Source organism: Candidatus Cloacimonadota bacterium (assembly GCA_016932035.1).
Classification (GTDB): Bacteria; Cloacimonadota; Cloacimonadia; order JGIOTU-2; family JGIOTU-2; genus Celaenobacter.
In genome coordinates, this window is sequence record JAFGDR010000066.1 from 1 (window position 1) to 47,607 (window position 47,607).

Genomic DNA, 47,607 nt, shown 5'->3' on the forward strand with positions numbered 1-47,607 from the left:
ATAATAAACTCGAAACGTTTCTGAACAAGTCACACAATTTCAAACGATTGCATACGTTCATGCATTCGCCGGGGGACATACGCATTTCTGGTTTGAACAGCTCTGCGAAAGCGCTGGCTTTGAGTTATATTTTTGATATATCTAAAAAATCAATTGTGCTTGTGACTGAGAATGATTCGATCGCTCAACACCTGTATGATGACCTCGACGTGCTGATCGGGAAGAAAGATATTTACCATCTTGCAGGATATGAACTGCTACCGTACGAGCCCTTCTCACCAAGAAAAACAGTTCAACTGGAAAGGAGTAATACGCTTTCTGCTGCTGTTAATAATCAAAAAGGAACATACATTGTCTCTCTGCGAGAACTCCTTCGAAAAATAGCTCATCCAGAAATATTCAGAAAGTATCTTCTCACGCTTGAAAAAGATTACGAATACTCGATCGATGCGATCTTATCACATCTTGTTTCTGCTGGATACCAACATACTTCGCAGGTAACGCAGCCGGGCGAGATAAGCAAGCGCGGTGGGATACTGGACATCTACTCTCCTCAACATGAAAATCCTCACAGGCTGGAATTCTGGGGAGATGAGATCACCTCCATCCGTGAGTTCGATCTTTCTTCACAGCTTTCTCTCCGTGAAGATATTTCGAAGATCGCTGTTCAGCCGATCAAGGAACTATCTTTAGAGTATTTGAAATCCCCTTTACCGGACAAACTAAGCAGCCGCATTGCAGAACACGGATTTTACGAGGGGATCGAGCAGGACCTTTCCTTGTTGCTTGAGAAAACATCCTCATTCCTGGATTATTTTTTACCTGAAACATGTATGCTCACTCTTGATGAAGAAGAGAAATTTACCAGTGCAGAAATTCATCTTTTTGACGAGGTGAATGAAAATTACGAAAAGAAAATTTCTCATCTAAATCCTGAGAATGTGCCCAAGCCGGATGAGTTGTTCGATTCATATTCAGATTTAAGCTCAAAAGCATTCAAGAGACTTCATTTCACAAATGCAGAAATCATCGGAGTCACATCGTATGTAGAATTTTCCTGCAAATCGCAGATGAATTACAATAGCAAACTTGAGCTTCTCACCGATGATGTTGCAGAGCTTCTCAAAAAGAATTATGCAGTCTTCATTCAGTCCGACAACCTGAGTCAAAGCAACCGAATGCGAACAATGCTGTCTGATTTCGAAGATAAGGTACAATTTCATGTTGGTGTATTCCAGAACGGTTTTGTCCTCGAGGATGCCAATCTTGCAATTTTTACCGACCATGAAATATTCAACCGGTACAGGCAGAAAAGACGGTTCGCCCATTTTAAAAAAGCAGAAGCGCTGTCAGATTATGAAGCACTCAAACCGGGTGATTACATCGTTCATATCGATTATGGCATTGGTATATTTCAAGGAATAGAGAACATTTCAGTACAAGACAGAAACATGGACTGCCTGCTTCTTCAATATGCGGATAATGATAAAGTTTATGTTCCGACCGATCAGCTTCAGCAGGTTGCGAAATTCGTAACCCAGGAAGGCATCATTCCCGAGTTACACAAGCTGGACAGCACACGCTGGGAAAGCACTAAGAAAAAACTCAAGAAAGATGTCGAGCAAATCGCTGCTGATCTTCTTTACCTGTATGCACAACGCAAAATTTCGACCGGTTATGCTTTCACAAAAGATACCGAATGGCAGAAGGATGTCGAAGCATCATTTATTTATGAGGATACTGCAGACCAGATCAAAGCAACAGAAGATGTCAAGGCAGACATGGAATCCGCAATCCCAATGGAGCGTCTTATCTGTGGTGATGTAGGATTCGGGAAAACTGAAGTCGCAGTCCGGTCTGCCTTTAAAGCAGTTATGGACAGCAAGCAGGTTGCATTTCTCGTACCTACCACGATCCTTGCCGAGCAGCATTATGTGACTTTTACCGAGCGCTTGAAAGATTATCCTGTTCGCATCGATATGCTGAGTAGATTCGTAACACCGAAAGCTCAGAAGCAGATAACCGAGCGAATCAAGTATGGGGAATCCGACATTATAATCGGTACGCACCGACTTCTTTCAAAAGATGTCGAGTTCAAGGATCTCGGGCTCATTATAATCGATGAGGAACAACGATTCGGTGTGCGACATAAAGAACGGCTGAAAGCTCTCAAACATAATGTCGATGTGCTCATGCTTTCAGCAACACCGATCCCGCGAACGCTGAATATGGCACTAACCGGTGTCAAAGATATGACGATCATGAACATCCCACCTGAGAACCGCTTGCCAGTTCGAACAGCTGTCATCGAATATAATGAGGATGTGATCCTTGCTTCGATTCGCAGAGAGATCGACAGGCAGGGACAGGTTTTCTTTCTTCATAACAGAGTTGAAACGATCTATGGCATGGAAGAAAAACTTAGCGCACTCATGAAAGATGTGAGTTTCCGTGTAGCACATGCACAGATGTCTGCGCGCGAATTGGAGCAGGTCATGCTGGATTTCTACCATCATCAATTTGATGTCCTTATCTGCACCACGATCATCGAATCCGGTATCGATATCCCAAACACGAACACCATCATTATTAATCGCGCCGACACATTAGGACTTGCACAACTCTACCAGTTAAGGGGGCGAGTTGGTCGATCAGATCACCAGGCTTATGCATACCTCATTATACCTAAAAAAATTACAAAAACAGCACATGAACGACTGCTTACCATCGAGCAGCACGAAGGGCTCGGTTCAGGATTGAATATTGCTATGCGCGATCTCGAGATACGAGGTGCCGGGAATATTCTTGGAAAAAAACAGCACGGCATCATGAATATGATCGGGATGAACTTTTATAATCAACTTCTGAAACGGGCTATTGATAAAATAAAAAAAGGAGAGGAGAGAGATATCTTCAAAGTAGAACGCTATAAAACAAAAATTCAATGCGAGATTCCATTCTCACTTCCTGAATACTACATAGAGGACGATGCAATTCGGCTCGATTTCTATAAACGTCTGAACAATCTTGAAGAAGAGACAGACATACAATCCTTAAAAAATGAGATGCGTGACCGGTTTGGACCATTACCGCCGGTTGCAGAATATGTCTTCAAATATTACTATGTATCATTCCTTCTTGCCCGAACATCCATCGCGTCGCTTCTAGTCGGTAAACGAAAACTTGTGATCGATATCGATGGGCACATCCTGACTAAAAACAGGATCGAAGAAATCGTGAAAAATATTCCTTATGAAGTGCAGTTCAACATGACAAAAGGTGCCAGAATTACCATCTTGCTCCCCCACAATAAAATTGACAGCTTCACCGTGAATTTTGACGTTTGTATTCAAATACTTAAAATATTAGGTGCTCATAAAACCTGATCAATAAAAGGACGTATATGAAAAAATCATCGAAAATAATACTCATTATCATCGTCATCGTTGCTGCTGCACTGATCATTGTTAACAATTTTCTCAGGAAAGATTCCGATATCCTCCTTGCATCTGTAAACGGAAGTGAGATATATCTGTCGGATGTGGAGGGCACTGCTGCTCAATATGGAATGCAAATAACCGCTGAAGACGCAGGTCTTATCCTCGATCAACTTATCAATAATAAAGTTGCAGAGATATATGCACAAAAAACAGGAATGGTCAATGAGCCGGGTTTCAACAAGGATTTTGAATGGCAAAGAAATGAGATGAGAAAAGAAATCCTCATCAACACGATGCTTGAAGATATCGTAACATCGAATACAACCATTTCCGACGAAGAGCTTGCTGTTTATGTTGAGGAGAATCCTTTTGTTAAGATCAGAACAATATTCATCCCTGTACAGGAAGACACTGCAAAAGCAGAAGAAAAGATATTTGAAGCATATGGGAAGCTTGAGAATGGTGCTGAATTTGAAAGTCTGCAGAAAAAATATACGGATAAAGCATATCGAACTCCCAACAATAAAGCAGAACTGATCAAGCTTGATGTGCTTCAAAATATACTCCCCTATGATAATTCGCTTCCAGAAGTTGGCGGATTTACACAACCTGTCCTCACCAATTATGGCTACTACATCATCAAACGATATGAAGATCCGACAATTGAAGAGATAAGAAAAGAAGTTGGCACCACGATCCAGAATGAAAGAGAAAGTTCATATCTGAATGATTATCTCGCAGAATTCAAAGATAAGATCATTATTAATGACACAAACCTGGAAAAAGGACTTGGGTCAACTACAAATGTATATGATGGTCTTGTAGTCGCATCTAAAGGAACATCAGCAATCACCTATGGCACGCTGAAAAAGTATCTCGATTTCTTCCTCACTCCGGACCAGCGAGATAATCTGGACTATTTAGATTATAAGGATATCACCGCACAGATAGCTTTGCAGGAATTTCTCTATGAACAAGCTGTGGATGAAAATTATGAATCTTCATCGAATTTCATCTCACAATGGGATGCGCAATCACAGGAATTCGATAAGAACTGGAATGCTTATGTTGTCCAGGAAGTCTATAATAGAGTGATCAATCCTGCCATCATGGTGAGTGAGCAGGATATTCAAAATTATTACGATGCCCATAAAGGTGAGTTCATTTTAAATGGAGTACAGCAGCCGCTGTCTGAAGTTCATTATGATATCAGTCTCGAACTCTCAAACCAAAAATACCGCCAATGGTTCGATAACGCTGTTAATGAATACGGCATTATTATTGAAAGATATGAAGAAAATTTATAGTCTCATCCTTTGTCTCATCCTTATTTTTACGGTGCTTCAGTGCAATAAGGACGAGAGCAAGAAGGGCATCATTGTAGCAGAGGTCAATAACGAGAAGCTCTATGAAAACGAATTTCGTTCACTCTTTACTGAAGAAGAATGGCTGAAAGCTACTCCTGAAGAAAAAAACCAGGTGATCAATGAGTGGATCGAGATAACACTTCTCGCACAGGAAGCAGAAAAACTCGGATTCGACAAAAAGCCAGAGGTCAAATTCAATATCAAATATGCTGAAAGAACACTCCTTGCAAATGAGATACTTGCTCAAAAGATCAAAGATATTTTCGTATCTCGTGATGAGGTCCTCGATTATTACAATTTGCATAGAAATGATTTCCTGATCGATAAAACCTTCTATAAAATCCAGGAATTCATCGTACCTAACTGGACAATAGCAGACTCTGCAATCAAACTTTTCAATGAAGGAGAAGCTTTCTACACTGTTGCAAAAAATATCGGTTCGAATTATGTTGTACAAACGGTGTCCGATGATGATGTGACTCCTGAGTTCTGGGATTTCGTTTCTGGCATGAAAAGATGGCATATTAGAATCATCGATGATGAAGGAAAGCTCAAAATTGTGCAATTACTCGACACGATCGAAGAACAATCACCTATTCCATTCCAGGATATCAGTGACTCGCTTTTGATCGAACTTCTTGAGATCAAGCGTGAAGAATTTATAACAAATTCATTGGATAGTTTAGAAATAAACTATAAAGTAAAAATATATTAGGTTCAATATGAAAATTTTTAAAATCATAATCATACTGTTGGTTGGTATTCTTCATTTTGGAAACATGCTTAATGCAGATGAAGTTGATGGGATCGCTGCAATCGTCGGCAATCAGATCATCCTTACTTCCGAAGTCGAAGCTAATTATAAAGAGTTTCTTGCTTCTGCAGCCCTTGGACAAAATGTTACAAAAGAAGAAGTTCTGCAGCTTCTTGTAGAAGAAAAACTCATCACCGAGAAAGCAGAGCGGGACGACATCACCGCAGCTGATGGTGAAGTAGAGATGCAGCTTGAAAGAATCATACAAAACATCATCTCACAGTTCCCGACCTATCAGGATTTTTTGCAGGTTCTTCAGAACGAAGGTCTTACAGTCGATGCCTTGAAAGACCGCTACCGTGAACAAATCGCAAAACAGGTCGTTCGTGACAAACTTCTCCAGCAGGAAGTATTTTCAAAAATCGACGTCTCAGAATATGAGAAAAGGACCTATTACGAAACCCATATAGACAGCCTGCCGGATAGACCGAAAATGGTTAAGATCGCTGAAATTTCTATCAAGCCAGCAATGGGAAGCGAAAGTCTCGAGCAAGCGCTCAAAAAGATAGAAGATATTCAGGATCAATTGAAAAAAGGTGGAGATTTCGAAACACTAGCTCAAACGTATTCTGACTGCCCTTCTTCAGCACAGGGTGGTGATCTTGGATATTTCGGCCGAGGTCAAATGGTGCCCGAGTTTGAAGAAGCAGCGTTCGATCTGGAAATTGGTGAAGTGAGTGAGCCTGTTCTTACTGAGTTCGGTTACCACCTTATTCGTATCGATGACAAAAGAGATGGTGAGATTAAAGCACGTCATATTCTGGTAGAAGCAACTCTGTCTGAAAGTGATAAGGAAAAAATCTCCCAGCTCGTTGATGACGTGTATCAAAAACTGCAAAATGGTGAGGATTTTATTGAACTGGCAAAGATCTATTCAACTCCCTCTGAAGAGACTGAGGAAGAGGTTGTCATCGATGAATATCCTATTGAGCAGCTTAGCGAAATACCTCAGATCGGCATGTACTTGAAGGATCTTAATGAAGGTGATTTCACCGAACCTTTGGAAATCGAAGGAGTATATTATATCTTCAAGAATATTGGGTATGCTGAACCTCGACCATATACCTATGACGAAGTTGCGTTGCAGCTTGAGCAGATCGTTTACCAGGAAAAGCAGCAAAAAGCTATCGAGGATTGGATAGACAAGTTAAAATCTGAAATCTATGTAAAAGTTATTGAAAAATAGTATTTTTTCTCAATATAACAAAGGCTCGATCACACAATCGAGCCTTTATTTTTAAGATTTTATTATGGTACTATTCGCCTGCCCATTGCATCACTTCTGCCAGGTGAATTATCATAAATTTCACATACATAATAAATGACTGCAGGATAGTCACGTGGGAATTGTCCATGAAAATAACTATGCACATCGTTTATGTATCGAACCACCAACTCTTCATAATCCGTAAGATCAGGATCGTCCGGATGAAGTAAACGGGCAATCGTTTTCAGCTTATAGGATGGTATATCAAGAAATACGATCGTAGAAACCGGATATGTCATCTGATTGAGAAAAGTCTGAGTTTCGAATTCCGGTGTTGCATACAATTCAAGCGAAACCTGCCTATCTAAATCAAACAATGAATCAACATTCGTATAGAAATAACGAAGCGTTTCGAGTTTTTTAAAGAATGAAGAATCACTTGTTGCTTCCATCAAGGCAATAAGTTCGGGAAGTTTCTCTGCCTTTGGAAGAAATCCCATACCTTTTACAGCATTGTTCAGCTTGAATTGAAAGTCACCACGTTTAAAACCATATGTCGCAACGATACCATTATGAGGACCTGCCAGTTCAGGTGGTTTCATTTGGAGGAATCTATCCAGTGTTTCGATCCTCTTTTGGACATCCCATTCCATGAATTTCTCGGGAAACTCTACAAGTTCATACTCATTCCAAACACCATCGATCTTTGCTTTGATGACATCATCACCGGGCTGGGGAGTAACAACACAATCCTGATGAAAATAGTTGCCTTCCCAGAAATTTTTCTGCGTATTCGTACATGATACTGCACCAATAAATATCAAAATCGCAAGAATCGTATAGAATATTTTCTTCATTGCAATACTCCTTGTTGATTTTTAACTTTTATTCGAAGGAAAACTATGATGATTGATTGTCAATAATATCATGAAATCAATTGAGCTCATTAAGAAAATTGACATAATCCCCTATCTGCCTGATTTCCTTCTCATCTTCATTATAAAGAGGTTTTGATGAAATTTAAACGCTCATGTGGTGTACTTCTGCATCCAACATCATTACCATCCAAGTATGGTATCGGTGACCTGGGACCAAATGCATACAGATTTGTTGATTTTCTTTCTGAATCCAGTCAGAAACTGTGGCAGATACTTCCTTTAAACTATCCTGGTTATGGAAATTCACCCTACAATCCAATCTCTGCTTTCGCAGGTAATCCGTATCTCATCAGTCCAGAGAAGCTTGTCGAAAAAGGACTTCTAAAAGCAGATGATGTGAATGGATCACAAGGATTTGATGATCATAAAGTTGTGTTCTACAAGATTATCGAACACAAGGCTCGTTTACTAGCAAAGGCGTTTGAATATTTCCAAAACCAGAAACCTCATACAGTACTGACTGAATTCGATCATTTCTGTTATGAGAACGCATTATGGCTGGATGATTTTAGTTTGTTTGCTGCACTTCGAGAAAAGTTTGAGTACACTTCCTGGAATACATGGGAAGAGGGTATAAGAAAACGAATGGACAAGGAACTGATCTTATGGCGAAATAAACTCGCTGAGCGAATCAGATACTACAAGTTTGAACAATATCTTTTCGAAATCCAATGGAGAGAACTTCGTGAATATGCCCACAAAAATAATATTCATATTATTGGTGATATTCCGATATTTGTATCGTATGATAGTGCGGATGTCTGGGTCAACCAGGAACTCTTTTATCTTGATGATGAAGGTAATCCGACTGTGATTTCTGGTGTACCACCCGACGAATTTTCAAAAGAAGGTCAACTCTGGGGAAATCCGCTGTATAATTGGGACAGGATGAAGCAAAATGACTATCTCTGGTGGCGGGATCGGATCTTTCATTTACTCACGCTGGTCGACTATATGAGGATCGATCATTTTATTGGATTTATCCGCTATTGGAAAGTAAAGCCCGGCTCTAAAACTGCACAGAAAGGTGAATGGGGAAAAGGTCCGGATGCCGACTTCTTTGCAACGATCAAGCAATATCTGGGTGATCTTCCAATTATTGCTGAGGATTTGGGAATAATCATTCCTCGTGTCGATGAACTTCGTCATGAATTTGAGCTGCCTGGCATGAAGATCCTGCAGTATTCTTTTGCACTACGTGACCAAAGACCTCATGAGTTTGAGGAGAATTCAATTACGTATCCTGGTACGCATGATAATGATACGATCAAAACCTGGTTTATGAATATGCAGAAATATGAACCACAGATTTTTGAGACTCTTACAGATTATATAGATTTTGATGAGAGTGAGTCAATTTGCTGGCAGATGATCGAGTGTGCGTATTCCACGCCTTCTGTGTGGATGATCATACAGCTGCAGGATATTCTCTGCCTTGGACAAGAAGCGAGGATGAACCGACCGGGAACCATTGAGGATAATTGGGTCTGGCGTTTTACGTGGGGTATGATCGATGATGAGTTAAGCAAGAAGCTTAAAGTTTTAGTCTACAAATATAAGAGATAGTTTTTTCATTCATTAATCTGAATAAATAGCCACGATTTACAAGTCGTGTATTTAAAATCAAAACAAATAAGAACTTTAGTCCACAATTGACATAAAGGATTAAAACCTCTTTTGTTTTATATACAACATCTAATAACTGAAGCTCATGACAATTAAATCAAACTCCCCCTTTAATTCCCACTTTTTCTAAGGCAAGACAAAGGTAAGGTAGAAATCCGGCTTCATCTCGTTTGATCGGGACTACGACGCGATAAAAAAGGGGCTGATAAAACAGCCCCGAAAGTTTATCTTGCATCCCCAAGCTGGGGCTTGGGAATGAGTTATTTTATTTCATATAGATCATCTGCAGTGTTTTCAAAAGATCAGTACACGAAAATAACTACTCTATAGAAATATCATTCTCAAACTAAGAAGTTTTTCGTTAAAACAATAAAGCTCCAACAAACTTTGAGGTTTCATGTATTTGAGTTAATGTTTTGTTTATTCTATCGAATACCTTTAATTTGGTAGAAGAATTTTCCGGCTCGGTAATTATCACCAGCTCCAGTGTCCTGGTAGTTTGTTACTCCACCAGTATTTCCAATCAGAGTAAAACCTGAATAGGGATCAGCACTTCGATATACACCATAATCTGTAGCACCAAAGACCCCATCCCAGGTCAGGTTAACATCACTACCAATAACAGCAATTGTAACACTCTGAGGAACTGGCATCATATCACCAAAATAAACCCATTCCAATGTCTGGGTGGGACTTGAATCATCAATAGCAAACGAACGATTATCTACAATGCCTTCATAACTCCAGCTGTTACTATCATCACAACGTGCAAATTTGTATTCTACATCCTTTGTTGAGCCGGAAGGGAAAAAAATATCAGCGGTATAAATCAAATCTAGGTCAGCATCTGTCATCAAACTACTGCCCACTGTCCAATTCAAAGGTACCACATTTCCCTGAACAGCTACACCGTGATTATACAAAAGAGAGTCCAAAATACCCATATAAACCTGGATTGTAACAGTTACATCCTGACTCGTAACGATCGGAATTAGATGCGTGCAATATTCATTAAAATCGATGTTGCCATCTCCATTACCTATGGGAAGTTGGTCTTCAAGAGTTCCACCATCATTAGTACTGTACTCACCGACAGCAACGTAGAAACTATCCACTGCACCGAGTTCTGTGTCTATAGAGAAGTAACCCTCAAGCACAGAATTCAATGCTGCGCATGTTGTCCCTTCATTATCGTACCAGGCATTATAACCATTCGAGCCTTCCTGTGCAAGGAAAAGATCCCACTGTGCAACCTGCCCTGCTTTTGCCCAAGGTGCCGAAGTCATCTGAGAGATTTCGCTGGCAATCATCATAAAGAGGTCGGTCGAACTTCCTGCTGGTGTACATGCCAAATAGCACCAGTCATTATCAACTGCTGCCCAGAGTTCCAGATCAGCAGAAAACGCAACCAGCTCTGCCTGTGCATCAACCACACCATCCATAATGAAGGGTACGCTTGCTCCCTGGACCTGCACATGCCAGTCCTGTCCATTGTTATTATCCCAGTTGCCCTGTCCGTCATGGAAGCAGAAATCAACAACTGTGGTTCCATTTTCAATTGTAAAGGTGTACGTCCATACTGTATCCTGTGCAGAATAGTTCATTGCATGGTCATCAACATTCTGCCAGCCGTTTCTTCCAAGATGAATCTGAAGCTGCGTCACATTGAACAGTGAACCATCTTCACCATAGGTGATCGTTAACTGGTCACCAACTTGGGGTTCTTCCGGTGTCCATTGTACATAGCTCTGTACAGTACCTCCACCTGAACCGACAAAGACATGCTGTATGGGTGACTTCTTCACATTTCCATGTGCATCTTCAGCTTCAACATAATAGTCTACCAGGCACTCTGTATAGCCCGAGATTTCTGCATAGTATTCATTCGCGATGTAATCTGGCAACACAAAGAAATCGATTTCTGGATTACCTGTTACATTTCCGGTGGGGAAATCTCTCATAGACATGGTAATCGAGTGCCAGGTTCCCACTTCCGAACCACCTGCATAGGTTTCATTATCATGTGAGTTGAGTGAGTTTACTCCATCATTATCGATACGGTATTTCAGTTCCACTGTGTTCAATCCGGAAACATCATATGCAAATGTCCATACATAGAAATCACTTGAATTTTGATGCGTTTGATACCCATAGATCGGTCCGAAACCTTCTCCTCCAGGATTGTACGGAAATCGCTGAGGAATGAAGATCGTAGGTGCGACGTTATCAACTCCAGGATGTGCATCGATCTCGTAATCTGCATATTCCACGGCAATATTACACGCAATCGTCTGCTTGACTTCCATATCCAGTGATGTACCGTAATACATATATCCGCTTGTGAGAGATGGCAGGAAGAAATGCCATGCCAACTCCGCATTATTTGCACTGGCATCAGGAATAACGATCTTACCGACATTCACCGAAACGACCAGGTTTTCTGCGGTTTCCACTCTGTTCTGTGCTGCAGTGATTACTGCCCAATTGCGCACATCCTCAGTCCAGCCAAAGGGGTCGAATTGATAACTCCCATTGTACATCGGCCAGAGCCAGTTTATGAACTGCGGATGTCCCCAATCATTAGCAGCATTGACCCAGCTTCCATCTTCCACATGCACGATATCATTATCGGGTACGGGATTATCATCCAGAAACTGCTGTACGGTTGAGGGAATATATCCCTGCGCTGCAGCCGCATTTGCGAAGTTCGGCACTGAGTTCATATAGTAATCGAATCCCCCTCCCCAGGCATTATCGCCGTCATGTGCCATGAGCACAATACAGGGCTGGGAAGGATCATTATAGGGAGCAATGTGTGAATCGATCTCACCGGTTCCCATGGTTCCGTAACCATTCATATAGCTGAGTACATCACCCATTGGTACAACATCGATAGTATAAATTTGCTCGGTTTCGGGATCAACATATTGTGCTTTATGTGCCTGATAGCAGAAAGGTGCGGCAAAGGTTCCACCTCGGCCATCGATCTGTCCACTCCACCAATTATTTCCTGTTGGTCCAAGAATATCAGCGGGATTTGGCGGATCAATATTGCATCCTGACGTACCATAGCTGAGTGGGTAATCCTGGCAGGTTCTTGCCAGATGGCTGTTTGCGATTACTGACCATTCAATGCTCTCTTCTACAAGCGTCTGTATAATTCTGTTCGAGAAAGAGCATTCTGCAGGCCAGAATCCTTTTGAATATACCGGATCATTACCGAAGTATTGATTGTAAATATAACGATGTGCTTGAATTTCTTTATGCAGAGCGCTTTCATCAATCAGGGGAGCTAATGCATGATGGAACGTGAAGGCTGTGAGATCCGTTCGTGGATTTCCACCTGATGTCTGCCATGATCGTGCGGTCTGGAAACTGCCCTGCCAACCGCTGTTATATCCCCATTGTCCGGCATCTGCGAGACTCTGCACATTTTCTATCAGGCAACCGGAATAATTTACCTGTGCGCCTGCATCAGCAAGACCGAGCAGGGTTTGCACTGCGTCTTTTGGACGCCATTGATAGGCAGCAACTCTGTCTGCTTTATTGAAGATATCTTCAAGGTTATTGAGGGGATGTTGCTGCCCATCCGAATACCAGTTGCCGTTGTTCTGTTTGAGCCATTGTGACTCCCAGCAGGTTTGGTAACGGTTTGTGTTCCAGGTTCCTTTGTCTGGCCAGTAGATCGGTTGCTGCAAGTGCCATAGATAGGTAGTATGCACCGGAGCACTCATTCCGATGAGTGTTATGTTCATGAAGAGCAATAAGAGAAATGTTTTTTTCATAGGAAATCCTCTGATTACAATTACATATACTGAAAATTATTATAAGCCAACGAATAAAAAAGGGCTGACGAATCAGCCCTGACATATATAAAAACTATCATGCTTTGCGAACTACGGTATGATAGTTTATTTCATTATAATAATTTTCTTAGTAGTATAGTTATTACCATTCACTACCAAAGAGTAGAAATAAATTCCATTAGCAAGAATTTTAGCGCTGTTATCCTTACCATCCCAAGGAATCACAATTTCTTGATCAGCAGTTACATGCTTTGTATCAAAGTCTTTTACCATAGCACCTCTTATATCATAGACCTGCACATCGACCGAAGCAGATTGATTGAGTATAAATTTAATCTCCGTTGCATCTGCAAATGGATTCGGAGATGCAAATAGATCATACATTACTGGAGTTGTATTACCATTCTGTGGATCATTAATATCTGGAATGGTAATAATAGCAACACGATTATAATGATGAACGGTACCGCTATAGTCAATACTCTCTAGCCAGTAATAATAAACATCACCAACCTGTGGATTAGTTATTATATCTTCATAAATATAGGATTGTTGCTGTGTAGTCGTTCCATGTCCTTCGATCATGTCGGACAATTGAGTTGCAGAAGTGAAATCCTCTTTTGAATTACGATACACTAACCAACCCATATTATCTGTTTCTGATTGAGTAGTCCAGTATAGAGTAGGAGTATTATTGATATATTGTGCAGTAAAAGTTGAAAGTTCGACGGGGAGAGTCCAAAAAGATCCACCATTGTTAGAATAATTTATAGTCATCAAATCAGGATAGTTGTCAAGATCACTACTTCCAGTCGAAGTTACTGTTGTTGTCAAAACATAAAACTGAGTAGAAGTGCTTACAGCTGATCCTGGAATTGTTGCCGAATAAGACGTTCCAGAACCTGATGCTAGTGCAAAACCATCATTAGCCCAACTACCAGCATTATCTGTGTATCTTACATAAATTTTTTCCTCAGCGCACTTATTTCCACTTAATGTAACGTCTACAGTTGCATCACTACCATTTCCATTGTAGGTGAAATCCACATCATTTATTGATATTGGTGCTGAACTTAGTGTCATAATACCTACTGGAATATTCATAGAATGATAGTCTGAAGGTTTTTCAATACATAGATGGACATATGATTTTAACTCTGAAATATTATCTCCATTCCATTCAGCATTATTACCACCTGATGCAATTGTCCATCTAGTGTCAAAATGACCAACTCCTGGAATCCAATATCCACCACCCCAAGTATAATCCCAACTTCCATCAGCGATTTTGAATTCACCATCTACACTTGGTTGTATAGTAATTCCATAATAATCTGTAGAACCAAGATTCGACTTAAGATAAGCTTCATTTGAAGAATCTAAATCCCAGTCATTATGAGTACCGGGAACATAGATAGCCGAATAAAGATATGTAACAAAGAATAAAGAGAATAAAATCATTAATATTTTCTTCATCTATACCTCCGTTGAATATTTATTTTATTTTTCTTTATGTTTTTAATCTTTTTTTTTATAATTTTGTCAAGAACTTTTTTTTTTGAATGTATTTATATACAATATTTTCAGAATAATTTCTTCAATAATAGCTGATTTTTTCCTTTCATAGAGCACCGATGATTAATTATTATTACAATTTAGATAATCAAGATTTTTCAAGACTAAATTATACTCCTTATGAACTCCTTCTTGATAAATATAATAGCATTTTTATTGACACAAATAGCAAATTCTTCCAAATAATTTAATTAATTAAATTCAATGGGAGTTAGAATGAAAAGAGTCTTTTTATTCGTTATTTCTTTAGTTCTATTTGTACCACATTCTATATTTTCTTTTGAGGTAGAACAGTATAATATCACAAATGGCAAACTTCAATGCGACCAGGTTCAAGATGTTTTTTTCTACGATACTTCACAAGATAACATTTCTGATACCTGGAGAACTGATGCTACAAAAAGTTGGTATATAGAGCCATCAAATCCAAGTGATGATTTTACCAGCACTTTGGATGAAAATCGCTGGGATTCTTTTGGATCTCCATCTATAAATGACACAGTTTACTATTCTTCTTCGGGACTTGGTTATTTACAGGGATTAACTTCTGATAGTAAATGGGAGTTACAAGGTGACTTCGATATACAGGTCAGTTATTACAATTGCATTTTCGGACAAAATGGTGAATTGAGATTTGAAGTTAAAGATGCTGATACAAGTAGCATTTTTTCATATATATCAGTAAAAAATATTAATGATACCTTACGGTATGTTAAAAACGTCAATAATGTTGCTACAACCGGATCAGTTGTAGCAGACTCCTCTGGTAAAATAAGATTAACGAGAGAAAATTCTAATATTTCAGCATATTATGCGTATTGGGATGCCGGTTCTGGTGTTGATCAGGATAGATGGAAATGGAGTGAAATCGGATCAGCAGATGTTTTTAATACTAACGATGTATATGTAAATATCTATACATATTCGAATACAGATACCTCGGTTTCTGTTACAGTTGATAATTTCATCACTCAGGATTACGATGCTTGTACACTTGGGGATGTAGGGAGTCACACAAGAGGTCTAACACAAGCATTTCCAAAACAAGCTATATTAGTAGCAACGAATTATGGCTTGGATATTATAGATGCTGAGGATAATGAGTTATGGATGAGGTTTAAGAATTATGATGGACATCGTGATATTCCTCGAGAACAAAATATGGTTGTCGATACCGTCAATTGTGTTACTGCCCTAGATGGTAGAATTTATTTGGGAGCGTATGAAGGTTGGATGAGTGGTCTTTGTGTAATCGATTTTACGAGTGATTCGACCTGGTTCTATGACAACCATATTGACAATGGAACTGGTTGGAATTGTCTGACCACGATCAGTAATCGAAACATGCATTGTGGTTGGACGGATAATAATGCTAGTTATACATTGTTGAAGAATTATACAGTTTACGATATTTCTGCAAAAGAAATAAATGATGAAACCTATATAGCAATTGCAAACGGAATCGATCCCGTGGAAGGAAAAGGAGTTGTTGTCGTACTGAATATCGATGCCGATACAACAAGTTATGATATCATAACGAGTGATAGAACAGTATTAGGAGTGGATATTGGAAACAATAATAAACTCTACTATTATGAACACTACCGGCTATTTATGAATTATTCTGACTACTTAGGTGCAGGTGAATTTGATTTTGACTATGATGAAGCAATTTCTCTTTCAGGAGGAATTGAACCGTCTGATATAGCCGTAACAAATAGCTACCTGTATATTTCAGATCAAAATGTACTACCAAATGGAACATCAGGATCAACATGTAAATATGATATTGACAACCTGGATTATACAGGAGTTAAATACACAGATGGGGGACTCAATCCCACAATTCGATTATGGGGAACTGCTTCATGCTCTGCACTTGAGACAAACGACAACGCTCTATGGCTTGCAACCCATAATTCAGAAAAAGGAAGAATATATGTTATTGGAGCAGAAAGTCCAAGAGCAGATAGTGTGCGAGGAGACTTTAACATTCCCTACCCACTTGATTCCGGTTATATCAACTCTCTTTCATTTGGTCAGACTGATGATTATGCTGAAAATCTCATTATAGGATCAGATAGTTCGGGAGTGATGAGATTATATAGTGATGAAAATGAAATAAGTTTGGAGAATCCTACCCAAGGTATGATACAGCATAATTTCCCTGAAACACCTGGTCTTAGAGGAAAGCCGTTCGATTTCTCTTATGCAAATGTTGATATAATTATTGATCCAGATGACTATGCCGGTGCATGGGAATATGGTTCAGTAACGGTTACATTGCATAATGAAGATCCTCAATGCTTACATCCGGAACATGCGCTCGATATGTGGTTCGAACTTAAATGTGATGATGTATTTAATGCATTTCCAGTTATTGACACGATCAGATTTACCAGTCCTGTTCCTTCCGGTACTGTTGATCTCCAACTATGGTGTTATTCTGATGTAGAAATGGAGTGGATCCCGGATTCATTAGATGATGATTTTACTGTAACACATTGGAACTTTGGTTCTTCGCCTTATTCTGTAAGTTTTAGCTCAAACCATTTTTCTTCCTGGGCATTGAATAATGGCGGTGGTGGTTCTATCGAGTATCCACCCAAAATGCCTGAAAATTTAACAATTACTATCATTGGAAATGATGCTCAACTTTTCTGGAGTCCAGTAACAGAAAATACCTTTGGTGATATTATTACGAATGTAAAGTATAATATTTATAAAGCCAACACTCCGTTCTTCTCTCCTCAGAGTTTATATTATCTCGATACAGTATCTGATACACTCTATATTCACGAAAATGGCTCTCAACAACGTGAGGTATTTTATAAGGTAACAGCTGAAGATTAGTACGCGCTAAAGCTGCTTGTAAAGAAATATCATTGTATAAATATTAGTGACTATAACCATAAGTAAAAAAGCCCCAACAAAATCGTTGGGGCTATTTGTATTTAAGTTAATGTTTTGTTTATTCTATCGAACACCTTTAATCTGGTAGAAGAATTTTCCGGCTCGATAATTATCACCAGCGCCGGAATCCTGGTAATTTGTTACTCCACCAGTATTACCGATCAGCGTAAAACCTGAATAGGGATCAGTGCTTCGATATACACCATAATCTGTTGCACCAAAAACACCATCCCAGGTCAGGTTAACATCACTGCCAACAACAGCAATTGTAACGTTCTGAGGAACGGGCATTACATCATCCCAGTAAACCCAATCAAGGATTTGCGTAGGACTCGAATCATCAATAGCAAATGAGCGGTTGGCGATATTTTCCCATGACCAATTATTATCGTTATCCTTACGGGTAAATTTATATTCGACATCGTAGGGAGATCCTTGAGGGAAGGTAATATCAACCGTATAGAGTGAGTCATTATCAGGATCGTTCATAAGATTACTTCCTGAATTCCAATTAAGTGGGGATACATTACCTTGAATAGAAACGCCATTGTTATACCAGAGATGATTGAGGTTACCCATATACACACCAAAGGTTACAGTCACGTCTCTTGAGGTTTGATTAACCCAGGGCAAAATATACTGCAACGTTTGTACAGAATCACTTTTTACAAAAAATTGGGGATTTGGTCCAACAATAAGCCACTGATTGTTTTGATCTTCTGCTCCCCACTCCCAAGTCTTTGTTGAATCTGCAACAAGATATTTTAATCGTGACCAAAAATGATCATTGGGTGTCACATCTCCATGTGTTCCGTCATCATACATCTGTTCTGTGGCACCACCACCCCAAGTAGCATCATAGATTCCTGTCTCTTTATTCCAGCTCCCTTTAAGATAACAATTCGTCAATCGCACATTAGCAGTATCAACGATAACAAACGTAATAGGAGCATATTCATAAGAAGTAAATGATGCTGTGTTGTTATTGGGATCTAAATGTGAGCCATTGCTATCTGTTACAGTAGTATCAACTGTCACAGTATATAGTGTATTGCTTTCGAAACCTGTCGTTTCTACTCTATAGATTTGGTTTGTTATCATACTCACATCTTCTACTGTAACATCTTTTTTACTTGATGTGATCGAGTAATTTGTAGGATCAAGAGTGGTTGTAGTATCCATTGCTTCACTAAAAGTGACATCAAACAAATACTCATTATATGGATCAGCTGACACAACTTTTGGTTTTCCACCCACTGTATATGTATAATTATTTCCAGCGTTATTATCGTAAGCTAATGTGATAAAATCAAAATTCGATGTCGGATTTGCAACTGTTGTTGAAAATACATAGTAACTCACTAGTGTTCCTTCTGTTTGTGCGGGAATTTCAGCAGTACCTTGTGTTCCAGTAAAAGAAACTTCCTCTAGATTATCTGATGTCCAATTATCAGTAGAATATCTTACGTAGATATACTCTTCTGAACACTTTGCTGTTGAAATATCTACAGTAACGGTCACAAGATCTTCATTTGTTACTGAATCAGCAACAGGACTCTGGGTTACAGAAGTAATACTTACAGGTGAAGCACTGGTTTCCAATACAATTCCCTGAGTATTATTATATCCTACGTCCTTGAATTTAAAGGTATAATAATAATTTTCTGTCACACTAGTTGTGATCCAATTACTTACTCCTGGATCATAATTATAAAAGGTTAGATCAACAACTTCATTTACATCACCAGAACCACCTACCCAACGGTTACCCCAGCTCCAATTCATAAAAAGATACTGTGAAGAATCTGGATCTGAACTAGTTGCTTCAATAGTCATATACCAAAAATCCTCAGCAAGATTGTCATCGAATTCCATTTTTGTCGTATTCCACCCATTCAATTCTGGATGAACACGAAGAGTGTCATTCAATTCTGCAGAAAGAGGATAAACTATACATAACATGAGCAAAAAGACTATACTTTTTTTCATTTTTTCTCCTTTCCTTATCTATACTATTCGCTTGATTTTTTTTCTATGTTGTACAAATTCCTTGTACATATTTTTTCTTTGCAATATTTTTTTTCTTATTTTTTTTCTAATAATGTTTTCCAATAATATATGAAGTAATCCGATAGAATTTTATTGTTTCTAAAGCAGCACCAGTGTCTGTATAAGAAGTATTAGTAGTTGTATCGATCAAAGAAAAGTCATCATCTGGAGTATCACTTCTGTAAATTTTATAACCACTTGCTCCACTTACCACATCCCAGTTTAGAACGATATCATCATTTTGAACCTCAATGCTAACCTGAGGTATTGCAAGCACGAAATCAAGTACTTCGATGGTCCAGCTTAATGTATCTGCATCATTACCTGGAAACATATCAGTAACAGTAACAGAAAGCGTATGAAATCCTTGAGAATTATAGTCTGTTACATATGTGTAGGTAGAGTCTGAACTACAATTTGAGCCATCTAATTTCCATGTATATGACAATTCATCATTTTCTGTATCAGCAGCAGTTATGGAAAATGTTTGAGAATCATTCTCTTGAATAGTGACATTTAAAGAATCTGGAAAATAATCAATTATGTCAGGAGCGTTATTAGGAATGATAAAAACACTGTTGGGTTCCATACCAGAAGCAGGCATATCATCTCCGATGTATGGCGTAAAGAATGCATAAATAAAGCTAAATGTTGGATGGTCACCAGTAGCATTTAGAAATGGAAATGCTTCAGTAACAATATGATTATCTTCTTGTGTGACATGTACGGATAGAGCAACTGCTTCTGGATTGCCCAGTGCAGACCAAGGAACTGAGATCTCGGTGAAATCGTTGCCGGACCAACCTTCATAAGAATTGCCAATGGTTCCGTTCCCTGGATAGTTCCATCCTTTTGTGTCTGTCCAATTGTTCACTTGCATCGAACTTCCACCTCCTTCAATTGCAACCTGATATTCCGGCAGATAAGGCGAAGAGAAATCCACTCTTCCCCACGAACCAGTTGTTGCTCCGCTTCCAGCAGTTTGGTCAGTATCAATGTTTACAAAAAAATCTCCTGCAGCAAGATCAAGATTATACAATCCAATATAAAGATTATTATCATCCCATGTTATATCAAGTGTGTGGATCTGGCTCGAAATACGTTCCGAATCTTCATCAAAATCATTTGTTCCATCGATATTAATGGTATGTGGTGTGATTCCAGATGGAACATTCAGTGAAGCATAACTATTAGCTTGAATTGTATTACCATTAAGGTCATCAACATCACTCACAAATATTTTACCACTATCTCCAACTTGGAAGGTTCCATTAATGAATAAATTTACCTTTGTCCAATCGTCTTGCCTTTCTGCTGCCAGAAGGGTGTAGGAACCGTTAAAATCTTGCAGTGAATAATTTGAAGTATTCTCAGAAGAGGTTTCATCAACTGCTTCACTAAAGGTCAATTGTATTTCGTTGTTGTTAACAAGAAATGCATTGCTGTTTAGTTCAGGAGCAAAAATATCTAAGTTATCTGAAGCAAGTAGATCCAGCTCAGTAACTTTATTAGAATAGGGATCGTATGGTGCTGATGTCCAGCCGGAGTATAACTTGACCTTCAATTTATTGTACCCTTTGATCTCATCTCCTTTGACCAGTGTGCCCTCAAATTCACCATTATGGCTTGCACCACCATTTCCAAGAACTAACGCAACAGTAGCTCCGGAAGCTGAATTCCTTTGACCGCAGTAAGAACCATAATCTCCCCACATTCTCTGCAGGTGTGATTTTCCACTCCAGATAATGTCCAGCAGATCAGGAGACCAACCCGATTTAACATAGCCCGTCTGGTTATAAAAATCATAAACAATATTCATGAAATTATCTCCTGTTTCCAAACTCAATGTTTTACTTACACCCCATTGAGTTAATGTAGCTTGAATGGAATCGCTTTTTGAGTAATCAATCGTAATATCATATACTGCATGTTGTTGATTTGGTGAGACATCTGACAGGGCAGCAAAATGATTATAAGAACTTTCATTATAATCTCCATCAGTCTCAGACCAATATGATACATCCGATCCCACTACAGAATAGGCATTACCATAGTCATCCTTATAAAAAATCCAATTAGCTTTACCACCAATTCCTTCAATAACAAAAAAGACTTTATCATTATGCATAATGAGTTCATCCCCACCATCTCTATCGATATCTGAGAAGTAGGCATTAGTAGTTACAGTATAATCTCCATTAGCCCAGCGGGAAACTTCTGCATACACATTAGCATTTTTTATATGCGAGGAATAACGATGTTCCCAATCTGCAACTTCACCATCAGTATGCCAGCCGGTTTCATGAAGATTGATCATCATAATATACCATGCTAATTGGGAAAGCGAATTGTTTGGAGAAGAGATAATATTATTATATGTATTATCCCAAATATACCCGTAATTCCATTTTGGATCATGAAAATCAGAATGAGATTGTGTTGCTGCCCAGTTCGTATACCAGCTATTGTTACTGCCGCCGTAGCCGTCACCTCCACCAAGCAGTCCGTACGTACCAGGAGTAATATCAATACCACTCCCATTGAAATCCGAATTATAAAGAGCTGCATCTAATTTCCAGACATTGATTGCAGGATAATTATCATGACAATACCAGATCACACTTTCATAATTATCAAGGAAATACGTGTCATGATGCTCATTCATCTCTGCAGCTACTTCCCAATCCGTTCCATAAACAAGAATATCATACTGTCCGGTTGAGTTTATTTGATTTTTTGCAGCATCGGCATCATAATGCATATTTCCCACAAAAGTATTATTAATGGGTATAACTCTGAGATTGATCCCACTTCCGTTATTCATCCAGTGAATTTTAGTATTGGAATATCCAGAACAGTGTGGAGAGTCATCCAGAATAACTGCTTCAATGCCATGCTGAGTCCAGTTATCACCAAGCCAGTCTATTACACCACCATTGGGATATTGATCCGGTTTGACCCATACTCTTTCAGGTACCCATGCAACTTTCGGAACGTAATTGTAGAGATAATCTACCATGTCGCATTCAATATCAACAGACCAATTATTCATATCATTCTGCACAAAAGGCATCATATGCTGACCCAGAGCGGAAGAAAGCATAGCCACATATCCTTGTGATACTCCAGTGGAAAGCCAATCATTGAATTCTGGATTATGCCATTCAGAAGCAGGCATAAGTGTGCCAGACATATGAAAATTACCGGGAGTATTAGTTGCTTCATGCACTTCGAGCACTTCATCAAATCCGCTTGTCTCCTGTGGGTATTGCCCATAAAAGACTTCAGTGTAGGTAAGACCCTGATTTCCATGATGCACAAAAGCACAATTTCCTCCACGAAACAGGTCACTATCTTGACCGACAAAAGAATCAACCTTAACACCATCGAGATAAATATCAATGTTATAGTTCAGATTTTTTTCATGAGAAATTTGGGGAATTGTTTTAGATATCTCCACAAGATTTGATGCAGGTGTTCTGAGGAATCTCATCTCTGAAGTTTTTGATTTGTAGTTATTTATCGGTACAACAAATTTCTCTTTTGAAGATTTCCCTTTTCCTGTATACAGTGTTACCTGAACTTCGATGTCCTTATTCAGAAAATTATCTTTGATGACTTTATTGTGTTCTCGTATCACCATGTCATCAAATGTTACTCTTAAAAAAAGTGTCTCATTCTCTATTCGTGAAAATACAGCTGTGATGTCACCAAATGATGCTATGCAATCACCAACCGTATCAAAACCAACAAAATCTTCCTTTTGCCAGCTTGAGATATCACCTTTCATTTCAAACGCAAAAGCATTCGATGTGATCAGTAACATTCCTATAAGTGCAAAAACTAAATTCTTATGCATTGCTAACCCCTTTCGGGAAACATTTATTTATAATTATTTATTGCAATAAAATAAAACCAGTAATCTCCAACAAAAGAATCCAAGTTCTATTTATGTAAAAAAATCACTTTTTGTGTTTGAGATTCTTGTGAACTAGAAAGTTGTATGAGATAAATGCCGGACGGCACTTTGCTTCCAGATGCATTGCATCCATTCCATATGATCGTGTTATTTCCTGAGACAGGTTCATTATCAGCGAGTGTTATGATTTTCTGACCTTTGATATTAAAAACATCAATAGTTACATGTGACGGTTCGCGTACTGAATAATCGATAGTGACATTATCATTGAAGGGAGAGGGATAAAGATTCGAGAGTGAAAGGTTTATCGAAGGTTCATGTCCCTGGGGATCATCGATGGAAACACCTGCATTGAAGGTCGAGACCTTATTCTGTGACATATCATAATAGAAATAAACATCACTGTTGTAATCGAGATTGAGAAAGAGGTTATCCCCTGTTGTGTTCTGGGTCCAGTTATTATTCAAAACAATTTTATATTCATAGCTGCCTAAAGGGATGGAGCCGAACCAGGTATAGATACCATCGTTGGCTACATCATCTCCATCGATACCGTCGTCATTCATTTGAGTGAGTGTGGTCTGTTCGTTCCAGTCTGTGCCGCCGATTTCGGAAAGGAAATCTCCAACAACAACCGGAGGATTGGGACTGTGAAAAACATACTCATCGTAATCCTTTTCTCCGACCTGGATACCGCAGTTCGCATAGATCGTTACAGAGCCTGGTGTGCCAAGTGTGAACACTTGGTTGTCTCCCGGCCAGTCATTGCCGTCCCATGCATTGCTTTCGATGATCTTATATTGATATTCTCCTGCAGCAAGCGACATCTCAACCTGCCATACACCGTTGTCCATAAGTATCAGATCATAGGTATGATTCGAGGGCGTCCAGCTGTTCATTGTGCCAACCACATGGGGTATGATGATGTCTGTTACAGTACCGGTATTATGAGCAGGATCGATAACATTGCCGTTCAGGTCTTCCACATTGGAAACCACCACATCGCCATAATCACCTGCCTGGAAGGTTTCGTTGATCATAATCGTGACTTTGCGAATATGCGAGAGAACAATTCCTAAGATGGTATATGAACCTAAAAAATTTTGTAACGAGTAATTCGCTGGATCGACAGCCATCGCTTCATCGACCGGTTCATTATACACGAGTTGCAACTTGTTATCACCCACAAGATATGCTTCTCCATTAACGATCTGCGGTGGATAGGTATCCTGAAGTTCATCAGCAAGATTATCGAGTTCAACAACTTTATTGTTATAAGGATCATAGGGTTCGCTGGTGAATCCTGCATAAAGATATATCACGAAGCTTCCTTCACCTTTGATCTCATCACCTTTGACCAGAGTTCCTTCGAATTCCGTATTGAAATCAGCACCTGCATCGCCGATAACGATCGCAGCAGTAGCCCCTGAAGCAGAATTTCTCTGACCGCAGTACTCACCACATTCTCCCCACATTCTCTGCAAGTGAGATTTTCCTGACCAGATCAGATCGAGAAGATCGGGTGACCAGCCGGATTTCACATACCCTGTCTCGTTGCCAAAATTATATTCCACCGTAAGATGTGGATCACCAGTCTTGAGTGAAATCACCTTGCTTACTTCATTCTTGGAAAGTATTGCATTAACACTGTCACCCACACCGGTATTCACTGTCATTGCATATAGATCGTGCTGGTAGTTCGGGGATGCTTCAGAAAGTGCTGCAACGTGATTATTCGAACCTTCATTGTAGTCACCATCGGTTTCAGACCAGTAGGCAACATCAGAACCGACGACAGAATAACCATTACCCGATCCATCTTTGACGAAGATCCAATTCGCTTTTCCACCGATGGTTTCAAACACATACATTGAAACGTCATTATGCATAATGAGTTCATCCACACCATCTTTATCTATGTCTGACATGAAAGATGCTGTAGTTTCTGTGTAATCACCATTAGCCCATCTGGATGCTTCTGCGTAAACATTGGCATTCTTTATATGTGCCGAATAGCGGTGCTCCCAATCTGCGATCTCTCCGCTTGTATGCCAGCCAGTTTCGTGGAGATTGATCATGAGGGTGTACCAGGCAAGTTGAGAAAGCCCATTATCGGGGCATGTAATTATATTGTTATAAACATCGTCCCATATGTAACCATAAGTCCATTTGGGAGAATGGTAATCAGAGTGAGATTCTGCAGCAGCCCATTGCGTGTACCAGCTGTTATTACTGCCGCCGTAACCATCTCCCCCGCCAAGAAGTCCATATGTACCGGGTGTGATATCGAAACCGCTTCCGTTAAAATCTGCGTTTGCCAATGCTGAATCGAGTTTCCAAACATTGATCGCAGGATAGTTATCATGACAGTACCAGATCACGCCTTCATAGTTGTCTAAAAAGAATGTATTATGATGTTCATTCATCTCAGCAGCTACTTCCCAGTCGGTTCCGTAAACTGCGATTTCATACTGTCCCTGAGAATTAATGTAGTTTTTCGCACCGTCTGCATCGTAGTGCATTTTCCCAACGAATTCATTATCGATTGGTATCACGCGCAGGTTGACGCCGCTTCCGTTGTTCATCAAGTGAATTTTATTCTTGTTCACGGACCAGCAATGAGGGCTGTCATCAAGCACGACAGCATCTACGTCGAACTGTTCCCAGTTATCTCCAAGCCAGTCGATAACACCGGCTTCAGGATACTGCCCGGGATTAAGCCAGACACGTTCGGGAATCCATGCAACGCGCGGCACGTAATTGTATCGGTAATCAACCATATCGCATTCGATAGACACCGACCAGTTGTTCATATCGTTCTGCACAAACGGCATGATGTGCTGACCTAGTGCTGAGGTCATCATCGAAACCCAGCCCTCTGATGCTCCTGTTTCCAGCCAGTCATTGAACTCCTGATTATGCCATTCTGCTGCTGGCATCAGGGTTCCGGACATATGAAAGTTGCCTGGGATATTCGTGGCTTCATGCACTTCAAGCACTTCATCGAATCCGCTTGTTTCTTGAGGATCCTGTCCGTAGAACACCTCAGTATAGGTTAATCCCTGGTTACCATGATGAACAAATGCACAATTGCCACCGCGGAATCCACGATCACCTTTACCGATAAAGGTATCAAGCATAACATCGTCCAGGAATACATCTATTCTGTATGTAAGATCCTCTTTTGTATAAGACTCATTTAGCTTTGCAGAAATCTCGAGCAAATTTGAAGAAGGATTTCGCAACATTTTATGATCACTCATTTTCAATGACTGCGAATCAATTGGAAGAGAAAACTGATCGATTAACTTTTTATTTTTGCCGGCATATAATGAGACTTGAGCAGATATATTTTTGTTCTGAAAATTATCTTTCACAACAATATTGTTCTCTCTTTGAACCATATCATCAAAAGTGATACGGACAAACAGCTGGTCATTTTCTACCCGTGCAAATACTGAGGATATATCTCCAAAGGATGCATTGCAATCTCCTATCTGGTCAAAACCAATGAAATCATCTTTTTGCCAGGATGAGATATCCCCTTTTATGTCGAAGGCAAACGAATTGGCTGAGATAAGCAATAATCCCATCAATACGAAAACAACTTTTATATTCATACGTCAGCCCCTTTCGGGAAAATTACCCTTTCGGTAATATTATTTCAATATTGCTCCACTCATCGCTGGCAGCTCGAGTTCGACAACATCATGTATCACATTATAAGATGCGCCATCGAGAAGATTTGTCACTGATTTTTGTCCTGTTGTGATCGGGATACTGACCTTCATTAGTTCTTTATTATTATTGATGACTACGGTGATCGAGCAATCATCATTGCTGCGCTTGTATGCATAGACCATACCTTCGGTCAGTACAGTGTGGAAATCGCCTGTCCTCAGGCACGAATAGTTTTTACGAATTTTGATGAGTTTCTTATACCAGTCTCTGAGTGCGACTCTTTCGGGATCTTCGGTATATTTCCAGTTCATAGGACGACGGCAGTCAGGATCGTGTGCACCCATCATACCGATCTCATCACCGTACCAGATATGTGGAGCACCGACATAGGTCATCGAGAATAGCATGGTAAGTCTGAGTTTACCCAGATCACCATTGATTGTCTCGAGATATCGGAATGTGTCATGGCTGTCGATCAGGTTCATCATTGTCTGCACTGCCTGGATGGGATAGGCAAGCAAGCCTTGTTTTATATCGCGGTCAAAGGTCTTAGCGCTGCAGCTTCTCATTGCAAAGAAACGCATGACCGGATCTTTAAAGAATGCATAGTTCATCACAGCATCGAAGTAATTACTGTTCACCCAGTCCGTTGCATTGCCCCAGAGTTCGCCAACAAGATAGGCATCCGGTTTAAGTGATTTTACTTTATCGCGGAACAGTTCCCAGAACCAGAACGGCACTTCGTTGGGAACGTCCAGACGGAAACCGTCGCAGTCCATATCACCGATCCAGTATTCGGCAACATCAAGAATGTAATTCACGACATCCCAGTTAGGATCAGCATCATTGATGTTCTTGATACCATTCTCTGCAGGATTGGGAAGTGTGAGATCATAGTTAAGATCGGGCATTTCTCCGACACCCCACCAACATTCATAATAATCTGCAGGACTATATTTTGCAGGGATCGGATCTGGCAAAGGCCATTTCTTGAATTCATACCAGTGCCAGTATGGTGAATCAGGTCCATTCTTCAATGCGTCCTGAAAAGCCCAAAATGTCTCACCTGTATGATTGAAAGCACAATCTATGATCACATGAATACCATGCTCGTGTGCTTCTTTTACAAATTTTTTAAATTCATCTGCTGTTCCAAAATGGGGATCGAGTTTCATGTAATCGACTGCATCATATTTATGATTTGATTTTGCTTCGAAAAGTGGATTGAAATAAATAACGGTTATGCCGAGGTCTTCGAGGTAACCTAATTTTTGTCGAACACCTTCGATGTCGCCACCATAGAATGACCACCAGTCCGGCTTACCGTCATGACGATAGGGATTGCTCTTTAAGCTGGATATGTCATACCAGTCATCAACAAGGTGGAAGTATTGTTTATTTGGAGGAAGCTTTTTGCCGGGTGCAGGAGGTTTATTCACTCCTTCATAGTACCATTCTGTGAAATCCTGATCATTGGATTTGTCGCCATTATAAAATCTGTCGCAGAAAATTTGGTAAATGATACCATTTTTGACCCAATCCGGTGTAAAGAACGGTTCGACGACATCTTTGGAATAGTGGAAAACTTTGGATTCATCAAAAGTTTCGGTTAGTGCACCATCGATAAGGTAGAATTCTTTTCCACCATCAACATAGATAAAATAGTAGTCAAACTCATCATCAGGTGAGTTGAGTTCGATGATCTTCTGATAGTAATCGAAGGTATCATCAGAATCTATGAAATCCATCTCGATCTTTTCACCATCTTTCCATAGATAGATCGCTTCAAGGTCATTGCGATGTGCTTTGGCTTTGAATTGAATGGATGTTTCGGAGAGAGGGTTTACTGTTTCGAGCGATTGTTCGGTTGGGATTCCATAGGTCATGATCTCACCGTCACCAACTTCTATCTGTACTCTTGGGAACCGTTCATCCACATCAAGGATAGAGTTCTGACCACCAAAACCGTCATCAGCAAATCGGGATGCACTCATATCAGTAATCCAGTCGGTTCCATTTACCACAAACTTATATTGATACTCACCGCCTTTAAGGAGTAGCGTTGTTACATACACTCCGTCTTCGGTTTCTTCCATTTGATTGGCTTTCTGGTTCCATCCATTAAATGATCCAGCTAAGTAAACGTCGTTCACGCCTTCTTTATCAGGATTGTATGAAAATTCAACTTTATAGAGTGCATCGATATCTTCTTTTTTGCCGACAAACACGATCGCATTCTGTCCACCAAAGCCGTCGCCGATAAATTCTGCTGCATTTTCGTCGGTGACCCAGTTGCCATCAACAACAAATTTATAGGCATATTTGCCTTTGGGAAGCTGAACAGTGGCAGTATACACACCGCTATCTTCCTTCAATTTTATATCACTATCGGACCAGTTATTGAATTCACCGGCAAGATATACATCATGCTTTCCACCGGTTAGAGGTTGATATTCAAAAGTGACTGGAAAAACTCCGCTTTTCGGTTTAACTTCTTCTTGGATTGTGGTTGCCATTTGTTTATCTCCAACGGTTATTACTGAATTTTGTCCGCCGTATCCATCGTCGGCGGTATTTGGATTATTCGGATCAGCTTTCCATTCCGAACCGTTAACAACGAATTTATACTGATAGGAGCCGGGCTCGAGATCCATGGTAATTGTCCACAAATCGCCCTTTTTTATCATCGAGTTTGCACCCGGATCCCAGGAATTAAAATCACCAGCGATCGTAACTGATTCAGCATCGGGTGCTTCAAACGTAAAGGCTGTGCTGCCTTCCTGGGGTGTTGTTTGAGCAGTCGGTTGTGTTTGTCCTTCGAACTCACCGAATCCCAGTGTTGCGCATCCTGCGATGAGCAAAGGAATGATGAGGATTAGAAATGCATAACGTTTCATGTATGTTCCTCCTGAATAATTTAATATTGTCTGCTGAAGACGGTTGTAAAGCTGAATTGATCATCCTGTTGAGGGATTGTATCATCGCATACGTATGGCGCTCCACCGCCACCAATAAGTGCAACTAAAGCCATTTTAGTACCTATAGGCACTTCACCACTGCTATAAATCTCAGTAAAGGGAATAGCCATCTCTATAACTGAAGCGTTCACTGCAATATTTGCATCTAGAATATGTTGATCTACTGCTGATGGATATTCCAAACTTACTACAGCAATATCACTTACTAATGCCCACCCTGAATATGCAAGGTCAGCGCCAAAGTTATCAGGTGCAGTTACATTTTTATTTAAATGATCACCATATCCGCCCCCGGTAATTTCCGAAAAGTCATTAATACCGGTTCCTTTCCCATAATCCTTATCAATGTAAATGTTCACGGTATTATCGGCACTAGAAAATGTTCCATCAACTGCAATATACAGACTATCATCACTTCGTGCCAGATAGAGATGTACAAAATTATTACCTGCCCAACCTGATTCATGTGTATTTTCATACACAGGTTCCCAAGTAGGATCTATTATTCCGTCAATCGTAATGATTTTTACTTCTATCCTTTTTATAACATCTAATTCAACTGTATCAATCGTAGTTGTTGAATATGCGCTAAGTTGAATATCTGTAACGGTAAAATCATCATAATCAGGTGCAGAGACATTGAGTTGATAGGTGCCTTCTGAGAGATTCTTGATCTCAAAAGCTCCTGTTGCATCTGTCGTGGTTTCACCTTGCAGTGTGGAAACACCGGATTTGTATGCCTGCACAGTTGCAGTTAACGTATCTGGTGAACCATCTTCAAACTGTATGATTCCCTTAAGAATTGCATTGTAGCTGTATGGTGCAAGGAAAGGAGTTTTATCACAACTCATTAAAAACACTGCTGTAATTAAAATTGCTAAAATAAATATTTTTTTCATTGAAACCTCTTCTTAGTCGACAATAAGGACAGAATTATATCCGCCATAGCCATCATCCGTGACTTCAAAGGCATTGGGATCTTTCACCCATGTATTTCTGTCGATAACAAATTTATATTCATATCTTCCTGGAGCGAGCTTTTTGATGACCGTCCAGATGCCGTCATCAGCAATTCTGTCTCCGTGCGTTCCATCATCATACATCAAGTCGATCTGCTCGTTGAAGCTTCCTGATGCTGTGGCAGTTCCGCTCCACATATTATCCGGAAAACTTCCAGATAATGTTACAGTCCGTGCAGAAGGAGCATCGAACTGGAAGATATATCCGCCCGGCACTTTATGAGGTGAGGGGAGACGTTTTTTGATAAAATTTAAGGAGCAGCCAGTGATGAGAACGAGGATCATCAAAACTATCATAGTTAATTTTATTATCTTCATAATGATCCTTAAAATGTTATCACAGCTTCGAGTCCGATTCGCTGCTCTTGAGTGAGAGATTTCTCAGCCATGCGAATACGTTCACCCATAGCAGTATAGCTGTTCTCAAGATACGTTTCGAAATTACCAATATCATTAAGGTATTCAAATCTACCAATTGGCATGAATTCATCAGAGATATCGCTCAGCGCAAAGGGATTCACACCCCAATAGAGTGAGAGCTTCACATTTGTGCTGAGATGATAGGTTAAGCTGGTAAAGTTTGCCCAGAACACATCTTCCCATGTACTGTAATCAGTCTTAAGCCCAAGGAATGGATCATTATAAATGGGAATCCTGCAATCGGTATAGAGTGACCATTTCGGTGAGATGTTCCAATTCCAGAAGATCGTATTCTCTATGAGTTTGGGTTCATACTTGAAATCCTGCTGCGCGATCTTTCCGTCATAGCCAACAGCAAAATCTAGTCCGAAGAAATCGAAGGCATACTTTGCGGCAATATCCCAGAAAAGTGCAGTTTCATAACCGACAAGTGTATATTGCGCATAAGGAACCTCAGAGCAGGTCTGGAACCAGCGCCCATTTGCATCGGTGCGTTCCATATACACATAGTAGTCACGCCAGCTTAGGGCGCTGTCAGGAAATACTGTTTTCCATGTGCTAAGTGAAATGTGTGCGAAGATGTCGTCGGTATAGAATTTCGTGCCGACGGTAAAAATATTCTTTGTGATGTCCTTCTGTAAAGAGACCTTGTTTTTCTGATAGGAGGCATACGCACTGAGTGCAGCTGGGAAATCGATTTTTACGCCTGCATAGATACGATCACCGTTTGCGAATTCAGTTTTTACTGAATCCATATTCATGTTATCTGTATCTTTGAATTGATAGTACTCGCCCATAAGTGAGATATTCAACGGTGCTGTCCAACCAGGTTGATCGAATGCGTAACCAAGTTGAAGATCGACTTCCGAACTCACATGCTCCTGAGAGGATGTCGATGTTACCGGTACCTGGGCATGATATTCACCATATCCAATTTTTATAGATGCAGTTTCCGGAATGACATGAAAATCTCCGCTTGCTCTACCTGCTTTCACATCCATATCATTATCGCCGACATTATCTCCAAACACTGCTTCGAAGTTGAAATTGAATGGAATATTAGCAAGAGGTAGTATGATCGTCGGCACTTTTGATTTGGCATACACTCCCATGACTTCATATCCGAAATCATAGTTCCTGTATCCAATAGCACCAACAATATGAAGGGGATCGTCAAAAGTGAGGAATCCATATTTATCAAAAGCCCGAACAAAGAAATAAGGTGCATCAAGTTTGAGATAGCTACGCTTGAAGTTGAGATGCGTCTTCCACATATCAACACCTTCAGCGATGTTGTTAATGTTCATGACAGTGTAGCCCTCAACCTGAGAATTGAACTTGATCTTCATACCAAGATTCATATCATAAAGCGGTTTATCGAGCATCAGCTTGCCATTGTACTCTTCCTTTTCGAAGATATTTTTGCTGTACACGCGTCCATCGAAAAGAACTTTGGGGTTAAGAAAGGTTCGGACACCGGTTTGCTTTTGCTCGACAACTTTTTCGGTCACCAGACCACCAGATGAACTTACTTCGACGAGTGAATTCACACCACCGTAACCGTCATCCTGTTGTTTGGGATTATCGGGATCGGCATACCAGTTACCATCAACCACGAATTTGTACATGTATGCACCGCTATCAAGCGGAATGACAATATACCAGACGCCGTCTTCATCCATTTCCATAATGTGTGCACCGGTGTTCCAGTCATTGAATTCACCTGCCACACTGACCTCTCCGGCATTGGGCGCTTCATAGTAAAATTTAACACCCTTTTTTGTTATTCCAACTCCTGCATACGCAGAAGCGGTTATACAAAGAATTATAACGAAAAGTATTACTTTTCTCACACGTACTCCTTATATCATATCTATCATTTTTATTAAAACCATGCTTTATACACAACTTGCAATTGCTTTTGCATCGAACCACCGGACACAAAGCTGTCATCATTGACCAGACCGTAACCGCCGTACCAGCTTGGACCATACTGAAGATACAGCTCAGAATTGCCGCCAATCCTATATTGGATCTCAGCAAAAAAACTCATACGAGATCCAACCCTGTCGTTAACGACCATTCCTCGTGCAAAAGCACGCCATCGTTCCGAGAGATTAACCGCACATTCTATACCTGCGATTTGCTTTTCCCACGTTTCACCAATATCTTTTATCTTGAATTGAGTGAGAAGTTTTGCCAATTTATTCTCAACAGAAAGTTCTGCAAAAAAATCATTATGTTTATATTTTTCTCCGTGCCAAACTTCATCCTTTTTATTGTAATAAACCTTGCCCTTGAAGCCGTTCACAAACTCGATATATGCTTCAGCATAGATGTTCGAAACCGGATCGAGACTATATCCGATCGAGTATTCCTGGCCTTCAAGCTTCTTATGTTGTGAGTAGTTCAAGGTAAACGTAATTGCTCTTTGCGGAACAAAATAGTATGTATTCACCCAGACACCGTATTCATCAGACTTGTTTTCACCCATATAGTTTCGATAGCATTTTCCGTACGTCCATACGCCGGGATTGATGAACCAGTAACCATAACTCGGATGACCAACACGGAAACCGCGGAATTCCATTTTAGCAGCGACGTTGGTTTTGAAGAATTCTCCAAGACCTTTAAAATAATCACCATCATCAAAATAATCTTTACTTCGTTGCCTGTAATACTTCAGCGTATCTTTTATTTCCTGTTCGGAAGGCACTCTGGAAAATGCGAATTCCATATTGAGCTGATAATTACCAAGTTCTGCATGCTCATCAAAAGCCCAGACTTCGTTATAGGAATCCTTTTCGCCGATACCATAGTTTTTTCTCTGGTAGAACATACCGGCTCGAAGATTGTTTTTAAATACTTGCTGCCGATATCGTACAAGATGGATATCATCGCTGTCACCCTGCGAGAAATCTGAGAACACGTAGGTTGCGCTTCCGCCGAAGGTTGCCCACAGATCAAAACGAACACCCTGACCATTGCCGTCATTATTAACCGAACCGGTATTGAGCACATTCAGCAAAGAACCGTCTGTCCAATAATGATTATTCTCACGGCTGAACAGAACTGCATTGAAGCCACGACCATTAAGTTCCTGCCTGTAAGAAATATGCCCTTCTGCAAAGATCGCTTCAGAATGATCCATCATCTGACCATTTTCATTCCATTTATCAGCATAGAATTTTACATATGCTTCTGAATTGGCAATAGGATTTGCATAGAGCCGAAGTTCCACTTTGAAGTCAGGATCCCAGAGATTCCAATGAAAGCTGTCCGTCTCATACTTTGTGCCGAACACACTTTCCAGATAACCTTCCAGGCGAACCTGTGCATTGAGTGAAATACTGATCGCAAGCAGAAAAAGTAGTACAAAAATTATTCTTTTTTTCACAATAGATTTACCTGTTTATTATACTTTTAAAATTGAAGCCCGAAGGAAACGCGGTATGTGCTTCCCAATTCTTCATGGGAATAGACCGCACCATCGAGATTCCAATGTTTTGCTTTTAAACCGAAACCGACCGTCAAATATTCTCTGTTCAGACCGATACGAGGTGCAAAGACATCAAAGAACCAGATCTCCCAACCGAAATGCACACTACTCTCGTCTTTATCCCATTGATAATCCAGGAGAAAGTTCACCACATCACGCCATCGATAATGAGTGCCAAGCGTAAAGTTACGATTGAGTTTTTCATTCTCAGAAAGCAGTTTGATGCTTGGTTCAAAGATATTTCGTGCCACGAATCCAATGGAGAAATTCTTCAGTGGAGTTGTGATCAAACCTGCATCTATATCGAATTTAGATGCATCCTTTGCATCGTCATACCCGGGTACTCGTAGGCTGTAATTATCCAGACTTAATCCAAATCTGATCGGGATGTTCTTATACCAGATGATACTTGCTGCTGATACTGCGATCACCTGCTCTGCATACTCATTCAATAGATTGATCTGTGACCAGCCGGCACCAAGATGCACAAATTTCAGAGGTATCGAAACAGCGACCATTTGATTATACAAGTCACCGATCTCATAGAGATTTTGATGAGATGCGAGGATTGAATAGGTGTTCACATAGGATAGGCCTGCAGGATTCCAAAATACTGCAGAAGGATCATTGGCAAGTCCCACATACGTTTCTCCCAGCGCCATGGGTCGCGCTCCCCAATTCATACCGATAAAATTTGCTGAGAGCAGACCTGGAACGAGGATGACTAAAGAGAATATCAATAACTTCTTGTTCAATACTTTTTTCATTTTATTACCGAAATTGCTTCGTTATGACTTACTTCTTTTGAGTCCGACACCACTCTTAGTACATAAATGCCAAAGGGAACGGTGTTGCCATGTTGATTTTTGCCATCCCATTCCCACTCTTGTGTGGTTTCGTCGATGATCTGAGCTTTTCCAACGTACTCACCGCGAACATCATAAATCTCAACATTAAATGCTGTGACCCGGTTGGGATCGATCTTGAATGAGAGTGTTTCTCCCTGATCAGGTGCAAAGACTTTCCCGTCCGGAAATTCAACTTTATTAACATTCAAGGGAATTTCTTCAAAAGGTGGTGTTTTATAAAAATGGACTCTTTCTTTTGGACTTATTCCGATGTCAGGACTACCATCGCCTGTGGAATCTACAACAATTGATACATAGTTATCAAGCACTGCGGTTGAGATCCCGTCGCTGGGCATGCCACCGAGATTATTGGGTATCACATCGGGTCCGCCAAGATTATCTGAGCCGGTTGTGATGACTGCAAGCATCTTGAGTTCTGGAAAATTCTTCATAGAATGTGTCGAATCATAATAGATCACTTCCCATGGAATTGCTGCTTCCATCGCCCTGCCAAGATTTCCTGTATTGTAGGTCGAATAATCTTCGATCGATATCTCGTCAGCTTGTAGCGATGAACCTTCACGCATCTTCCAGAATTGCGGATTATCATTCGTATCCCAGGTAGCAAGGAAGAAATCGGGATTAGTGCCGTAGAAGGTGAATGCCCTCATCCAGGTGTTCAGATCGAGCATATCATGAATGCCATACGAAGGATAGATATCGAGATAGTAGATAACATTATTATCCCAGGAACAAGCATCGATTGCAACGTACAAATTGGTGAGATCCCATGTCAGATCGATCTGCTTCACATCGTTGTATTCACCCCACCATGAATCGTCATCCAATTCTTGAGATTCTGCGAGAGGTTCTTTGATAAAGAGTCGTTCATTATCCTCGAAATCGTTACTGAATCCATCTATGATGATTCGACCACTCAAGTCGTCACCTGTGGTGGCTGAAAGCGAGGTGACAGAAAAAATTATTAATAATAGAAAGAAGAGACCCCGATTGAACAACCGGGATCCCCTTATTTTGTTATAATTTGTCATAATATGATTTTATCTCATCATTATCATTTTATTGATTTCAGATACATCGTTCGTCGAGATTTTATAGAAATAGATGCCGCTCTTCAGTTCTTTGCCCTGAAGGTCTTTTCCATCCCAGGTCACATCACCCTGTCCGAAGGCGTCCGTCTGTGTTTCAAACTTCTGAACAAGCTGTCCTTTCAGATTGAAGATAGAAACAGTTGCTTCCTGATAGGTTTGAGACTTCAGCGCAAATGAAATGTGAGTTTGTGTGTTGAATGGATTGGGTGAACACTTCATGAATATATTACCTTGATTTTGAGGATCATCTATTGAGGTGACCGGACCCATCGTTCCATACACGCAGCTTATGAGCTGGGTTGGGCTTGAATCATCAATATCAAAAGTGTGATTTTCTCCAAAACCGGCCTCAAGATCGAGCCCGTTTCTACCGAGTTTGAACTCAATATGCTTCCACGAACCTGCTGGGAATAGAAATTCTCCAGTCCACAATTCATCAGTAATGATCTCTACCAATTCATTATGTATAACACCAAAATCCCAATCGAAGGGAGCAACATTGCCATAGATACCCAAAGAATCGAAAACGCAACCTGCACCAACTGAGTCAGCAACATCAACACTGACAGTAACCGTCACATCGATATCCGTAAAATCGTTAGGATCGAGATTATTGAAGTATACAACAGGTAAGATCATTGTCGGGGAGGAGTCATCGATCGTAAGGGTTCTGTTAGCGATCTCATTTTCCCAGTTGCCGCCATTCACGAACTTATATTCCTGGCTTGGGTTTGTTCCTGCAGTAAAGAGCACATCGCCGGCGTAGATATCATTACCTTGAGCTGTCAGTTCATTAGCACTGGCATTCCAACCATTGAAACTTCCTGCAACCGTTACCGGCTCGATTGGTCCAACAACACTCAGGTCAACCTGGAATGTGACTGTTACGTCCTGGCTGATACCGCCAACGATATTATATGATCCGGGATTTCCTGCATCATAAGGACCTCCACCTGCCTGATCTGTTCCGTAGGAATAGGTTGCGTCTGTCGAATCATATCCTTCGCAGTAAAAATTAATAATATCACCAGAACCGAAATAGGTATCAGGGATTGTGCCCATATATTCATCATTATTACCAACAGCAGTATTGTAGGTCATTACATAGGATTGATATGTTGTTTCAGTGGATTTCTTGTAGAAAAGTGTTGCAGAAAGATCGGCTCCGGGACCTGAGCCGCCGGTTACTCCATCTTTCCAAATTTGATAGTACACTGTTATATCAGAACCATTCGTTTGATTCGATCCTGAATTAGGCCAGATATTTCCACTCCAGCCAATAACTGCGTGAAGAGTGGAGAAGGAAAATAAAATAAGAACTGAAAAAATTATAATTTTTTTCATGTGTTCCTCCATGTTATTCATTATTTTTTTTTGCATTTTTTTTGATTCCATGTCAAGTTTAAATCATCCACTCAAGTATGAATGAATATTATAAATTATTTCATCAAAATCATTTTTTGAGTTGAAACAAAGTCGCCTGCATTAATTCGATAAAAGTAGATACCGGGTGATACGTGATGACCGCTCATATCCACACCATTCCATGCAAGCTCATGATTACCAGCGTCAAAATCCTTATTACAAAGCGTCAAAACCTTCTCACCTTTGAGATTATAGAGGATTATCTCTACATGTTCATTTCCTTTAATGGAAAATGAAATCTTTGTCGAAGTTTTGAAAGGATTCGGATAGTTAGCATGAAGGGCATCGACATATACCTGCGGTTCATTTCCAACTCCCACGAGTTCCTGTACTGTTATGAAGACAGTATCAGGATCAGACCACGAGTTACCATCATAAACGATGAGTTCGATAGGAAATACTTCATTCTGCGTTACGAGGGGTGCTGTAAAAGTAGGATCAACAATCGAGGGATCGTTCAATGAAATTTCAGGAGGAGCAGTCCAGCTATAGGTAAGTGACAATCCTTCGGGATCGTATGAGCCTGAGCCGTCGAGTTGAACAAAATCCCCCTCATCAACCGTCTGGTTGGGACCTGCATCCGCGATTGGAGGATTATTTATTATGTTAACGGTTACCTGATTTGATGGTGCAGATTCACCTTCAGGATAAATTGCTGTAACAAAATATACATATTGACCAAGAGGGCGGTTCATATCATTATATGCAGTTGAGGTTGGATACACGATAACGATAACGACTTCATCCCGATATACCTTATAATATTGAATGTCTCTGCCTTCTGCGGTTGGAGCATCCCAATCAAGATGCACATCATCGACATTGACGGTGTAGGTTAGATTTGTAGGAGGATCAAGAGGTTCTGAGGTTACATGTATGTAATTCCATTTTGTAAGGGAATTTGTACCGAAGTAATTGGTGACTGTGAGCGAAACCGAATAGGTTCCTGCGCCTGTATAAGTATGTACTGGATTTTGTTCATGGCTTGTGTTGCCGTCACCAAAATTCCATGTCCAGGTTGTGATATACGAGTAAGATAGATCAGTGAATGTTACTTCAAGCGGCATACAGCCCGTTATTGGAAATGCTGTAAAATTTGCAGTTGGAGGTTGATCATTCAAAACTGTTATAACAACATCATCAGGATCGGAATAAAGTGCGCCATCAAAGACAATAAGTGAGATCGTGTAATCAGTATCTTCATCTACCAGGGGTGCAATAAATGTCGGATTGACAGCTGTCGAGTCTGAAAGCACTATGCCGTCGGGTGCGATCCAACGATAGGTTAGAGGAAGTCCGTCAGGGTCGTAGGAACCTGAGCCGTCCAGGTATACTGTATCAGCTTCGACAACGATTTGGGGATCTCCTGCGTCAGCTACAGGAGGAGTATTAGTTCCCACGAAAACATTTTCAATATTTGACGGAAAGGATTGACCTTCTGGATAGGCAGCGGTTACATAATACCAGTGATATCCATTCGGAACAGAATAATCAGTATATGATGTCGTAGGTTGATATACCAAAGCAAAGATCGAGTCATCCCGGTAAAGGTTATAATACTCGACATCTCGTGCGGTTGGTGCATCCCAAACAAGATTGACATCCATGTTATTGACTGTTGCTATGAGGTTTGTCGGAGGATTGGGATTCAGATCGTCATAATAGACAACAGGGATGGTTGTGATCGTATCATCGATGGTGAAGGTTCTATTTGGAAGCCCATACAGCTCAAAGTCGCTGTTCAGTCGATACTTGAACTCGATCTGATCGCCCACCTGACCATAGAATGAATACTCTCCGGTATAGATCTCATCTCCATCATTGTCTGCAAGTTCCCATTTATCCCAATTATTCATTGTACCACTCACAGCGGATGTATCTACTCCAGGTATAAACCAGCCATTCCATATCTGCAGAGACATATCGACCTGGAAGGTTATGAAGATCTCGTCGGGTGGAATGTTATTGAAATAGACAGGGGGAAGGATCATTGTAGGAGATGAATCATCAATATTCAATATCCTATTAGAGATATTGTCTTCCCAGATCGAGCCGTTCACAAATTTATATTCCTGGTATGGATTTGTCCCGGCAGTAAATAACACATCACCGGAGTAGATATGATCTCCATCATCATCACTCAAAGTATCTGCACCTGCAGTCCAACCATTAAATGAACCAGCAACAGAAACCGTATAAACAGGATCCACGATGGTCATATCGACCTGGAAGGTAACCGTTACGTCTTGATTCAGTCCAGCAATGATATAGTATTCGCCGGGATTATTCTCATCGAAAGGACCGGCAGTATTCTGATCTGTTCCATACGAATATGTCGCATCTGTGGAATCATATCCTTCACAGTAAAAATAGACTGTATCTCCTGAAGTGAATAAAGCATTCGGAATAACACCCAAATATTCGTCATTATTACCGACATCAACATTAAACGTCATTGCGGTAGAATCGAAAATCGTTTGTGATTGGGTTCTGTAAAAGATGGTCGCAGAAAGACTGTCACCTCTGCCGGGCAAGTTTGTTACACCATCTTTCCATATCTGGTAATAGACCGTTATATCAAATCCATTTGTCTGATCAGTATAGGAATTCGGCCAGATACCGCCGCTCCAACCAATTGCTGCATGCAATGAACTCACTGCAGCTAGTATAATCACGAAAAATATAATAATTTTTTTCATTTATGCTCCTTTGTGATTTATCCTTTAACACTACCCAGCGTAAGCCCTGAAACAAGCCATTTGCTGAGAATTAAAAATACAATTATAACAGGTATGCTGATAATCAGCGCACCAGCAGCATACATTCCCCATTGTGTTGTCATATTTCCTTGCAAACTCTTCAACCCAAGCGGAATTGTGAACATGTCTTCATACCACAAAACCTGTGCTGCAACCACATATTCATTCCATGCTGCCATAAAAGAAAAAAGTGCGGTAATTACGAGTGCAGGTGATGCAAGCGGAATGATGATCTTCCAAAAGGAATAGAATTTACCTGCTCCATCTACTTTTGCAGATTCCTCCAGACTCGATGGGATCGTATCATAATAACCTTTCATAAGCCAGATACAGAAGGGAAGAGCTGATGCACTGTACATAATGATTAGTCCGACAAAACTGTTCACTAAACCAAGCTTCGAGATCATAATATACAACGGAAGAAGAAGCATTGTTGCAGGGAACATCTGCGTAACAAGTAAAGCGAGAAGACCTGCTTTTCGTCCGGGAAATTTATACCTTGAAAAAGCGTATCCCGCAGTCGAAGAAAGTGCCACACCGATGATCGTTACTGCGAGTGTAACCAGCAAACTATTTCTGATCCACAGAAGAAATGGTTTTTGCGTAAAGAGTTGCACATAATTATCAAACGTTGCATCTTCTGGTATGATGCGCAGGGATGTATTGAGAAGGTTATCTCCGGGACGAAGGGATATTGTGAGGACACGCAGTACCGGGAAAATCGAAATTGCAACAAAAATAAGGAGAACTGAGTAAATAATTACATACTGGTACCATCGTTTCATTTTTGTCATGTACGCCACCTATGCCTTTTCCGCTACATTGGATCTCTTCATGAATGTCACGCTGAAGATTACCAGAATCAGGAAGATAACCATTGAGAAAGCTGCCGCATATCCATACCGGTACAGGTTGAACGCTGCCCGATACACGTACGAAACCAGTATATGAGATTTATCTGCTGGTTGCCCGCCATTCGTGACCAACCATATAACTGTCAGTTTATTAAATGTCCACACAATACCAAGTGTGATCGCTGGTATCATAACAGGTTTAAGAAGTGGAACAGTCACTTTCCAGAATCGCTTCCATGCAGATGCCCCATCTATTTCCGCTGCTTCGTACAATTCTTTAGGAATTGACTGCAAGCCACCAAGCGCAATGATCATCATAAAAGGAACTCCAAGCCAGATGTTCGTGATCATGCTTGCAATAAAGGCAGTTGTTGCTTCCGAAAGCCAGTTCACCGCAGGTATACCGAGTTTATGCAAGATCAGGTTTATCGCTCCGGTATCATACATAAACATACCCCGCCACGTGAGCGCTGTAATATATTCCGGAACTGCCCAGGGGAGTATCAGCAGTACACGTATGATCGCTTTGCCGGGCAGATATCTGTTTAAAAGGACTGCAAGAAATACACCGATCGTAACGTGGAAAAAGACATTTACTACCGTCCAAACGACTGTCTTAAAAAAGACAGAATAAAAAATCTTCTCTGCAAAGACCTGCAAATATTGCCCGAAACCGATTATTGTCCATGAGTTGACATTCGTCATATTCATATTGGAAAAGGAAAGAACAATATTATAGAAAAATGGATAGATGACCACACCAAAAAGAATTACGGAAGCAGGCAGAGCCATAAAAACAGCAAAACGGGCATTTTTTGTCTCAAAGGAATTTGGCTTCCTCATCAGGGCGAGAATAAATTTAAAAACAAGAACATACGTAAGATATAAACCGAGTGCTATGCCAAGAACAAAAAATATAGTCGAAGCCAGTGTGGTCTCTTCAGCACTTTCATCAGAGCCTTCATACATTTCGGCAATTTTCTGAACGCAGAGTTCCTGCTGATATTCTGCTGCTTTTTTCGGTGACATATTGCCTGAGATCACACTTTGAAGAGCAGGACGCATCGCATCCCATGCAGCACGCATCTCGGGAATGATCGGCATAAGCTGACCAACCTCGATCTGTTCGGCTGATATCTTCATAACAGGATCGTTTGCAATTGCCGGTCGTTCCTGGAGAGACTTCAAACTTGGAATCGACTTGAATTTTTCAACAAATTGAAGCTGTACTTCTTCTGAGGTTAGATATTTAAGCAGAAGCTTGGTTGCTTCCAGCACTTCTCCTTTTGCTGAGCCATTCACTGAATAGCCCGTTGCAGAAACCATCGGTTTGCACCACTCCTGTGTCTCTTCAACATAGGGTATGCGTGCAAGTCCGAAATCTACATGCGGTGAAGCAATATATTTGTTCCATGACCAGTCACCATTAATAATCATTGCAGCATTGCCCTGGTTGAACATGTTGTCAGCAATATCATAATCGCATTCCGGAGGCATGATCTTATATTTGTTCCTCATATCGAGGATGAGCTGAAATGCTTTTTCTGCAGCCGGTGAGTCGAGTTCAGGATTATTATCCTCATCAAATACCTCTCCACCATATCCTCCAAAGAATGGAACGAACCAGAAGGGTTCGGTGTAATTCCATACAAGTCCCCACTGATCTATCGTGCCGTCATTGTTTGTATCTTTCGTTAATTTTTGACCAAATTGGAGAAACTCTTCGATTGTTTGGGGTGGATCGCTGATCCCGGCTTCATCAAACAATTTCTTGTTGTAAACAAGTGCAAGATGATTTCCGAGTCTGTCTGCGATTTGATAGATATGACCTTTATATCGGACAAGCCCCTGATCAACGAATTTGTGATAGAATTCTTCAGGATAGAGATCCTCCATCGGCATGATGATGCTTATATCACTATTCTTCTGCTTCATCACCTCGAAAGGACCGATCTGATCCATAGGACCATACACGAGCTCGGGACCTCCACCGGTAAACGCTGCAGCTGCCTGGTAACCGGTTCTGAGTTCCTCAGTTCCTTTGGCAAGCACCACGACTTCAATATCAGGATTGTTTTCCTCAAATTCCTCGATCACCTGCTTGAGCACAGGTCTTTTCTCCGGTTCCATCTGATGCCAGAGATGAACCACTGTTTTTTCTTTCTCCTCTCTCTTGCATCCAAACGATGCCAAAACCAGAAGTATGATAAGAAAAATCAGTACATTTTTTTTCATTATTTTATCTTAGTTCATCCAAATTATTAACTTTAATTAACAATTAAATATCCAATCTTTTGTCAACTAAATCAAAATCATTATTATTAGAGAGCTGCAAGGCTATTTTTCATCTAACAATTTTGCATACATCTCTTTTGTTTGCTTTGCGATGATCCTCCAGTCAAAGTACACTTCGACTCTCTTTCGTCCGTTTTCGCCGAATTTCTTCGCTAATGATTTATCATTAAGTAATATATTTATTTTCTCGGCAAGCTCCTTGGGTTTTTGGGGCTCGACAAAAAATCCTGTTTCTCCTTCAACAACTACTTCTTTGATACCGCCAACCTTGCTGGCAACCACGGGTGTCTTGCACGCCATTGCTTCAAGATTAATGATGCCGAAGGGTTCATAAATCGAAGGACAGGCAAAGACAGATGCATTGCTGTACAACTCAATATACTGTTCTTCTTTTAAGAGTTTATTGATCCAAAGGGTATTTGTGGTCTCATTCATCTTCTCGGTCAGCATCTGCTCTATTTCAGGAGTGTCCGGTGCGCTCGTGCAAAAGACAACTTTAGCTTTGATGTCTTTGGCAGCTTCGATTAGATAGATCATTCCTTTCTGTATGGTGGTACGCCCTACAAAAAGCACATATTCCTCATCGATACCATATTCTTTGAGCGTATGACCTGTAAGCGTTTCTTTCCACTTGCGTGTATCGATCCCGTTATAAATAACGGCGATCTTCTTTTCGTCGATGTTGAAATATTTCAGGATGTCTTCCTTCATCATTTTCGAAACTGCCACGACTCTATCTGCGTTCTCAATGCCGAGTTTTTCCACCCAGCTGCTGAGACGATAGCCAGCTCCGAGCTGCTCTTCCTTCCATGGTCTGAGGGGTTCGAGACTGTGGGAAGTGAGAACGAATTTATTATTATAGAGTATCTTTGCCAGGAATCCAGCAAATGCAGCATACCACGTGTGCGTATGCACAATATCTGAATCCATAACATCATTCACGATCGAAAGATCGATGCCAAGCGTGTCCAGCGCTTTACTGATACGAGGATCACCATCAAAATCACCGATCGATGAATACCCTTTGACGCGGTATCCATTTTCTGTGATATCCTGGTCACCGAAAGTACGAACCTCAACATCTATTAATTTTCGTAGTTCTTGCACCAGATAACGAACATGCACACCTGCTCCGCCATAGACGTTCGGCGGATATTCTTTTGAAATAAATGTAACTTTCATATAAACCTGCTCTTATTTTTTATATAGGGTGAAAATCCATGCCGGATCTTCATTGGATAATGTTATTGATATTTCTCTTCCTTTATGTGTAAAGCTTTTCCCGGATAACAATTCCTCAACCGTATATTCCTCATCGTAAGGTATGCCAAATTTTTCAAGAGGAATCTGTATGACACTTTGATGCTCGTTATAAGCATCCATATTTATAGCAACAAGGACCGTGTTTTCATTATCATAAGATGTCTTTCCATAAAATAGAATGTGTTCATCAGAAGATTCATAAAAGGAAAGATTCCTGTAATAATGAAGCGCTTTGTTCTCCTTGCGGATCTGGTTGAGTTTTATTATGTATGATTTGATATTTCCCGGTCGATCCCAGTCCCAGACTTTGTATTCATATTTTTCAGAATTAAGATATTCTTCGGTTCCAGGAACAGCTTTATTCTCGCACAATTCGTAACCATTATACATTCCATATACAGATGATAAGGTTGCAGCAAGAACGATACGCTGGAGAAAAGCGGGGCGTCCTGCTTCCTGCAGAAGCGGCATGAGGATATCAGGGGTATTGGTAAAGAAGTTACCGCGAAAATAATACTTCATCTCAGTCATAGTCAGTTCGGTAAGATATTCGGTGAAATCCTGTTTATTGTAACGCCAGGTGAAATACGTATAGGACTGAGTGAAGCCTACTTTTGCGAGTTGCTTCATCATTGTTGGTTCGGTAAATGCCTCAGCCAAAAGGATTGCACCGGGATCTTTTGCATGTATTTCTTCGATCACCCACTGCCAGAACTCGACAGGTTTTGTATGAGGATTATCAACCCTGAAGGTTCGAATTCCCTGATCGATCCAGAAGAGGAAGATATCACGTAGCTCATTCCAGAGCAGCTCTTTATTTTCGCATTCAAAATTCAAGGGATGTACATCTTCGTATTTCTTTGGAGGATTTTCCGCATATTTTATCGAACCATCAGGATTGTGATAGAACCATTCAGGATGCTGCTTGATCCATGGATGGTCTGGTGAGCATGTAAACACAATATCAATTACGAGTTCGATACCGAAATTTTCTGCTTCTTTAATAAAACGATGAAAATCATCCATTGTTCCAAAATCCGGATTTACAGCTTTATGACCGCCATGTTCATTACCAATTGAATACAGACTTCCTGGATCTTCAGGTCCAGCATTGAGAGAGTTATTTTGTCCCTTTTTATTTGTGTGCCCAACAGGATAAATGGGTGCAAGATAGATCGTATCAAAACCGAGATCGTGGACATACGGCAAACGATTGATCATATCACCAAAGGTGGCACTCTTGCCTGGAACTGTTCCCTGTGAGCGAGGCCACATTTCATACCACGCAGCATAACGAGCTCGAGGACGGTCAAAACAGACTTCATATATTCGTTCATGTATGATCTCTTCACCTTCGAATAATATGGAGAATGTATATTCATATAATCCAACCACATCAGCTTTAATAAAACCTTCGAATTGATGTTCATCTGCAGACTGCATAACTTGATCTTCCCAGAGTTTCTCACCTTTTCTGCGGAATTTGAGTTGTATTTTTATCTGTGAAGTATCTCCTTCAACTGTTATCCAAACCTTAAAAGGAAGGTCGGTTTCCCATTTGCAATAATACTGTCCATCATCGACGAGTGGACCAATATTTTTAAAAGTAATTCTATTCATATTCATAGAACTCTTGCTGATTTCAGCGTATGTGATGTCAAGGTTTTTGGAGTGTGAGTATTTGAATTAAAAAATATCTTACCACAGAGAGCATCCAGCTTCATTTCATAACGCCACCACAGGCAGAGGACACAGAGTAAGGAAGGTAATCACGGAAAAAATATATTTGTAATTATAAGC

General features: G+C 40.4%; 25 protein-coding genes. 6 read left to right on the plus strand and 19 right to left on the minus strand.

The genetic code is table 11. The features are described 5' to 3' along the window. The 4 genes from mfd to JW794_10640 all read left to right on the plus strand — a co-directional run. Positions 1-3,386, plus strand: a 3,386-nt coding sequence (gene mfd / locus JW794_10625; GenBank protein ID MBN2018566.1) for a transcription-repair coupling factor, incomplete at its 5' end; no start/stop codon positions are given. Between the two features lie 17 nt (positions 3,387-3,403). Next, positions 3,404-4,747: a hypothetical protein gene (locus JW794_10630; protein MBN2018567.1), complete on the plus strand. Its 1,344-nt coding sequence runs from the start codon at positions 3,404-3,406 to the stop codon at positions 4,745-4,747. Further along, on the plus strand, positions 4,731-5,522 hold the full coding sequence (locus JW794_10635; GenBank protein MBN2018568.1) for a hypothetical protein: 792 nt from the start codon (positions 4,731-4,733) through the stop codon (positions 5,520-5,522). Before JW794_10630 ends, JW794_10635 begins: the two co-directional genes overlap by 17 nt. 7 nt (positions 5,523-5,529) lie before the next feature. Continuing rightward, positions 5,530-6,807 carry a peptidylprolyl isomerase gene (locus JW794_10640; protein MBN2018569.1) on the plus strand — a complete coding sequence of 426 codons (1,278 nt, stop codon included), beginning with the start codon at positions 5,530-5,532 and terminating at the stop codon, positions 6,805-6,807. Positions 6,808-6,869: 62 nt separating this feature from the next. Here the strand turns inward: JW794_10640 and JW794_10645 are convergent, their stop codons facing one another. Further along, positions 6,870-7,685: a hypothetical protein gene (locus tag JW794_10645; GenBank protein ID MBN2018570.1), complete on the minus strand. Its 816-nt coding sequence runs from the start codon at positions 7,683-7,685 to the stop codon at positions 6,870-6,872. 156 nt (positions 7,686-7,841) lie between these two features. On the opposite strand from JW794_10645, the gene malQ reads away from it, so the two are divergent. After that, on the plus strand, positions 7,842-9,332 hold the full coding sequence (malQ, locus tag JW794_10650) for a 4-alpha-glucanotransferase (protein MBN2018571.1): 1,491 nt from the start codon (positions 7,842-7,844) through the stop codon (positions 9,330-9,332). Between the two features lie 485 nt (positions 9,333-9,817). Here the strand turns inward: malQ and JW794_10655 are convergent, their stop codons facing one another. Then, a complete protein-coding gene (locus JW794_10655; protein MBN2018572.1) occupies positions 9,818-13,177 on the minus strand; it encodes a hypothetical protein in 3,360 nt (1,119 codons plus the stop codon). 126 nt (positions 13,178-13,303) lie between these two features. Beyond that, entirely contained in the window at positions 13,304-14,674 is a 1,371-nt protein-coding gene (locus JW794_10660) for a T9SS type A sorting domain-containing protein (protein ID MBN2018573.1), read from the minus strand. A gap of 315 nt (positions 14,675-14,989) precedes the next feature. Here JW794_10660 and JW794_10665 point away from each other — a divergent pair, with 315 nt between their 5' ends. Then, positions 14,990-17,626, plus strand: a complete 2,637-nt coding sequence (locus JW794_10665; protein ID MBN2018574.1) for a hypothetical protein — start codon at positions 14,990-14,992, stop codon at positions 17,624-17,626. 123 nt (positions 17,627-17,749) lie between these two features. On the opposite strand, the gene JW794_10670 is transcribed toward JW794_10665, so the two are convergent. From JW794_10670 to JW794_10745, 16 genes are all read right to left on the minus strand, one after another. Next, positions 17,750-19,675: an Ig-like domain-containing protein gene (locus JW794_10670; GenBank protein MBN2018575.1), complete on the minus strand. Its 1,926-nt coding sequence runs from the start codon at positions 19,673-19,675 to the stop codon at positions 17,750-17,752. A 106-nt stretch (positions 19,676-19,781) separates the two neighbouring features. Then, entirely contained in the window at positions 19,782-23,594 is a 3,813-nt protein-coding gene (locus tag JW794_10675; GenBank protein ID MBN2018576.1) for a hypothetical protein, read from the minus strand. Between the two features lie 86 nt (positions 23,595-23,680). Further along, a complete protein-coding gene (locus JW794_10680; GenBank protein ID MBN2018577.1) occupies positions 23,681-27,274 on the minus strand; it encodes a T9SS type A sorting domain-containing protein in 3,594 nt (1,197 codons plus the stop codon). 39 nt (positions 27,275-27,313) lie between these two features. Then, positions 27,314-30,232, minus strand: coding sequence for a cyclomaltodextrinase C-terminal domain-containing protein (locus JW794_10685; GenBank protein ID MBN2018578.1), 2,919 nt, complete (start codon positions 30,230-30,232; stop codon positions 27,314-27,316). Between the two features lie 20 nt (positions 30,233-30,252). Continuing rightward, the gene (locus JW794_10690) at positions 30,253-31,212 is read right to left on the minus strand and encodes a carboxypeptidase regulatory-like domain-containing protein (GenBank protein MBN2018579.1); all 960 of its coding nucleotides are present in this window, start codon (positions 31,210-31,212) and stop codon (positions 30,253-30,255) included. Positions 31,213-31,224: 12 nt separating this feature from the next. After that, entirely contained in the window at positions 31,225-31,650 is a 426-nt protein-coding gene (locus JW794_10695; GenBank protein MBN2018580.1) for a glycogen-binding domain-containing protein, read from the minus strand. 8 nt (positions 31,651-31,658) lie between these two features. After that, positions 31,659-33,605, minus strand: a complete 1,947-nt coding sequence (locus JW794_10700; protein MBN2018581.1) for a glycogen-binding domain-containing protein — start codon at positions 33,603-33,605, stop codon at positions 31,659-31,661. A 32-nt stretch (positions 33,606-33,637) separates the two neighbouring features. Next, a complete protein-coding gene (locus tag JW794_10705) occupies positions 33,638-35,149 on the minus strand; it encodes a hypothetical protein (GenBank protein MBN2018582.1) in 1,512 nt (503 codons plus the stop codon). A gap of 26 nt (positions 35,150-35,175) precedes the next feature. Further along, positions 35,176-36,018 (minus strand): conjugal transfer protein TraF, encoded by an 843-nt coding sequence (traF, locus tag JW794_10710; GenBank protein ID MBN2018583.1) that lies wholly within the window; start codon positions 36,016-36,018, stop codon positions 35,176-35,178. Next, on the minus strand, positions 36,015-37,040 hold the full coding sequence (locus JW794_10715; protein ID MBN2018584.1) for a hypothetical protein: 1,026 nt from the start codon (positions 37,038-37,040) through the stop codon (positions 36,015-36,017). Before JW794_10715 ends, traF begins: the two co-directional genes overlap by 4 nt. Before the next feature lie 120 nt (positions 37,041-37,160). Beyond that, entirely contained in the window at positions 37,161-38,555 is a 1,395-nt protein-coding gene (locus tag JW794_10720) for a T9SS type A sorting domain-containing protein (protein ID MBN2018585.1), read from the minus strand. 95 nt (positions 38,556-38,650) lie between these two features. After that, positions 38,651-41,335, minus strand: a complete 2,685-nt coding sequence (locus tag JW794_10725) for a PKD domain-containing protein (protein ID MBN2018586.1) — start codon at positions 41,333-41,335, stop codon at positions 38,651-38,653. A gap of 17 nt (positions 41,336-41,352) precedes the next feature. Next, complete coding sequence (locus tag JW794_10730) at positions 41,353-42,180, minus strand: sugar ABC transporter permease (GenBank protein ID MBN2018587.1); 828 nt, start codon at positions 42,178-42,180, stop codon at positions 41,353-41,355. An 18-nt stretch (positions 42,181-42,198) separates the two neighbouring features. Continuing rightward, entirely contained in the window at positions 42,199-44,484 is a 2,286-nt protein-coding gene (locus JW794_10735) for an extracellular solute-binding protein (protein MBN2018588.1), read from the minus strand. A gap of 102 nt (positions 44,485-44,586) precedes the next feature. Further along, complete coding sequence (gene glgA, locus JW794_10740; protein ID MBN2018589.1) at positions 44,587-45,726, minus strand: glycogen synthase; 1,140 nt, start codon at positions 45,724-45,726, stop codon at positions 44,587-44,589. A 12-nt stretch (positions 45,727-45,738) separates the two neighbouring features. Continuing rightward, a complete protein-coding gene (locus JW794_10745) occupies positions 45,739-47,433 on the minus strand; it encodes a DUF3416 domain-containing protein (protein ID MBN2018590.1) in 1,695 nt (564 codons plus the stop codon). Between the last annotated feature and the right edge of the window lie 174 nt (positions 47,434-47,607).

What these genes read in the sequence shown, in the direction of transcription:
- JW794_10630 (MBN2018567.1), top strand. Translation starts at nt 3,404, where the DNA reads ATGAAAAAATCATCGAAAATAATACTCATTATCATCGTCATCGTTGCT.
- JW794_10635 (MBN2018568.1), top strand. Translation starts at nt 4,731, where the DNA reads ATGAAGAAAATTTATAGTCTCATCCTTTGTCTCATCCTTATTTTTACG.
- JW794_10640 (MBN2018569.1), top strand. Translation starts at nt 5,530, where the DNA reads ATGAAAATTTTTAAAATCATAATCATACTGTTGGTTGGTATTCTTCAT.
- JW794_10645 (MBN2018570.1), bottom strand. Translation starts at nt 7,685, where the DNA reads ATGAAGAAAATATTCTATACGATTCTTGCGATTTTGATATTTATTGGT.
- malQ (MBN2018571.1), top strand. Translation starts at nt 7,842, where the DNA reads ATGAAATTTAAACGCTCATGTGGTGTACTTCTGCATCCAACATCATTA.
- JW794_10655 (MBN2018572.1), bottom strand. Translation starts at nt 13,177, where the DNA reads ATGAAAAAAACATTTCTCTTATTGCTCTTCATGAACATAACACTCATC.
- JW794_10660 (MBN2018573.1), bottom strand. Translation starts at nt 14,674, where the DNA reads ATGAAGAAAATATTAATGATTTTATTCTCTTTATTCTTTGTTACATAT.
- JW794_10665 (MBN2018574.1), top strand. Translation starts at nt 14,990, where the DNA reads ATGAAAAGAGTCTTTTTATTCGTTATTTCTTTAGTTCTATTTGTACCA.
- JW794_10670 (MBN2018575.1), bottom strand. Translation starts at nt 19,675, where the DNA reads ATGAAAAAAAGTATAGTCTTTTTGCTCATGTTATGTATAGTTTATCCT.
- JW794_10675 (MBN2018576.1), bottom strand. Translation starts at nt 23,594, where the DNA reads ATGCATAAGAATTTAGTTTTTGCACTTATAGGAATGTTACTGATCACA.
- JW794_10680 (MBN2018577.1), bottom strand. Translation starts at nt 27,274, where the DNA reads ATGAATATAAAAGTTGTTTTCGTATTGATGGGATTATTGCTTATCTCA.
- JW794_10685 (MBN2018578.1), bottom strand. Translation starts at nt 30,232, where the DNA reads ATGAAACGTTATGCATTTCTAATCCTCATCATTCCTTTGCTCATCGCA.
- JW794_10690 (MBN2018579.1), bottom strand. Translation starts at nt 31,212, where the DNA reads ATGAAAAAAATATTTATTTTAGCAATTTTAATTACAGCAGTGTTTTTA.
- JW794_10695 (MBN2018580.1), bottom strand. Translation starts at nt 31,650, where the DNA reads ATGAAGATAATAAAATTAACTATGATAGTTTTGATGATCCTCGTTCTC.
- traF (MBN2018583.1), bottom strand. Translation starts at nt 36,018, where the DNA reads ATGAAAAAAGTATTGAACAAGAAGTTATTGATATTCTCTTTAGTCATC.
- JW794_10720 (MBN2018585.1), bottom strand. Translation starts at nt 38,555, where the DNA reads ATGAAAAAAATTATAATTTTTTCAGTTCTTATTTTATTTTCCTTCTCC.
- JW794_10725 (MBN2018586.1), bottom strand. Translation starts at nt 41,335, where the DNA reads ATGAAAAAAATTATTATATTTTTCGTGATTATACTAGCTGCAGTGAGT.
- JW794_10730 (MBN2018587.1), bottom strand. Translation starts at nt 42,180, where the DNA reads ATGAAACGATGGTACCAGTATGTAATTATTTACTCAGTTCTCCTTATT.
- JW794_10735 (MBN2018588.1), bottom strand. Translation starts at nt 44,484, where the DNA reads ATGAAAAAAAATGTACTGATTTTTCTTATCATACTTCTGGTTTTGGCA.
- glgA (MBN2018589.1), bottom strand. Translation starts at nt 45,726, where the DNA reads ATGAAAGTTACATTTATTTCAAAAGAATATCCGCCGAACGTCTATGGC.
- JW794_10745 (MBN2018590.1), bottom strand. Translation starts at nt 47,433, where the DNA reads ATGAATATGAATAGAATTACTTTTAAAAATATTGGTCCACTCGTCGAT.